At 73.8% G+C, this 57,671-nt stretch carries 38 protein-coding genes and 1 pseudogene (1 of these 39 running past the window's edge); 23 read left to right on the forward strand and 16 right to left on the reverse strand.

Annotated elements, in window-relative coordinates:
• The first annotated feature begins 41 nt into the window (after positions 1-41).
• The 3 genes and pseudogenes from B5D80_RS17105 to B5D80_RS33925 form a co-directional block, all read left to right on the forward strand.
• Complete coding sequence (locus tag B5D80_RS17105) at positions 42-7,355, forward strand: type I polyketide synthase (protein WP_088644884.1); 7,314 nt, start codon at positions 42-44, stop codon at positions 7,353-7,355.
• A 26-nt stretch (positions 7,356-7,381) separates the two neighbouring features.
• Positions 7,382-13,543 carry a type I polyketide synthase gene (locus B5D80_RS17110; protein ID WP_088644945.1) on the forward strand — a complete coding sequence of 2,054 codons (6,162 nt, stop codon included), beginning with the start codon at positions 7,382-7,384 and terminating at the stop codon, positions 13,541-13,543.
• Between the two features lie 14 nt (positions 13,544-13,557).
• Positions 13,558-16,536, forward strand: a pseudogene (locus B5D80_RS33925) (type I polyketide synthase); the annotation flags it as partial.
• 104 nt (positions 16,537-16,640) lie between these two features.
• Here B5D80_RS33925 and B5D80_RS17120 read toward each other — a convergent pair.
• On the reverse strand, positions 16,641-17,333 hold the full coding sequence (locus B5D80_RS17120) for a TetR/AcrR family transcriptional regulator (protein ID WP_088644886.1): 693 nt from the start codon (positions 17,331-17,333) through the stop codon (positions 16,641-16,643).
• 81 nt (positions 17,334-17,414) lie between these two features.
• Here B5D80_RS17120 and B5D80_RS17125 point away from each other — a divergent pair, with 81 nt between their 5' ends.
• The 8 genes from B5D80_RS17125 to B5D80_RS34380 all read left to right on the forward strand — a co-directional run bounded on the left by B5D80_RS17125 (position 17,415) and on the right by B5D80_RS34380 (position 26,412).
• Positions 17,415-18,839 carry a DHA2 family efflux MFS transporter permease subunit gene (locus B5D80_RS17125; RefSeq protein ID WP_088644887.1) on the forward strand — a complete coding sequence of 475 codons (1,425 nt, stop codon included), beginning with the start codon at positions 17,415-17,417 and terminating at the stop codon, positions 18,837-18,839.
• An 80-nt stretch (positions 18,840-18,919) separates the two neighbouring features.
• A complete protein-coding gene (locus tag B5D80_RS17130) occupies positions 18,920-19,930 on the forward strand; it encodes an LLM class flavin-dependent oxidoreductase (RefSeq protein WP_088644888.1) in 1,011 nt (336 codons plus the stop codon).
• Positions 19,931-20,014: 84 nt separating this feature from the next.
• Positions 20,015-21,643 carry an ABC transporter substrate-binding protein gene (locus B5D80_RS17135; RefSeq protein WP_158224200.1) on the forward strand — a complete coding sequence of 543 codons (1,629 nt, stop codon included), beginning with the start codon at positions 20,015-20,017 and terminating at the stop codon, positions 21,641-21,643.
• A complete protein-coding gene (locus tag B5D80_RS17140) occupies positions 21,640-22,575 on the forward strand; it encodes an ABC transporter permease (protein WP_088644890.1) in 936 nt (311 codons plus the stop codon). The genes B5D80_RS17135 and B5D80_RS17140 overlap by 4 nt, the downstream gene beginning before the upstream one ends.
• Complete coding sequence (locus B5D80_RS17145; RefSeq protein WP_088644891.1) at positions 22,572-23,423, forward strand: ABC transporter permease; 852 nt, start codon at positions 22,572-22,574, stop codon at positions 23,421-23,423. The genes B5D80_RS17140 and B5D80_RS17145 overlap by 4 nt, the downstream gene beginning before the upstream one ends.
• Positions 23,413-25,032 (forward strand): dipeptide ABC transporter ATP-binding protein, encoded by a 1,620-nt coding sequence (locus B5D80_RS17150; protein ID WP_088644892.1) that lies wholly within the window; start codon positions 23,413-23,415, stop codon positions 25,030-25,032. Before B5D80_RS17145 ends, B5D80_RS17150 begins: the two co-directional genes overlap by 11 nt.
• Positions 25,029-26,219 (forward strand): cytochrome P450, encoded by a 1,191-nt coding sequence (locus B5D80_RS17155; protein WP_088644893.1) that lies wholly within the window; start codon positions 25,029-25,031, stop codon positions 26,217-26,219. Before B5D80_RS17150 ends, B5D80_RS17155 begins: the two co-directional genes overlap by 4 nt.
• A 52-nt stretch (positions 26,220-26,271) precedes the next feature.
• Positions 26,272-26,412: a ferredoxin gene (locus B5D80_RS34380; protein ID WP_245854682.1), complete on the forward strand. Its 141-nt coding sequence runs from the start codon at positions 26,272-26,274 to the stop codon at positions 26,410-26,412.
• Here B5D80_RS34380 and ssuE read toward each other — a convergent pair.
• Complete coding sequence (gene ssuE / locus B5D80_RS17165; protein ID WP_088644895.1) at positions 26,399-27,010, reverse strand: NADPH-dependent FMN reductase; 612 nt, start codon at positions 27,008-27,010, stop codon at positions 26,399-26,401. The genes B5D80_RS34380 and ssuE overlap by 14 nt on opposite strands.
• 288 nt (positions 27,011-27,298) lie before the next feature.
• Between ssuE and B5D80_RS17170 the strand changes: the two genes are divergently transcribed.
• Positions 27,299-28,060: a thioesterase II family protein gene (locus B5D80_RS17170; protein ID WP_158224201.1), complete on the forward strand. Its 762-nt coding sequence runs from the start codon at positions 27,299-27,301 to the stop codon at positions 28,058-28,060.
• A 16-nt stretch (positions 28,061-28,076) separates the two neighbouring features.
• On the opposite strand, the gene B5D80_RS17175 is transcribed toward B5D80_RS17170, so the two are convergent.
• Entirely contained in the window at positions 28,077-28,982 is a 906-nt protein-coding gene (locus B5D80_RS17175; protein WP_211291544.1) for a zinc-binding dehydrogenase, read from the reverse strand.
• A gap of 221 nt (positions 28,983-29,203) precedes the next feature.
• Here B5D80_RS17175 and sthA point away from each other — a divergent pair, with 221 nt between their 5' ends.
• The 4 genes from sthA (at position 29,204) to prfH (ending at position 33,986) form a co-directional block, all read left to right on the forward strand.
• Positions 29,204-30,607, forward strand: a complete 1,404-nt coding sequence (gene sthA, locus B5D80_RS17180) for a Si-specific NAD(P)(+) transhydrogenase (protein WP_088644897.1) — start codon at positions 29,204-29,206, stop codon at positions 30,605-30,607.
• A gap of 144 nt (positions 30,608-30,751) precedes the next feature.
• Positions 30,752-31,963, forward strand: a complete 1,212-nt coding sequence (locus B5D80_RS17185; RefSeq protein ID WP_088644898.1) for an ROK family transcriptional regulator — start codon at positions 30,752-30,754, stop codon at positions 31,961-31,963.
• A gap of 203 nt (positions 31,964-32,166) precedes the next feature.
• Complete coding sequence (locus B5D80_RS17190; protein ID WP_088644899.1) at positions 32,167-33,315, forward strand: RNA ligase RtcB family protein; 1,149 nt, start codon at positions 32,167-32,169, stop codon at positions 33,313-33,315.
• Entirely contained in the window at positions 33,312-33,986 is a 675-nt protein-coding gene (gene prfH / locus B5D80_RS17195; protein WP_088644900.1) for a peptide chain release factor H, read from the forward strand. The genes B5D80_RS17190 and prfH overlap by 4 nt, the downstream gene beginning before the upstream one ends.
• On the opposite strand, the gene B5D80_RS17200 is transcribed toward prfH, so the two are convergent.
• Positions 33,946-34,572 (reverse strand): DUF1349 domain-containing protein, encoded by a 627-nt coding sequence (locus B5D80_RS17200; RefSeq protein WP_088644901.1) that lies wholly within the window; start codon positions 34,570-34,572, stop codon positions 33,946-33,948. The two genes, prfH and B5D80_RS17200, sit on opposite strands and share 41 nt — an antisense overlap.
• Before the next feature lie 151 nt (positions 34,573-34,723).
• On the opposite strand from B5D80_RS17200, the gene B5D80_RS17205 reads away from it, so the two are divergent.
• From B5D80_RS17205 to B5D80_RS17220, 4 genes are all read left to right on the forward strand, one after another.
• Positions 34,724-35,563: a PIG-L family deacetylase gene (locus tag B5D80_RS17205; protein ID WP_088644902.1), complete on the forward strand. Its 840-nt coding sequence runs from the start codon at positions 34,724-34,726 to the stop codon at positions 35,561-35,563.
• A gap of 188 nt (positions 35,564-35,751) precedes the next feature.
• Positions 35,752-37,995, forward strand: a complete 2,244-nt coding sequence (locus tag B5D80_RS17210; RefSeq protein ID WP_158224202.1) for a M4 family metallopeptidase — start codon at positions 35,752-35,754, stop codon at positions 37,993-37,995.
• A 155-nt stretch (positions 37,996-38,150) separates the two neighbouring features.
• Entirely contained in the window at positions 38,151-39,278 is a 1,128-nt protein-coding gene (locus tag B5D80_RS17215; protein WP_088644904.1) for a glycoside hydrolase family 53 protein, read from the forward strand.
• Positions 39,279-39,366: 88 nt separating this feature from the next.
• Positions 39,367-39,831 carry a hypothetical protein gene (locus B5D80_RS17220; protein WP_088644905.1) on the forward strand — a complete coding sequence of 155 codons (465 nt, stop codon included), beginning with the start codon at positions 39,367-39,369 and terminating at the stop codon, positions 39,829-39,831.
• 129 nt (positions 39,832-39,960) lie between these two features.
• On the opposite strand, the gene B5D80_RS17225 is transcribed toward B5D80_RS17220, so the two are convergent.
• The 5 genes from B5D80_RS17225 to B5D80_RS17245 all read right to left on the reverse strand — a co-directional run bounded on the left by B5D80_RS17225 (position 39,961) and on the right by B5D80_RS17245 (position 45,348).
• Complete coding sequence (locus tag B5D80_RS17225) at positions 39,961-40,701, reverse strand: cellulose binding domain-containing protein (protein WP_088644947.1); 741 nt, start codon at positions 40,699-40,701, stop codon at positions 39,961-39,963.
• Positions 40,702-41,084: 383 nt separating this feature from the next.
• On the reverse strand, positions 41,085-42,071 hold the full coding sequence (locus tag B5D80_RS17230) for a LacI family DNA-binding transcriptional regulator (protein ID WP_422756724.1): 987 nt from the start codon (positions 42,069-42,071) through the stop codon (positions 41,085-41,087).
• A gap of 94 nt (positions 42,072-42,165) precedes the next feature.
• The gene (locus B5D80_RS17235; protein WP_088644907.1) at positions 42,166-43,005 is read right to left on the reverse strand and encodes a carbohydrate ABC transporter permease; all 840 of its coding nucleotides are present in this window, start codon (positions 43,003-43,005) and stop codon (positions 42,166-42,168) included.
• A complete protein-coding gene (locus B5D80_RS17240) occupies positions 43,002-44,000 on the reverse strand; it encodes a carbohydrate ABC transporter permease (RefSeq protein WP_088644908.1) in 999 nt (332 codons plus the stop codon). Before B5D80_RS17240 ends, B5D80_RS17235 begins: the two co-directional genes overlap by 4 nt.
• Before the next feature lie 55 nt (positions 44,001-44,055).
• Positions 44,056-45,348, reverse strand: a complete 1,293-nt coding sequence (locus B5D80_RS17245) for an extracellular solute-binding protein (protein WP_088644909.1) — start codon at positions 45,346-45,348, stop codon at positions 44,056-44,058.
• A 245-nt stretch (positions 45,349-45,593) separates the two neighbouring features.
• On the opposite strand from B5D80_RS17245, the gene B5D80_RS17250 reads away from it, so the two are divergent.
• The 3 genes from B5D80_RS17250 to B5D80_RS17260 all read left to right on the forward strand — a co-directional run bounded on the left by B5D80_RS17250 (position 45,594) and on the right by B5D80_RS17260 (position 49,328).
• Positions 45,594-47,219, forward strand: coding sequence for a glycoside hydrolase family 43 protein (locus B5D80_RS17250; RefSeq protein WP_088644910.1), 1,626 nt, complete (start codon positions 45,594-45,596; stop codon positions 47,217-47,219).
• A 310-nt stretch (positions 47,220-47,529) separates the two neighbouring features.
• Positions 47,530-48,723: an endo-1,4-beta-xylanase gene (locus B5D80_RS17255; protein ID WP_088644911.1), complete on the forward strand. Its 1,194-nt coding sequence runs from the start codon at positions 47,530-47,532 to the stop codon at positions 48,721-48,723.
• A gap of 8 nt (positions 48,724-48,731) precedes the next feature.
• On the forward strand, positions 48,732-49,328 hold the full coding sequence (locus B5D80_RS17260) for a polysaccharide deacetylase family protein (RefSeq protein ID WP_088644912.1): 597 nt from the start codon (positions 48,732-48,734) through the stop codon (positions 49,326-49,328).
• A gap of 172 nt (positions 49,329-49,500) precedes the next feature.
• Here the strand turns inward: B5D80_RS17260 and B5D80_RS17265 are convergent, their stop codons facing one another.
• From B5D80_RS17265 to B5D80_RS17295, 7 genes are all read right to left on the reverse strand, one after another.
• The gene (locus B5D80_RS17265; RefSeq protein ID WP_088644913.1) at positions 49,501-50,490 is read right to left on the reverse strand and encodes a hypothetical protein; all 990 of its coding nucleotides are present in this window, start codon (positions 50,488-50,490) and stop codon (positions 49,501-49,503) included.
• A gap of 63 nt (positions 50,491-50,553) precedes the next feature.
• Complete coding sequence (locus tag B5D80_RS17270) at positions 50,554-52,347, reverse strand: type IV secretory system conjugative DNA transfer family protein (protein WP_245854684.1); 1,794 nt, start codon at positions 52,345-52,347, stop codon at positions 50,554-50,556.
• A complete protein-coding gene (locus tag B5D80_RS17275; RefSeq protein WP_245854687.1) occupies positions 52,344-54,074 on the reverse strand; it encodes an ATP/GTP-binding protein in 1,731 nt (576 codons plus the stop codon). The genes B5D80_RS17270 and B5D80_RS17275 overlap by 4 nt, the downstream gene beginning before the upstream one ends.
• Positions 54,071-55,564 carry an SCO6880 family protein gene (locus B5D80_RS17280; RefSeq protein WP_088644915.1) on the reverse strand — a complete coding sequence of 498 codons (1,494 nt, stop codon included), beginning with the start codon at positions 55,562-55,564 and terminating at the stop codon, positions 54,071-54,073. Before B5D80_RS17280 ends, B5D80_RS17275 begins: the two co-directional genes overlap by 4 nt.
• 50 nt (positions 55,565-55,614) lie before the next feature.
• Positions 55,615-56,811 carry a hypothetical protein gene (locus B5D80_RS17285; protein ID WP_088644916.1) on the reverse strand — a complete coding sequence of 399 codons (1,197 nt, stop codon included), beginning with the start codon at positions 56,809-56,811 and terminating at the stop codon, positions 55,615-55,617.
• Complete coding sequence (locus B5D80_RS17290; protein ID WP_088644917.1) at positions 56,812-57,525, reverse strand: DUF8175 domain-containg protein; 714 nt, start codon at positions 57,523-57,525, stop codon at positions 56,812-56,814. It abuts the gene before it with no gap.
• Positions 57,522-57,671 carry the 3' portion of a hypothetical protein gene (locus tag B5D80_RS17295; RefSeq protein WP_211291545.1) on the reverse strand. 207 nt of this gene lie beyond the right edge of the window, so 150 of the gene's 357 nt are visible here — the last part of the coding sequence; its start codon lies off the right edge, out of view — the gene reads right to left on this strand; it ends in the stop codon at positions 57,522-57,524. Before B5D80_RS17295 ends, B5D80_RS17290 begins: the two co-directional genes overlap by 4 nt.

Below are 57,671 nucleotides of genomic sequence, written 5' to 3' on the forward strand. Positions count from 1 at the left end.
CCCCCCTCCTCCACCCCCACAAACCCGAAAACCACACCCTCATGCAGGCCATCGGCACCGCATACGCGCTCGGCTCCGACGTCGACTGGCGCACCGTCGTGCCCGACGGCGTGGCCGTGGACCTGCCCACGTACGCGTTCCAGCGGAAGCGGTACTGGCTGGACGGTCCCCCGGTGGCCGACGGGCAGCCCGACGGCGGGCACCCGCTGTTGCCGGTGGCGGTCGAACTGGCCGACGGCGGCGTGGTGCTCACCGGCACGGTGGCCGGCTCGACCCCACCGTGGCTGGCCGGGCACGAGATCGCGGACCGGGTGCTGCTGCCCGGCGCGGCGCTGGTCGAGGCGGCCGCCCATGCCGCGGCGCGCTTCGGCCTGGGGGTCGGTGAGCTGACCCTGACCGCGCCCGTACCGGTCGACACGCCGGTGCGGCTGCGGCTGACCGTCGGTCCCGTCGGGGACGACGACACCCGCCGGGTGGTGATCCACGGCGCTCCGGACGGCACCGGGTGGACCGAGTACGCCAGCGGCCACCTCGCGGCGGTGCCGGAGCAGCCCGCCGCGCAGGGCGCCTGGCCGCCCCCCGACGCCGAACCGGTGGACGTCACCGACGGCTACGACCGGCTCGCTGAGGGCGGCTACCGCTACACGGGGCCGTTCCGGGGGCTACGGCGGCTGTGGCGGCGCGGCGACGACCTCTTCGCGGAGGTGCGCCCCGACCGGCTGCCGTCGGGTGGCTTCGGCCTGCACCCGGCGTTGTTGGACGCCGCGCTGCACCCGCTCGCCCTCGATGCGGTCGACGCGGACGAGGTGCGGGTGCCGTTCGACTGGCGATCGGTCCGGCTGACCGGTGCCGGTGCCGGCGGGCTGCGGGTCGGGCTGACCCGCCGGGGTGACACCTGGGCGCTGGACCTCGCCGACGAGACGGGCCGACCGGTCGCCTCGGTCGGCGCGGTGCGGCTGCGCGGGGTCGGCACCACGCCCACCACCGTGTACGAGCCCGGCTGGGAGCCGGTGACCACCGACGCGGAGTGGACGGGCAGGTACCGTGTCGCCGCCCCGGAGCACTCCGGCGTCGGCGCGGACGAGGCGCACGCGGCGGCGCGGTGGGCGCTGCGCGTCGTGCAGGACCACGACGGTGACGAGCCGCTGCTGATCCGGACCACCGACGACCCGGCCGGCGCGGCGGCCGCCGGCCTGATCCGTACCGCGCAGACCGAGAACCCCGGCCGGTTCGTCCTGCTCACCAGCGACGAGGAGCCCGCCCCGGAGGTGATCCGTCGGGCACTGGCCAGCGGGGAGTCCGAGCTGGCGGTCCGCGACGGCGGGCTGGTGGCGGCCCGGCTGGTCCGCGTCCCGGTCGTACCGGCGTCGTTGTCGCTGCCCGAGGACGGCACGGTGCTGGTCACCGGCGGCACCGGGGCGCTCGGCGCGCTGGTGGCCCGGCACCTGGTCACCCGGCACGGTGCCCGCCGGCTGCTGCTGACCAGCCGGCGCGGCCCGGCGGCCGAGGGCGCCGACGTGCTGGTCGCCGAGTTGGCCGCGGCCGGCGCGCAGGTCGACGTGGTGGCGTGCGACGTCGCCGACCGGGCGGCGGTGGCCGCCCTGCTGGGCGGTGTACCCGCCGCGCACCCGCTCAGCGCGGTGATCCACACGGCGGGCGTCCTCGACGACGGCGCGCTGGCCGCGCTCACCACGGATCGGCTGGCCCGGGTGCTGCGGCCGAAGGTCGACGCGGCGTGGCACCTGCACGAGCTGACCCGCGACCAACCCCTCACCGCGTTCGTGCTGTTCTCCTCGATCACCGGGACGACGGGCACCGCCGGTCAGGCCAACTACGCCGCCGCCAACGCCTACCTCGACGCCCTGGCCCGGCACCGCCGTACCCTCGGGCTGCCCGCTGTCTCCCTGGCCTGGGGCCTGTGGGCGGAGGCGGGCATGGCCACCGGGCTCGACACGACCGGCCTGGCCCGGCTGGCCCGCGCGGGCATCACCCCACTGTCCACCACGGACGGACTGGCCCTGTTCGACGCCTGCCTCGCGGCGGACCGCGCGGTCCTGGCGCCCGCCCGTCTCGACCTCGCCGGCACCCGGCTGGGCCGACGTCGGACCGGGCCCGCGCCGCAGGCGGACCGGGCCGGGGTACGCGAGCTGGTCCGGGCGCAGGTCGCCGACGTGCTCGGGCACGCCGACCCGGGCGCGGTCCGCGCGGACGTGGCGTTCACCGCGCTCGGCTTCGACTCGTTGACCGCGGTCGAGCTGCGTAACCGGCTCGCCGAACGCACCGGGCTGCGGCTGTCGAACACGGTGGTGTTCGACCACCCGTCGGTCGACGCGCTCGCCGCGCACCTGTCCGCGTCGCTGGCGGGCCCGTCCCCCGAGCCGGCCGGCAGCCGACCCGCCGACCCGCCCGCCCCCGTCGACGACGACCCGATCGTGATCGTGGCGATGGCCTGCCGGTACCCGGGCGGCGTCACCGACCCGGAGGGTCTGTGGACGCTGGTGGCCGACGGGGTGGACGCGATCTCGGAGTTCCCGACCGACCGGGGCTGGGGCGACATCCACGACCCGGACCCGGACCGGGCGGGCCACAGCTACACCCGGCACGGGGGGTTCCTGCACGACGCGGGGGCGTTCGACGCCGAACTGTTCGGCCTGAGCCCCCGCGAGGCGCTGACCACCGACCCGCAGCAACGACTGCTGCTGGAGACGGCGTGGGAGGCGTTCGAGCGGGCCGGGATACCGCCGAAGTCCCTGCGGGGCAGCCGGACCGGGGTGTTCGCCGGGGTGATGTACAACGACTACGGCGCGCGGCTGCACCAGGCGGGCACCCCGACGCCGGGCTACGAGGGCTACCTGGTCAGTGGCAGCGCCGGGAGCGTGGCGTCCGGTCGGATCGCGTACACCTTCGGATTGGAGGGGCCGGCGGTCACCGTCGACACCGCCTGCTCGTCCTCCCTGGTCGCCCTGCACCTCGCCGCCCAGGCCCTCCGCACCGGCGAATGCGACCTCGCCCTCGCCGGCGGGGTCACGGTGATGGCCAGCCCAGCCACCTTCATCGAGTTCAGTCGGCAACGTGGGCTCGCGTCGGACGGCCGGTGCAAGCCGTTCGCCGCTGCGTCCGACGGCACCGCCTGGGCGGAGGGGGTGGGATTGTTGCTGGTGGAGCGGCTCTCCGACGCCCGCCGCCACCACCACCGCGTCCTCGCCACCCTCCGCGGCTCAGCCATCAACCAGGACGGCGCCTCCAACGGACTCACCGCACCCAACGGACCCGCCCAGGAACGGGTCATCCGCAGCGCCCTCGACGCCGCCGGGCTCCGCCCCGCCGACGTCGACCTCATCGAAGCCCACGGCACCGGCACCCGACTCGGCGACCCCATCGAAGCCCAGGCACTCCTCAACACGTACGGCCGACACCACACCCCCGACGAACCCGCCTGGCTCGGCTCGCTCAAATCCAACATCGGCCACACCCAGGCCGCCGCCGGAGTGGGCGGCATCATCAAGGTCGTGCAGGCCATCCGGCACGGCCTGCTACCGCCCACCCTGCACGTCGACGAACCCACCCCCCAGGTCGACTGGACCACCGGCAACATCCAACTGCTCACCGAAACCCGCCCCTGGCCGACGACCGGCCAACCCCGCCGCGCCGCCGTCTCCTCCTTCGGCATCAGCGGCACCAACGCCCACGTCATCCTCGAACAGGGCGACCCCACACCAGCACCGGCCACCACACCGACGACGGACGTGGTGCCGTGGCTGTTGTCAGCCGACAGCCCGGCCGCGCTGACCGCACAGGGGCGGCGACTGGCCTGCGTCGACGCGCGTCCGGTCGACATCGGCTGGTCGTTGGCCGCCGGCCGCAGCCTCCTGACCTGCCGCGCGGCGGTGGTCGGCAGGGACCTCGACGAACTCCGCGACGGCCTAACCCGGCTCACCCCCACCGACCCGGTGGACGGGCCCACCGCCTTCGTGTTCACCGGCCAGGGCAGCCAGCGGGCGGACATGGGGCAGGGCCTCGCGGCCCGGTTCCCGGTCTTCGCCGAGGACCTGGCCGAGGTCGGCGCGGCACTGGCGGGCCACCTCGACCGTCCGCTGGCCGAGGTGCTCGTCGACGGTGACCTGCTGGACCGCACCGAGTACGCCCAGCCGGCGATCTTCGCCGTGGAGGTGGCGCTGTGCCGACTGCTGGCCCACTACGGGGTCGTCCCGGACCTGCTGGTCGGGCACTCGGTCGGTGAGCTGGCCGCCGCGCACGTCGCCGGGGTGCTCGACCTGGCCGACGCCGCCACGTTGGTCGCCGCGCGCGGCCGGCTGATGGGCGCCCTGCCCGAGGGCGGCGCCATGGTGTCGGTCCGGGCCGGCGAGGACGAGGTACGGGCGCTGCTGACGCCGGGTGCCGAGATCGCCGCGGTCAACGCCGCCGACGCCGTCGTCGTCTCCGGGGACACCGACGCGGTGCGGGCCGTCGCGGACGCCCTGCGCGACGCCGGCCGGCGGGTCACCCGGCTGCGGGTCAGCCACGCCTTCCACTCGGCGCGGATGGACCCGATCCTGGCCGAGTTCGGGGCGGTCGCGGCCAGCCTGCGGTACCGGGAGCCGACCACACCGATCACCACGCTGCTGCCCGGCTCGCCCACCGACCCGCAGTACTGGGTGCGGCACCTGCGGGAGGCGGTCCGCTTCGCCGACGGGGTGCGGTCCCTGACCGAGCAGGGCGTACGCCGGTTCGTCGAGGTGGGCGCGGACGCCGCGCTCACCCCCGCCATCGCGGCCGGCGCGGTTCCCGTCCTGCGCCGCGACCGTGACGAGGAGGTCGCCTTCGTCACCGCCCTGGCCGCCCTCGGCAACACGGGCGTGCCGGTGGACTGGGCGACGTTCTTCGGTGAGCTGGACGCCCGGCGGGTGGACCTGCCCACCTACCCGTTCCAGCACCAGCGCTACTGGCTGGCCCCGCCGCCCGCCGGGGTGCCGGCGACCGGCCGGGGCGTCGCCGACCATCCGCTGCTCGACGCGGCGGTGGAGCTGCCCGACGGCGGTGTGCTGTGCACCGGCCGGGTCGGCCGCGACACCGCCGGCTGGGTGGCCGACCATGTGCTGCGGGGCGAGACCGTGCTGCCCGGCACCGCGCTGCTGGGCCTGGCGGGTCACGCCGGAGGACACCTGGGCCTGCCCACGGTGGAGCAGTTGACCCTGCACACGCCCCTGGTCCTGCCGGCCGACGGCGCGGTCGAGCTGCGGGTGACGGTGGACGGTGCGGGTGCCGTGACGGTGCACGGAAAGCCGCCCGGCGGCGGCTGGACCCGGCACGCCTCCGGCACCCTGAGCAACCGGGAGCTGCCCCCCGAGGCCGTCGGGGACTGGCCGCCGGCGACGGCCGAGCCGGTGCGGGTGGACTACGCGCGGCTGGCCGACGCGGGCTACGGGTACGGGCCGGACTGCCGGCTGCTGGGCGCGGTGTGGCGGACCGGCGACGAGTGGTACGCCGAGGTCGGCCCGGTCGCACCGGACCACCGCTTCGGGCTGCACCCGGCCCTGCTCGACGCGGCGTTGCACCCGTTGGCGCTGGACCTGCTCGACGACGACCAGACCCGGGTGCCGTACGTGTGGTCGTCGGTGGTCGTACACGCGGGCGGGGTCGGTGAGCTGCGGGCGCGGGTCCGTCGTACCGGGGCGGAGACCGCCGCGCTGACCCTGACCGACGCCGCGGACCGCCCGGTCGCCTCGGCACAGCTCACCGTCCGCGCCGTGCCGCGGGACCTGGCCGACCTGTACGGCGTCCGGTTCGCCCCGGTGGCGGGCGGAACCGGTGGCAGCGCCTTCGTGACCATCGGCCGGGACGTGGGCCTGCCCCGGCACGCGGAGCTGCCCGCGCCGCCCGACGTGGTGGCCCGGACGCACGAGCGCACGGTGGCGGTGGCCGGGCTCCTGCGCCGGTGGCTCGCCGACGGACCGCCGGACACCCCGTTGGTGGTGGTGACCGACCAGTCGGCGGATCCGGCCGACGGGGCGCTGTGGGGCCTGGTGCGGGTGGCCCAGACCGAGCACCCTGGCCGGTTCGTGCTGCTCGACACCGACGGCACGGCGGAGTCCACGGCGCGGGTCGCCGCCGCGGTGGCCACCGGGGAGTCGCAGCTGGTGCTGCGCGAGGGGCGGATCGGGGTGCCCCGGCTGGCCCGGACCCCGGCCCCGCCACCGCGACCCCGGTTCGACCCCGACGCGACGGTGCTGGTGACCGGGGCGGGCGGGGCGCTGGGTGGCCTGGTCGCCCGCCGGTTGGTGACCCGGCACGGGGTGCGCCGGCTGATCCTGCTGAGCCGGCGCGGCGACGCCGGGACCCTGCCCGCCGAGTTGGCCGAGCTGGGGGCGACCGCGCAGGTGGTGGCGTGTGACGCGGCCGACCGGGACGCCCTGGCCCGGGTGCTCGACGCCGTCCCCGCCGCGCATCCGCTCACCGCCGTGGTGCACGCGGCGGGGGTGGTGGCCGACGGGGTGCTGGCCGCCCTGACCCCGCAGCGTTTCGCCGAGGTGCTGCGCCCCAAGGTGGACGCCGCCTGGCACCTGCACGAGCTGACCCGCGACCGGGACCTCACCGCGTTCGTGCTGTTCTCGTCGATCGCCGGGGTGATCGGCAACGCCGGCCAGGCCAACTACGCGGCGGCGAACACGGCGCTGGACGCCCTCGCCGCGCACCGCCGGGCCTCGGGGTTGCCCGCCGTCTCCCTGGCCTGGGGGCTGTGGGACGAGGTGGGGATGGGCGCGACGCTCGACGAGGCGCAGCGCGCCCGGATCGCCCGTACCGGGGTGGTGCCGTTGCCGGTGCAGCGGGGCCTGGCCCTGTTCGACGCCGCGCTCGGCACCGACCAGGCCCTGCTGGTGCCGGCCGCCCTCCGGCCCGAACTGGCCACCGGTCCCGCGCCGGTGCTGGCCGACCTGGTCCGCCCGGTCGCGCCCGACCCGGCGACGCCCCGGTGGCCCGGACGGTTGGCCGGACGCGACCCCGCCGAACAGCACCGGCTGCTGCTGGACCTGGTCCGCACCACGATCGCCGAGGTGCTCGGGCACCGTGACGGCGCCGTGATCGGCGCGGACCGGGGGCTGATGGAGCTGGGCTTCGACTCGCTCACCGGTGTCGAACTGGCCAACCGGCTCGGCGCCGTCACCGGGCTGCACCCGCCGTCGACGCTGGTGTTCGACCACCCCACCCCCGCGGCCCTCGCCCGGTACCTGCGGGCGGAACTGGTCGGTGAGAAACCGGTCGACGGGACGGTCGACGAGGCGGCCCCGCCGGGGCTCGACCAGGTGTCCGACGAGGAGCTGTTCGCCCTGATCGACACGGAACTCGAAGAACGATGACCATCTCCGACGAAAAGGTGGGCGGCATGGCCGACGAGCAGAAGCTGCGCGAGTACCTGCGGCGGGTGACCGACGACCTGCTCCGGACCCGCAGGCGGCTGACCGAGGTGGAACAGGCGGAGCGGGAACCGATCGCGATCGTCTCGGCGGCCTGCCGCTACCCCGGTGACGTGCGGTCGCCGGAGGACCTGTGGCGGCTGGTCGAGTCGGGCACCGACGCGATCAGCGGCTTCCCCGAGGACCGTGGCTGGCCGTTGGACGAGCTGTACGACCCGGACCCGGAGCACGTCGGCACGTCCACCGCCCGGCACGGCGGGTTCCTGCCCGAAGCCGCCGACTTCGACCCGGAGTTCTTCGGGATCAGCCCCCGGGAGGCGCTGAGCATCGACCCGCAGCAGCGCCTGCTGCTGGAGACCGCGTGGGAGGCGGTGGAGCGGGCCGGGATCGCCCCCGACTCGCTGCGCGGCAGCCGGACCGGCGTCTTCGCCGGGGTGATGTACGGCGACTACGGCACCAGGCTTCGGCCCATCCCCGACGGCTTCGAGGGCTACATCGGCACCGGCAGCGCGGGCAGCGTCGCCACCGGCCGGATCTCCTACACCTTTGGCTTCGAGGGGCCGGCGGTGAGCGTGGACACCGCGTGCTCGTCCTCGCTGGTGGCCCTGCACCTGGCCGCCCAGGCCCTGCGGCGGGGCGAGTGCGACCTGGCCCTGGCCGGCGGAGTGACGGTGATCGCCACGCCGGAGCTGTTCGTGGAGTTCAGCCGGCAGCGCGGGCTGTCCCCCGACGGGCGGTGCAAGGCGTTCGCCGCCGCCGCCGACGGGACCGGCTGGGCCGAGGGCGTCGGCCTGGTGCTGGTGGAACGGCTCTCCGACGCCCGCCGCAACGGCCACCCGGTGCTCGCCCTGCTGCGCGGCAGCGCGGTCAACCAGGACGGCACCAGCAGCCAGCTCTCCGCGCCCAACGGGCCGGCACAGCGGCGGGTGATCCGGGCCGCGCTGGCCGGTGCGGGCCTGTCACCGGCCGACGTGGACCTGGTGGAGGCGCACGGCACCGGGACCCGCCTCGGTGACCCCATCGAGGCACAGGCGCTGCTGGCCGTGTACGGCCGCGACCGCGAGGAGCCGCTGTGGCTCGGGTCGCTCAAGTCGAACATCGGGCACACCCAGGCCGCGGCGGGCGTCGGCGGCGTGATCAAGGTGATCGAGGCGATGCGGCACGGCGTCCTGCCGGCCACCCTGCACGTGGACGAGCCCACCCCGCACGTCGACTGGACGGCGGGCCGGGTGCGTCTGCTCACCGAGGCCCGACCGTGGCCGTCGGCCGAGCGTCCCCGGCGGGCGGCGGTGTCGTCGTTCGGGATCAGCGGCACCAACGCGCACGTGATCCTCGAACAGGGCGACCCCGATCCGGCACCGGTGGCGTCCACCCCGGCCCGGCCGGTCCCGGTGCTGCTCTCGGCCCGCACCGCGACCGCGCTCGCCGGCCAGGCCGCCCGGCTCCGGGACCACCTGCGGGCGCACCCGGAGGCCGAACTGCCGGAGCTGGCGCACTCGCTGGCAACCGGCCGTACCCACCTGGCCGAGCGGGCGGTCCTGCTCGCGGCCGACCGGGCCGAACTGCTCTCGGCGCTGGACCCGGTCGCGGCCGGCGAGGCTCCCCCGGTCCGCGGCACGGCGGGCGACCCGGGCGGCGTGGTGTTCGTGTTTCCGGGTCAGGGCAGCCAATGGGCCGGCATGGCCCTCGACCTCTACCACCACGAACCCGTCTTCCACCAAGCCCTCGACGCCTGCGCCACCGCCCTCGCCCCCCACACCACCTGGAACCTCACCCACACCCTCGCCAACCCCCACACCCTCCAACACGCCCACACCGTCCAACCCGCCCTCTGGGCCGTCATGATCTCCCTCGCCACCCTCTGGCAACACCACGGCATCACCCCCCACGCCGTCATCGGCCACTCCCAAGGCGAAATCGCCGCCGCCCACATCGCCGGCGCCCTCACCCTCGAAGACTCCGCCCGCATCATCGCCCTCCGCGCCCAAGCCATCACCACCATCACCGGCCACGGCACCATGGCCTCCATCGCCCTACCCGAGGCCGAGGTGGTGCGGAGGTGGGGCACGTCGGTGGCCGTGGCGGCGGTGAACGGCCCGCACGCGACCGTCGTCGCCGGTGCGCCGGAGGTGCTCGCCGGGATCGTCGCCGCCTGCGCGGCCGAGGACGTCCGCGCCAAGCTCCTCCCGGTCGACTACGCCTCGCACTCCCCGCAAGTCGAGCCGCTGCGCGAGCCGCTGGCGGCGGCGTTGGCGGACATCCGGCCCCGGCCGGCGGACATCCCGTTCTACTCGACGGTGACCGGGCAGCCGCTGGACACCACCACCCTGACCGCCGACTACTGGTTCACCAACCTGCGCCGCACCGTCCAGTTCGAGCGCACCGTGCGGCGGCTGCACGCCGACGGGCACACGACGTTCCTGGAGGTCAGCCCGCACCCGGTGCTGACCGGCGTGACCGAGGAGATCACCGGGGGCACCGCGCTGGGCACGCTACGCCGGGACGAGGGCGACCGGCGGCGGTTCCTCACCGCGCTCGCCGACGCATATGTGGCGGGCCTGCCGGTCGACTGGCGGCCGGCGTACGACGCGGACGCCCGGCCGGTGGAACTGCCCACGTACGCGTTCGCCCGTACCCCCTACTGGTTGGAGGCCCCGGCGGGCCCGGCGGACGCCACCGGCCTCGGCCTGACCCCGGCCGGCCACCCCCTGCTCGGCGCGGCCGTCGAGCTGGCCGACGACGACGGCCTGGTGCTCACCGGCCGGCTGTCCCGCGACCGTCACCGCTGGTTGGCCGACCACACGGTCGCCGGGGTGCCCCTGGTGCCCGGCGCGGTCTTCGTCGAGCTGGCGGCCCAGGCCGCCGACGCGGCCGGGGCGGCCGGAGTCGCCGAGCTGACCCTCCAGACGCCGTGCGTGCTGCCCGAACGGGGCGGGGTGGACGTGCAGGTGCAGGTCCGCGACGGCGCGCTCACCGTGCACACGCGTACCGACGGCGGGTCGTGGACCCGCAACGCCGCCGGTGTCCTGCTCACCGACGACGACGCCGTGCCGGCCACCCTGGACGTCTGGCCGCCCCGGGGCGCGGTGCCGGTGGACATCTCGGCGCTCTACCCCATGCTCGCCGAGGCGGGTTACCAGTACGGCCCGGCCTTCCAGGGGCTGCGGGCGGCGTGGCGGCGCGACGACGAGGTCTACGCCGAGGCCCGGCTGCCGGAAGGGTGGTCCGCCGAGGGGTTCGGGCTGCACCCGGCGCTGCTCGACGCGGCGCTGCACGCCCTGGCCGCCGGGGACTTCCTCGGTGCCGGCGTCCGGCTGCCGTTCGCCTGGACCGGAATCCGGACGTACGCCACGGGCGCGGACACGGTCCGGGTGCGCATCCGTCCGGCGGGCACCGACACGGTGACGGTGGAGCTGGCCGACGGCACCGGCGCCCCGGTGGCCGGGATCGGGTCGCTGGTGCTGCGGGCCGCCCCGGCGGCCGGGTCGGCCGCCGCCGGCACGGCGGACGTGCTGGTGCTCGACTGGCACCCGCTGCCCCTGCCCGACGACGCCGCCGCACCGCCGGATCTGCTGGTGGTGGCGTCGTCCGACCCGGACGATCCGGTGGCGGCGACGCACCGGCTGGTCACCACCACCGCGGGCGTGCTCGCCGCCCGGCTGGCCGAGGACCGGGGCGCGGTCGTGGTCACCCGCAACGGCGTGACGGCCCGGCCCGGCGACCCCGCCCCGGATCTGGCGCACGCCGCCCTCTGGGGGTTGCTGCGCAGTGCCCAGACGGAGAACCCGGACCGCTTCACCGTGGTGGACACCGACGGGTTGGCCGCCTCGGAGGCGGCCGTCGCCGCCGCCGCCGCGACGGGTGAACCGCAGGTTGCGGTCCGGGAGGGGCAGGCCTACGTGCCCCGCCTCGCCCGTGCGGGGGCGTCGCCCGCCCTGGCGCCCCCGCCGGGGGCGTGGCGGCTGGACACCCCCGGCGGCACGGTCGACGACCTGCGCCTGGTGGAGCGGGCGGACGCCCCGCCGGCGTCGGGACAGGTACGCGTCGCGGTGCGCGCCTGCGGGCTGAACTTCCGCGACGTGCTCACCGCGCTGGGCATGGTCCCGGTGGGGGCGCCGCTGGGTGCCGAGGGCGCAGGCGTCGTCGTCGAGGTCGGGGCCGGTGTCACCGGTTTCGCCCCCGGCGACCGGGTGTTCGGGCTCATCCAGGGCGCGATCGGGCCGTCCGCCACGGTGGACGCGCGACTGCTGGCCCACGTGCCCGAGGGTTGGTCGTTCACCCAGGCCGCGACCGCGCCCGCGGTCTTCACCACCGCATACCACGCCCTGGTCACCCTGGCCGACCTGCGGCCCGGCGAGTCGGTGCTGATCCACTCGGCCGCCGGTGGGGTGGGGCTGGCCGCCACCCAACTGGCCCGGCACCTCGGCGCCGAGGTGTACGGCACGGCCAGCCCGGCGAAGTGGCCGGCGCTGGACCTGGACGAGGCGCACCTGGCGTCCTCGCGGACCACCGCCTTCGCCGACCGGTTCGACCGGGTGGACGTGGTGCTCAACTCCCTGACCGGTGAGTTCATCGACGCCTCGCTGCGGTTGCTGGGCCCCGGCGGCCGGTTCGTGGAGCTGGGCATCGCGGACCTCCGCTCCGCCGACCAGCTCCCGGCCGGCGTGCGGTACGCGGCGTTCGAACTGCTGGACCTGGACGTCGCCCAGGTCCAGGGCATCTTCGCCGAGGTGGTGCGGCTGATCGGGCAGGGCGTGTTCCGGCCGCTGCCGGTGACCGCGTGGGACGTCCGCCGCGCCACCGAGGCGGTGCGCCACTTCAGCCAGGCCCGGCAGGTCGGCAAGATCGCCCTGACCATGCCCGTGCCGCCGGACCCGGACGGCACGATCCTGGTGACCGGTGGCACCGGCGCGTTGGGCAGCCTGGTCGCCCGGCACCTGGCCCGGGAGCACGGCGCGCGGCACCTGCTGCTGGTCAGCCGCTCCGGGCCCGCCGCTCCGGGGGCCGCCGAACTCGTCGCGGAGCTGGCCGGGGCGGGGGCGCGGGCGGAGGTGGTCGCCGCCGACACCGCCGACCGGGACGCGGTGGCCGGCCTGCTGGCGGCGATCCCACCCGAGCACCCGCTCACCGCGGTGGTGCACACCGCCGGGGTGCTGGACGACGGCGTGTTGGGCTCGCTCACCCCGGAGAAGATCGCCACGGTGCTCGCCCCGAAGGTGGACGCCGCCTGGCACCTGCACGAGTTGACCCGGGATCTGGACCTGGCGGCGTTCGTGCTGTTCTCGTCCGCCTCCGGCCTGCTCGGCGGCGCGGGTCAGGGCAACTACGCGGCGGCCAACGCGTTCCTCGACGCGCTCGCCGTCGCCCGACGACGGGCCGGCCTGCCCGCGGTGGCACAGGCCTGGGGCATGTGGGCGCAGGCCACCGGCATGACCGGCCACCTGGGCCGCACCGACCTGGGCCGCATCCAACGCGGTGGTCTGCTGCCGATCTCCGCTGCGCAGGGGATGGCCCTGTTCGACGCGACCTGGACAGGTGACCGACCCGGGTTCGTGCCGGCGCCGCTGCACCTCGCCCGGGGGCGTACCGGGTCGGGGGTGGTGCCCGCCGTGCTGCGCGGCCTGGTCCGGCCGCCCCGCCGGGCCGCCCGCTCGGTGGCGGCGGCGTCGCCGGACTCGCTGCGCGACCGGCTGCTCCCGCTGTCGCCGCAGGAGCGGACCGCACAACTGGTGGACCTGGTACGGGCCCAGATCGCCGCGGTGCTCGGCCACACCGACCCGGACTCCGTCGTGGTGGACCGCGCGTTCAAGGAGATCGGGTTCGACTCGTTGACCGCCGTGGAGCTGCGCAACCGGTTGAGCACGGTCACCGGCCTGCGGCTGCCACCGACCGTGGTGTTCGACCGGCCGACGCCGGCCGAACTGGCCGCCCACCTGCGCGACAGGCTCGTGCCGCCGGACCGGCCCGACACCGCCACCGCGTCCGGGGGCGGCGACGCCGGGCCGGAGCGGGTGGCCGGCGGAGCACCGGCGCAGATCGAGTCGGCGACGGTCGAGGAGATCTTCGACTTCATCGACTCCCAACTCGGCCGCGCCGCGCGGTCGGACTACCAGGAGGCCGACGCGAGATGACCGGGACGCGCGAGGAGAAGCTGGTCGAGTACCTCAAGTGGGTGACCACCGAACTCCAGGAGACCAGGGCGGAGCTGGCCCGGACGCGGGAGGCGGCCCACGAGCCGATCGCCGTCGTGTCGGCCGCCTGCCGGTTGCCGGGCGGGATTCGGTCCGCCGACGACCTGTGGCGGGTGGTCGCGGACGGGGTCGACGTGATCGGGGAGTTCCCGTCGGACCGGGGCTGGGCGGTGGACGACATCTACGCCGCCGCACCCGGGCACCGCCGCCGCGGCGGGTTCCTGGCCGACGCCGCCGGATTCGACGCGGAGTTCTTCGGCATCGGTCCCCGCGAGGCCACCGCGATGGACCCGCAGCACCGGCTGCTGCTGGAGACCTCCTGGGAGGCGGTGGAGCTGGCCGGGGTCGACCCGACGTCGCTGCGCGGCAGCCGGACCGGGGTGTTCGCCGGGGTGGTCTCGCAGAACTACGCCGCGTACGGGGCACCCGCCGAGCTGACCGGCCACCTGATGACCGGAACGGCGACCAGCCTGGCGTCCGGCCGGGTCGCCTACCTGCTGGGGTTGCGGGGGCCGGCGGTCACGCTCGACACGGCGTGCTCGTCGTCGCTGGTCGGCCTGCACCTGGCCGCCCGGTCGCTGCGTCACCGCGAGTGCGATCTGGCGCTGGCCGGCGGAGTGACCGTGATGGCCACCCCCGCCCTGTTGGCCGAGTTCGTCACCCAGGGCGGGCTGTCCCCGGACGGGCGGTGCAAGGCGTTCGCGGCGGCGGCCGACGGGACGGGGTTCGCAGAGGGGGTCGGGGTGCTGCTGTTGGAGCGGCTCTCCGACGCCCGCCGCAACGGCCGGCGGGTGCTCGCGGTGCTGCGGGGTTCGGCGGTCAACCAGGACGGCGCGTCGAACGGGCTGACCGCGCCCAGCGGCCCCGCCCAGGAGGACGTGATCCGGGCGGCCCTGGCCGACGCGGGACTGCGGCCGTCCGAGGTGGACCTCGTGGAGGCACACGGTACGGGCACCCGGCTGGGTGACCCGATCGAGGCCGCCGCCCTGATCGCCACGTACGGCCAGGACCGGGACGAGCCGCTGTGGCTGGGGTCGCTGAAGTCCAACATCGGGCACACCCAGACGGCAGCCGGGGTGGCGGGCCTGATCAAGGTGATCCAGGCGCTGCGGCACGAGGTGCTGCCCCGCACCCTGCACGTGGAAGCCCCGACCCCGCAGGTGGACTGGGCCGACGGGGCGGTCCGGCTGCTGACCGGGAACCGGCCGTGGCCGCGCGGGCAGCGGCCCCGGCGGGCCGGGGTGTCCTCGTTCGGGATCAGCGGCACCAACGCCCACGTGGTGATCGAGGAGGGTGACCCGGATCCGGCGCGGCCGGTCGGGCCTCCCCCGCACCCGGTGGCGTGGCTGCTCAGCGCCCGGACCGAGAGCGCGGTGCGGGAGCAGGCCGCCCGGCTGCGCGAACACCTGGCGACCCGGCCCCTCGACCCGGTCGACGTGGCCTACTCGCTGGCCACCACGCGGACCGCGTTCACCCACCGGACGGCGGTGGTGGCCGCCGACCACGACGGCCTGCTGCGCGGCCTCGCCTCGGTGGCCTCGGCGGCGGCGGTGACCGGCACCGCCGTGACCGGGCGCACCGGTTTCCTCTTCGCCGGGCAGGGCAGTCAGCGGGTGGGCATGGGTCGCCAGTTGGCCGCGGCCTTCCCCGCGTTCGCCGACGCCTGGCGGCAGGTGGCCGTCGCCCTCGACCGGCACCTGGACCGGCCGCTGGACGAGGTGGTCGACGACGAGGACCTACTGCACCGCACGGCGTACGCGCAACCCGCGCTGTTCGCCCTGGAGGTGGCCCTGGTGCGGTTGCTGGCGGGCTGGGGTCTGCGACCGGATCTGCTGCTCGGGCACTCGGTGGGCGAGCTGGTGGCAGCGCACGTGGCGGGGGTGCTCGACCTGGCCGACGCCGCCGCGCTGGTGGTGGCGCGCGGCGCGGTGATGCAGGCGGTGCCGGTCGGCGGCGCGATGGTGTCGGTCCGGGCGGGCGAGGAGGAGGTACGGGCATCCCTCGTCGGCCGTGAGCACCAGGTGTCCGTCGCCGCGGTCAACGGCCCGTCGGCGACGGTCGTCTCCGGTGACCTGGCGGCGGTGGAGGAGGTCGCCGCGTACTGGACGTCGGTCGGGCACAAGACCACCCGCCTGCGGGTCAGCCACGCGTTCCACTCACCGCACCTGGACCCGGTGCTGGCGGATTTCCGGCGGGTCGCCGAGGGGGTACGCCACCACCCGCCCGCCGTGCCGGTGGTGTCGAACCTGATCGGCGGGGTGGTCGAGGAGTTCGACGCCGAGCACTGGGTTCGGCACGTACGCGAGGCGGTGCGCTTCGCCGACGGCGTGGCCGCGGCGGAGACGGCGGGGGTCCGCCGGTTCGTGGAGATCGGACCGGACGCGGTGCTGTGCACCCTGGCCGGGGAGAGCGCCCCGCAGGTGCCCGCCGTGCCGGCCCTGCGCCGGGACGAGCCCGAGGCGTTGACCGTCGTGCGGGCCCTGGCGGCGGCGCACAGCACGGGCGCGGCGGTGGACTGGCGGGCCTTCCTCGGTGGCCGGGGCTCGGTGGTGCCGCTGCCGACCTACCCGTTTGCGCACCGTCGCTACTGGGTCTCCGCACCGCCGGACCGGCCGACCACCACCGGGCCGACCACCACCGAACCGACGGCGGAAGCCCCGGCGGAACCGGTGGCGGGAGCCCCGGCGGAACCGGAGCTGATCGACCTGGTCCGGCTCCATGCCGCCGCCGTCCTCGGTCACGACGCGCCGGAGTCGATCCGGCCCGACGACAACTTCCTGGAGATCGGCTTCTCGTCCTTCACCACGCTGGAGGTGCGCAACCGCCTCTGCGAGAGCACCGGCCTGGACCTGTCGCCGATCGTGCTCTTCGACCATCCCACCCCGGCCGCCCTGGCCGAGCACCTGCGGGAGCGGCTCGCGGACCCGGCATGACCACCGCCGGGCGTCGCGCCGGCGGATCGCGGACGGACCGGGGAGGCGGGCCGGCCCCGACGGCCGGAGCGCTATACGCCGGCTGCCGGATCGCCGCCGGCCGGTCAGCGGGGCAGGCTCTCCGCCCGGCCTGCGGCCGTCCGGGGTCGCGGTTCGGGTGGTGGCGTCGCGAAGGCACGCAGGAAGGTGTCCACCCCGGCGACGACCGCGCGTTCCAGCTCGTCGGGGTCGACCGGGCGGGTGCCGAGGGCGCTCATCGCGGGCAGTTCGTCGGTGAGCAGGGCGACGAACTGCCGGGCGGCGCGGATCGGGTCCTCGATGGTCAGGTAGCCGGCGTTGGCGAGCCGGGCCAGCCGGCCCGCCAGCGCCTCGGTCGCCTGGTTGGGCCCGCTGGCCAGGACGGCGTCGAACAGGTCGGGGAACCGGCCGATCTCGGCGTGCAGCAACCGGCGCAGCGCCGAGGACTGCTCGTCGACGAAGCACTCGGCCAGCCGCAGGCCGACGGTGTTGAGGTGGTTGCGCAGGTCCTGCGGATCGGTGGGGAAGGTCTGGAGCGCGGCCAGGGTCTTGGCGTTCGAGCGGGCGGCGATCTCGGCCAGGACGTGCCGGAACAGGTTCTCCTTGCCACCGAGGTGGTTGTAGATGGTCGGCTTCGCCACGCCGGCCTCGGCCGCGATCACGTCGATGCTGGCCTGGCCGTAGCCCTCGCGGGCGAAGACGCGCAGGGCCGCGCCGATGATCGCCTGTCGCTTGTCCAGCCTGCCGCGCGGTGTGGTCGGGGTCTCGCCGTCAGTCATTCCGCCATGCTACCGTCCAGTGCGTCAAAATGAACTGGCCAGTTCAATCTATCGAACCGATCCGACAATCCGGAGACGGCCATGACCCAACCCCAGTCCGACCGCCTCGACGCCCCGCTGCTGCGCCTGCTCGGCGTGATGGTGCTCGGTGGTGTGATGTCCTACTTCGACGCGACGATCATCAACGTCAGCGTCGAGACCCTGACCGCGCGGTTCAGCGCCTCGCTCGGCACGATCTCCTGGGTCGCCACCGGCTACCTGCTCGCCGTGGCGGTCGCCATCCCCCTGGCGGGCTGGTCCGTGGCCCGCTTCGGGGCCAAGCGGGTGTGGCTGACCGCCCTGACCCTGTTCCTGGTCGGCTCGGCGCTGTGCGCGCTGGCCTGGGACGTGGGCAGCCTGATCGCGTTCCGGGTGTTCCAGGGCTTCGCCGGTGGCCTGCTCGAACCGATCATGCTCACCGTCGTCGCCACCGCCGCCGGCCCGGGCCGGATGGGCCGGGCGATGGGCCTGATCTCGATCCCGATCACGCTGGGACCGGTCCTCGGCCCGATCATCGGCGGCCTGATCCTGCAGAACCTGACCTGGCAATGGATTTTCCTGGTCAACGTGCCCATCGCGCTGCTGGCCATCGTGCTCGCCCTGGTGGTGCTCAGGGACGAGCGTCCCGCGCCGGGCAGCGCCCCGCCCCTGGATTTGCTCGGCGTCGCGCTGCTCTCCCCCGGCTTCGCCGCCCTGATCTACGCCCTGTCCCAGGCGGGGAGCGCGGGCTTCGGCGCCACCCGGGTGCTGGTCGGGATCGTGCTGGGCGTGCTGCTGATCGGCGCGTACGTCGTCCACGCGCTGCGCACCGCACACCCGCTGATCGACCTGAGGCTGTTCGCCAGCCGGGGATTCAGCTCCAGCGTGGTGACCATGTTCCTGCTCGGCAGTATGCTGTTCTCGCTGCTGTTCCTGCTCCCGCTGTTCTACCAGCAGGTACGCGGCGAGAGCGTGCTCGCGGCCGGCCTGCTGCTCATGCCATTGGGGCTGGGGACGATGCTCGGGATGCCGATCGCCGGCAAGCTCGCCGACACCTTCGGCCCCCGGGGGCTGGTGCCGACCGGCGCGGTGCTGATCGGGCTCAGCACCCTCGTCTACACCGGCGCCGACCCGGGCACCTCGCAGGTCCTGCTCACCGCCGCCCAGCTGGTGACCGGCTTCGGTCTGGGCCTGGTCGGGGCACCCACCATGGGCGCGGTGTACCGGACCGTGCCCGCCGAGGCGATGGGCGGCGCGACCGGCACGTTGTTCATCCTCAACCAGATCGGCGCGTCGCTGGGCGTCGCGGTGGTGGCGCTCATCGTGCAAAGCGGCCTGACCGACGGCCGGACGCCCGCCGACGCCTTCGACGGCGCGTTCTGGTGGACCGTCGCCGGGGCCGTGGTGGTCGCCCTGGCGAGCCTGTTCCTGCCGGGACGCCCGCAGCCCACCGCCACCGCCCCCGCCGACGTGCCCGCGCACGCCTGACCCCCGACCAGCCCGGGGCCGGTCCGTCGCATCCCCTCACCCCCGGACCGGCCCCGACCAGACCCAGAAGGGCACCCGCCATGACCGACTCGTTCCCGGTCTCCGTTCTCGACGTCGTCCCCGTCTGGAACGGCTCGACCGCCACCCGCGCGTTGCGCGACTCCCTCGACCTCGCGGTCGCCGTGGAGCAGCTCGGCTACACCCGCTACTGGGTCGCCGAACACCACAACACCCCCTGCCTGGCGACGGCGACGCCGCCGGTCCTGGTCGGCGCGCTGCTCGCGGCCACCCGGACGCTGCGGGTCGGCTCCGGCGGCGTACTGCTGCCCAACCATGCCCCGCTGGTGGTGGCCGAGCAGTTCGGCACCCTCGCCGCGTTGCACCCCGGCCGGGTCGACCTCGGCGTGGGCCGGGCACCGGGCACCGACGCCGTCACCGCCCGCGCCCTGCGCCGGGCACCGGACGGCGCCGACCAGTTCCCCGGCGAACTGGCCGAGTTGCTGGGCTACTTCGGCCCGGCGGCCCAGCCCCGGGCCATCACCGCGGTCGCCGCCGCCGAGTCCACGGTGCCGGTCTGGGTGCTCGGGTCCAGCCCCGGCAGCGCCCGGCTGGCCGGATCGCTCGGTCTGCCGTACGCGTTCGCCCACCAGATCAGCCCGACCCTCACCGCCACCGCGTTCGAGATCTACCGGGAGTCGTTCCGACCGTCGGGCCACCTGGACCGGCCGCACGCGATCCTGTCCGCCGTGGTCGTGGCGGGCGAGAGCGACGAGCACGCCGAGAAGCTGATCGCCCCGTACCTGCTCGGCCAGATCCGGCTGCGCACCAGCGGCCGGCTCGACCCGTTCCCCACCGCGGCGGAGGAGGAGTCGCACCGCTACACCGCACCGGAACGGGCCTTCGTCGCGGACCGCATCGCCGGCCAGGTGGTCGGCGGCCCGGAAACCCTGCGTCACCGCGTCGCCCAGCTACGGGCCGAGACCGGCGCGGACGAGCTGATGGGCCTCACCATCCTCCCGGACGCCACGGACCGCCACCGGTCCTACGCGCTGCTGGCGGATGCAGTCCGCCCGGCGGTCACGCACGCGTGACCGCCGCGGGAATTGTTTAGAGCGGCTTTAGCCCGACAGACCACAGTTGCGGCGCAGCCCAGGCCGGTCCGAGGAGTTCCAGACGTGCACAATCGTTCATCTCTCCGCCATTCCCCCCTCTGCGTCGCACTGCTGGTGGTCGGCCTGACCGCCTGCGGTACGGATTCCGGCGGCGGCACGGCCTCGCAGCCCACCACCGGTGGCGCGTTGACCTACGCCACCCCGGTCGAGCCGGACTGCCTCGACCCCGCGGTCAGCGCCCGTGACGTCACCGCGCTGGTCGACCGCAACATCTTCGACTCGCTGGTGCAGCAGAAGCCGGACGGGTCGTTCCAGCCGTGGCTGGCCGAACGGTGGGAGACGGCGGCCGACGGCCGTTCCTACACCTTCCACCTGCGTACCGGGGTGCGCTTCCACGACGGCACCCCGCTCGACGCCGGCGCGGTGAAGGCGACCCTCGACCACGCCGTCGACCCAGCCACCGAGTCCCGCTACGCCGCCGGGCTGATCGCCGGCTACCAGGGGACGGAGGTGGTCGACCCGCACACCGCCGTCGTCCGGCTGGACCGCCCCAACGCCTCCTTCCTCCAAGCCCTGAGCGCGCCCTACCTGGGCATCCAGTCGCCCCGGGCGTTGCAGGGCGACCCGGCGGGCCGGTGCGACAAGCCGGTCGGCTCCGGGCCGTACCGCTTCGTCAAGTGGGAGAAGAAGGTCGGCGTCGAGCTGAGCCGCAACCCCGACTACGCCTGGCCCCCGAAGGACGCCGGACACACCGGACCCGCCCGGCTCGACTCGCTGAAGATCACGTTCGTGCCGGAGGACACCGTCCGGGTCGGCGCGTTGACCAGCGGTCAGGTGCAGGCCGTCGCCAGTGTGCCGCCGGGGAGGGCGAAGACGCTGGGCGGCACCGTGCAGGTACTCAGGGCCGAGTCCCCCGGGGCCCCCTACACCATCTACTTCAACTCCGCGCCGGGCACCGTCCTGGCCGACGTCCGGGTCCGTCAGGCGCTGCGCCGCGCGGTCGACCTCGACCAGCTCGTCAAGGCCGTCTACTTCGGGCAGTACCAGCGGGCCTGGAGCCCGTTGACGCCGGCCACCCCGTTCTACGACGACGCCACCAAGGGGGCGTTCACCTTCGACCAGGCCGAGGCCAACCGGCTGCTCGACGAGGCCGGCTGGACCACCCGCGACGGGGCGGGCTACCGGGTCAGGGACGGCAGGCGGCTCACCCTGCGCTGGCCGCACACCGCCGACATGGAACGTGACCAGCGCGGCCTGATCGGGCAGGGCGTACAGGCGCAGGCCCGGCAGGTCGGCATCGAGATCCAGTACACCCAGGTCGACCAGGGCACCATCGGCGAGCTGATCGGCAAGCGGGCCCTCGACCTGTTCGACGTGAGCTTCACCCGCCCCGAACCGGACATCCTGCGGTACTTCTTCGGCACCGACTCCACCCTGGAGAAGGGTGGGGGCAACATCTTCGGCCTCGACATCCCCGGGCTCGACAAGCTCCTCACCGGTGGCGTGAGCACCCTGGACCAGGCCGAACGCACCCGGCTCTACGCCGACGCGCAGCGCTACGTGGTCGACAACGCGATCTCCCTGCCGGTCTACGTGCCCACCAGCCTGGTCGGGGTGACCCGGGACGTGCACGGCATCGAGTTCGGGGCGGGCGCGTACCCGCTGTTCTACGACGCCTGGATCGCCAGATGATTTCCGCGCTGCGATGGCTGCTCCGCCGGCTCGCGCTCGCCGTGCTGGTCGTCCTCGGCGCCGCGACGGTCGCCTTCGCGGCGCTGCACCTGGCGCCGGGGGACCCCGTCCGGGCGGTCATCGGGACCCTCAACCCCAGCCAGGACCTCGTCGACCGGGTACGCGTCGACCTCGGCCTGGACCAACCGCTGGCGACCCAGTACGGGCAACTGCTGGGCCGGCTCGTCACCGGTGACCTCGGCGAGTCCTACCAGCTGCACCGGCCGGTGGCCGAGGTCATCGCCAGCGAGATCGGCTGGACGGCGCAGCTCGCGATGGCGTCGCTGGTGCTGGCGCTGGCACCGTCGGTGCTGCTGGCCGTCACCACGGCGGGCCGACGGCCCGCGCTGCGCCGGCTCTCCACCGTGCTGGAACTGATCACCGCATCCAGTCCGACCTTCTGGATCGGCACGCTGCTGCTGGCCGTCTTCTCGTTCCGCCTGCGGCTCTTCCCCGCCGCGGGCGGCGACGGGATCGAGGGGCTCGTGTTGCCGGCCGCCGCCCAGGCCGTCGGGCTGATCGGCATCTTCACCCAGGTGCTGCGGCAGAGCATGGAGCGCGCGCTCGACGAACCCTTCGCGCTCAGCGCCCGGGCCCGGGGCACCGGCGAGACCGCGCTGCGGTTACGGCACGCGTTGCGCCACGCCCTGATCCCCGTCGTCACCCTCTCCGGCTGGATCACCGGTGCGCTGTTCAGCGGTGCCGTGGTGGTGGAGACGGTGTTCAGCCGGCCGGGACTCGGTCGCACCCTGGTCACCGCGATCCTCGGCCGGGACCTGCCGGTGGTGATCGGGGTCGTAGTGGTGGCCGCCGCCCTGTTCACCCTGATCAACCTCGTGGTGGACCTGCTCTACCGGGTCGTCGACCCCCGGCTGCGGGAGCAGGCGGCATGACCACGCTCCTCACCCCCGTCGCCGCGACGCTCCCGAGGGCCCGTCCCGCGCTGATCGCCGCCTGGGCGGTGCTCGGGCTGCTGGCCCTGGCCGCCCTCTGGCCCGACCTGCTGGCCACCGCGCCGCCGGACGCGGTCGACCCCGCCTCGGCGCTCGCCCCCATCGGTCCGGACCACCCGTTCGGTGCCGACCAGCTCGGCCGGGACGTCTACAGCCGGGTCGTCCACGGTGCCCGGTTGTCCCTGCTCATCGGCCTGGGCGCGACCACGATCGCGGTGTCCGTCGGCGCGCTGCTCGGCGTCCTGGCCGCAACCGCCGGGCGGACCGCCGACGAGGTGCTGATGCGGATCACCGACGTGCTGCTCGCCTTCCCCGGGCTGCTGCTGGCGCTGCTGGTCATCGCCGTGCTCGGACCGGGCCCGGTAAACACCACGATCGCCCTGGGGCTCGCCGCCGTGCCGGGCTACGTGCGGCTGAGCAGGGGGCAGGCCCTCGTGGTCCGCGAGTCGGGGTACGTGCGGGCGGCCGTCGTGCTCGGCCGCTCCCGGGCGGCGATCTTCTTCCGGCACGTGCTGCCGAACGCGCTGCCGCCCGTGCTGGTGTTCGCCACGGTGGACATCGGCACCGCGCTGATGGCGAGCACCTCGCTGAGCTTCCTCGGCCTGGGCCCGCAGCCACCGACGCCGGAGTGGGGTTCGATGCTGGCCGAGGGTCGGGACTACCTGGACAGCGCGTGGGGCCTGACCGTCTTCCCCGGCCTGGTGGTCACCGTCGCGGTGATCGCGTGCTACGTGGTCGGCGCGCACCTGCGCGCCCGCTTCGAGGGGAGGACGCCGGGTGGCCGGTGAGCTGGTGTCCGTGGCCGGGCTGCACGTGGAGTACCGGGTCGGCCGCACGGTCGTGCCCGCCGTACGCGGGGTCGACCTGCACCTGCGGCCCGGCGAGTGTCTGGCCGTGGTGGGCGAGTCGGGGTCGGGCAAGACCGCCATCGCGAAGGCGCTGGTCGGGCTGACCGGACCGGGCTCCCGGGTGCGCGCCGACCGGCTCGTCGTCGGGGGCCAGGACGTCAACGGGCTCACCGACCGTGGGTGGCGTCGGGTACGCGGGGCCCGGGTGGGACTCGTCCTCCAGGACGCGCTCACCTCCCTGGACCCGGTACGCCCGGTCGGTGCCGAGATCGCCGAGGCGGTCCGCAACCACCGCGTCGTCGGCCGGCGTGCGGTGGCCGCCCGGGTCCGGCAACTGCTCGCCGATGCCCAGGTGCCGCAGCCCGAGTTGCGCGCCCGGCAGTACCCGCACCAGCTCTCGGGTGGGTTGCGCCAACGGGCGCTGATCGCCGCCGCGATGGCCGCCGACCCGCCGGTGCTGGTGGCCGACGAACCCACCACCGCCCTGGACGTGACCGTGCAGGCGCGGGTGCTGGACCTGCTGGCGGCGCGGAAGGCCGAGGGCACCGCGGTGCTGTTGATCAGCCACGACCTGTCCGTGGTGGCCCGGCTGGCGGACCGGGTGGCGGTACTGCACGACGGGGTGGTCGTGGAGACCGGCGACACGGCCGAACTGTTGCGCGCGCCCACGCATCCGTACACCCGGCGGTTGCTCGCCGCCACGCCGACCGCCCATCGGCGCGGGGCGCGACTGGCCGGGCCGCGGACGACGCCGGCGCGTGTCCGCTCGCCCCGCCCCACCGGCGTGGTGGCCGAGGTGAGCGGGGTGTCGAAGGTGTTCCGGGGGCCGGACCGGCAGCCGCACCGGGCGGTGTCGGACGTGTCGTTCACGCTGTCGGCGGGTGAGATCCTCGGCGTGGTGGGCGAGTCCGGTTCCGGCAAGAGCACCCTGGCCCACCTGCTGTTGGGCCTGCTGGAACCGGACTCCGGCCGGATCGGGCTGTTCGGCCGGCCGTGGTCGGGCGTGCCCGAGTCACGGCGTCGCCGGGGGCAGGTGCAGTGGGTGCAGCAGGACCCGCTGGGCTCGTTCGATCCGCGCTACCGGGTCAGCCGGTTGATCGAGGAAGCGGGCGCGGACCGGGCCCGGGTGCACGAACTGCTGGACCAGGTCGGTCTGGACCGGACGCTGGCCGACCGCCACCCCGCCACCCTCTCGGGTGGGCAGCGGCAGCGGGTCGCGATCGCCCGGGCGCTCGCCCCGTCGCCGGAGGTCATCGTCTGTGACGAGCCGGTGTCCGCGCTGGACGTGTCGGTGCAGGCGCAGATCCTCGACCTGTTCACCGACATCCGTGCGGATCTCGGCACCGCGATCGTGCTCATCAGTCACGACCTGGGGGTGGTGCACCACGTGGCGGACCGGGTGCTGGTCATGCGCGACGGGGAGGTCGTGGAGAGCGGTGAGGTGACGGAGGTCTTCGCCCAGCCCGCGCACCCGTACACCCGTGAGCTGATCGGCGCGCTCCCCCGCCCCCAGGACGCCTACGCCGGCCAACCCGAAGGAGTCACATGACCGAGACCTGGTCCGCGGTGGTCGAGTCGCCGCAGTACCCACAGCAGCGCACCTGCCCGTACCGGCCGGCCACCGAGCACCACCGGCCGGTCACCCCGGTCCGGTTGTACGACGGCCGGCCGGCCTGGCTCGTCACCGGCCACCGGGAGGCCCGCCAGGTGCTGCTGGACGCGGCGACGTTCTCCTCCGATCGGCAGCACCCGGCCTTTCCGGCGCTCGCCCCGCGCTTCGAGGCGGCCCGGAAGGTGCGCAACTTCATCGGCATGGACCCGCCGGAACATACCGGGCAGCGGCGGATGCTGATCTCCAGCTTCACGGCCAAGCGGGTCGCCACGCTCCGACCCGCGATCACCGAGATCGTGGATCGTCTCCTCGACGACGTGGTGGCCCGTGGGCCGGGGGTGGACCTGGTGCCCACCTTCGCCCTGCCGGTGCCCTCGGTGGTGATCTGCCACCTGCTCGGCGTCCCGTACGCCGACCACGAGTTCTTCGAGCAGCAGTCCCGTCGCATCGCCTCCGGCACCTCCACCGCGGCGGAGAGCGCCGACGCGTTCGGCCAGCTCAAGCGCTACCTCCACGGGCTGATCGAGGCAAAACGGGGTGCCGACGGCGAGGATCTGCTGGACGTCCTCGTCGCCGAGCAGGTGCAGACCGGTGCCCTGGACCCCGGTGGGCTGGTCGATCTCGCCCTGCTGCTGCTGGTCGCCGGGCACGAGACCACGGCGAGCGCGCTGGCGCTCGGGGTGGTGCTGCTGGTGGAGCAGCACGGTGGGGCCGATGCCGCGGACCCGGCCCGGGTCGCAGCGGTGGTCGAGGAGGTGCTGCGGCAGACCGCCGTGGCCGACGGTGTCGCCCGCTTCGCGACCCGCGACGCCGAGGTGGGTGGGGTTCGCGTCGCGGCGGGCGAGGCCGTGGTGGTCGGGCTGTCGGCGGCCAACCACGACCCGTCGGTGTTCCCCGATCCGGAACGGTTCGACCCGGCGCGGGCGGCTCGTCACCACGTGACCTTCGGGCACGGCGTCCACCAGTGCATCGGCGCGAACCTCGCGCGGGCGGAGTTGGAGATCGCCCTGTCGCGGTTGTTCACCCGACTGCCGACGCTCGCCGTGGCCGTACCCGCCGAGGAGTTGGGCAGCAAGGATGCGGGAGGGGTGCAGGGTGTCCAGCGACTTCCGGTCACCTGGTGACCGGGTCCACGTCAGCGTGGACCCGTCCCGATGCGTCGGCGCGGGTCACTGCGTGCGTACCGACCCCACCGTCTTCGACCAGTCCACGCAGGGCACGGTGCGGCTGCGGCGCGACGACCTGCCGGCCGACCACGCCGAGGCGCTGACCGAGGCGGCGGCCCTGTGTCCGGGCCGGGCGATCACCGTACGCTGACCGGGGTCGTGGTGACGCCCGGATGGCGTGCCGCGGCACCGCCCGGTGCGGGGTCGCGCGGCGGGGTGCTGCGGTGCAGCGTCGTGGAGAACTGGTCGACGACCTGTTCCAGGGCGACGGCGGCGGCGGGGGCGACGACCAGGGTGCCGTCCCCGTCCACGGCGAGATCCTTGTCGAGGACGAACCAGCCCTGCACGATGTGGGCGGCCCCCATGGCGCTGAGCACCGGGCGCAGCGCGTAGTCGATGGCCAGCACGTGGGCCGTGCTGCCGCCGGTGGCCAGCGGCAGCACGGTCTTGCCGGCCAGCGCGTACTGCGGCAGCAGGTCGAGCAGGCACTTCAACAGCCCGGAGTAGGCGGCCTTGTAGATCGGGGTGCCGATCACCAGCCCGTCGGCCTGCGCGAACAGCTCCGCCACCCGGACGATCACCGGATGCCGCGGGTCCGCGCCGAGCAGTACGTCGGCGGGCAGGGTCCGGACGTCCAGGGGAACGACCTGGTGCCCCTGGCCGGCGAGCCGGACGTCCAGGTGACGCAGCAGCCGGCCGGTGCGCGAGGTGGCGGAGGGGCTTCCGGAGACGGAGAGCACGGTGGGCATGCCGGGGCCTTTCAGCAGTGGCGGGTGGGCCGGGCAGGTCCACCGGGGGCGCTGCGGACCCGCGGCACCGCGTGATCCGATCTTCGCGCAGGGAGCCGGTCGGCACATCCGAGAAACCACGTACATCCCCGAAAACCGGTGCCGACGGTTAAGGTCGGCTTTGCCGGGACCGACCACGATGGACCCCATGTGTCGGCAGCAGATCTCCCGGTCGGCCCGGTGCCTACGGCCCGCGCGCCGTGGGGTGGCCGCGTCGGGTGGTCCACGCCCACGCCGGGGGGTGACCGGGTGACCGGCTACCTAGACCGGGTCCCCGACCCACGGGACAGGTGCCGGCTGTTCTGCTTCCACCACGCGGGTGCGGGCGCGTCGACGTTCGCCGGGTGGGCGCAGGCGCTCGGGCCACGGATCGCGGTGTACCCGGTCCAGCTGCCGGGGCGGGAGGGGCGGGTCGCCGAACCGGCGTTCACCGACTTCGGCCGGCTCGTCGACGGGGTCGCCGCCGCCCTCGCCCCGTGGCTCACCGGCCGGTACGCGCTGTACGGCCACAGCATGGGTGCGGCGCTCGCCGCCGCGCTGGCCCGGCGGCAGGTGCTGCGCGGCCAGCCACCGATAGCGTTGCTGGTCGCCGCGTATCCGGACCCCCGGACCGGGCCGCCGCTGTCGGTGGCCGGCCTCGACGACGGGGAGGTGATTGAGCTGCTGGTGCGCACCGGCGGAATGTCCGAGGTGCTGCGCCGGTACCCCGAGTGGGCCGGCGCGGCGGTCCGGCTGCTCCGCGCCGACCTGGCGGCGCTGCACACCCAGGGTCCCGCCCCGGACCACCCGCTGCCGATCCCGATCCGGGCGTACGCCGGCAGCGCCGACCCGTTGGTGCATGCTCCGGCGGTCGCCGGGTGGGCCGGGCACACCACCTCGTCGTTCCGGCTCCGGACCCTCCCCGGCGGGCACCTGTTCCATCTGGAGTCCGGTGCCGCGTTGCGCGCCGACATCGGTGCCGCGCTCGGTGCGCTCGGTGCCGAGCGGTCCTCCGCGCCCGGCAGCGGGTGAGACGCGTCGCGTCCGGTCAGTCGATGTCGATGACGGCCTTGCCGGCGACCTGCCGGCCGAGTAGCGCCTCGATCGCCTGGTCGATCCGTTTCCAGGAGTCCCGCCAGCCGACCGGTACGGTGATCGCGCCCGTGCTGACGAGGCCGAGCAGGACCGTCAGGTCGGGGCCGGCGTGGGCGGCGTCGCCGAACGACTGGAGCCGCTTCGGCGGCCCCGGCGCGAAGATCGAGTTGGGTGGGAACACCGCCGGTTCGCCCGATGCCCAGCCGATGCTCTGCAGCGTCCCGCCGGGCCGGAGCAGCCCCCAGGCGGTGACCAGGTGCTCCCCGCCGACGGTGTCCAACACCACGTCGACCGGCTCGTCGACCCGGTCCAGCCCGACCACCACCTGGTGCGCCCCGAGTTCGCGCAGCCCCTCACCGCGTGCGGGTGCGCCGACGGAGGCGGTGACGTGCGCGCCGCCGAGCCGGGCGAGTTGGACCGCGAGCCGGCCGACGCCGCCGGACGCGCCGGTGACCAGCACCCGGCGGCCGAGCAGGGAGCCGGCCGCCCGCAGTGTCCGCAGGGCGGTGATGCCCACCATGGGCAGCGCGGCGGCCTCGGCGAGGTCGAGCCCGTCGGGGACGACGGCGACGCTGTCGGCGGCGAACACCGCCCGCGGGGCCCACGCGCCGAGGCCGAAGGCGACGACCCGGTCCCCCAACGCCGGCCCGGCACCGTCCGTGGTCTGAACGACGTGCCCGGCCGCGTCGTAGCCGAGCACCGCGCCGGCGGGTTGGAAGCCCAGGTAGCGGACCTCACCGAAGTTCACCGAGGCGTGCCGGACCTCGACCAGCACCTGTCCGGGCTCCGGCACCGGCTCGGGCACCTCGGCGAACTGGAATCCCTCGGTGGTCCCGGGGGCGGCGATCAGTGCCTGCACGGTACGACCTCCCACAGCACGAAGTGGACCATTGGCCTGTGTGGCCCTGTCGCACCATAAGCCACTTAGAGCTGCATATCGGTCCAATGCCACGACACGCCAGTAATCATGCGGTGGCACCGCCCCCGCCCCGGCCGCCTGACCAGGGGTGATCTGCCGGGCCACCGGCGAGGGACGGGCCCGGCTGGCACATCTTGCGACCGCTTGCGAGGCTAGGAGCCGTGTATGACTACGACCTGTTGGTGCTGGGCTCCGGGCCCAGCGGTCAGAAGGCGGCGATCGCCGCCGCGAAGCTCGGTAGGCGGGTCGGCATCGTGGACCGCCGCGACATGATCGGTGGGGTGTGCATCAACACCGGCACCGTCCCCTCCAAGACGCTGCGGGAGGCCGTGCTCTACCTCACCGGCCTGAGCCAGCGGGACCTCTACGGCAGCAGCTACCGGGTCAAGGAGGAGATCACCGTCGGTGATCTGGCCGCCCGGACCCAGCACGTGATCAGCCGGCAGACCGACGTCATCCGCAACCAGCTCGCCCGCAACCGGGTCGCGTTGATCACCGGGACCGGCCGGTTCGCCGACCCGCACTCGATCTGGGTGGACGGCGGCTCCGGGCACGAGTCGAAGATCACCTTCGACAAGATCGTCATCGCCGCCGGCACCCGCCCGGCCCGGCCGGACAGCGTCGACTTCGACGACCGGACGATCGTCGACTCCGACGGTGTGATCAACCTCCAGGCCGTGCCGCGCAGCATGGTGGTGGTCGGCGCGGGCGTGATCGGCATGGAGTACGCCTCCATGTTCGCCGCGCTCGGCACGAAGGTCACCGTGGTGGAACGCCGCGACGGGATGCTCGACTTCTGCGACGAGGAGATCGTCGAGTCGCTCAAGTACCACCTGCGCGACCTGTCGGTGACGTTCCGCTTCGGCGAGGAGGTCGCGGCGGTCGAGAAGCACGAGACGGCCGCGCTGTGCATCCTCAAGAGCGGCAAGAAGATCGTCGCGGACACCGTCATGTACTCGGCCGGCCGGCAGGGGCAGACCGACGACCTGGCCCTCGACGCGGCCGGGCTGGAGGCCGACCGGCGCGGCCGGATCGCGGTGGACGAGCACTACCGCACGAGCGTCGAGCACATCTACGCGGTCGGTGACGTGATCGGCTTCCCGGCGCTGGCGTCCACGTCGATGGAGCAGGGCCGGATGGCGGCGCTGCACGCCTGCGGGGAGCCGGTGCGCGAACTCCAGGAGTTGCAGCCGATCGGGATCTACACGATCCCGGAGATCAGCTTCGTCGGCAAGACCGAGGAGGAGCTGACCAACGCCGCCACCCCGTTCGAGGTCGGCGTCGCCCGCTACCGCGAGCTGGCCCGGGGGCAGATCGTCGGCGACTCGTACGGCATGTTGAAGCTGCTCGTGTCGCCGCAGGACGGCCGGCTGCTCGGGGTGCACGTGTTCGGCACCGGCGCGACCGAGATAGTCCACATCGGGCAGACGGTGATGGGCTGCGGTGGCACGGTCGACTACCTGATCGACACGGTCTTCAACTACCCGACCCTGTCCGAGGCGTACAAGGTCGCGGCGCTGGACGCGTCCAACAAGATCCGCAACATCACCCGCATCGACGGGTGACCCGCCGGCCGTCGCGGGCCCGGCGTCGGGCCCGCGGCAGCCGGTGGGCACGGTCACCGGCCGGGTACGCGAGGTGGCTGGCGGCCGCCGACGCCACTACCCTCGACGGGTAGCCAACCGCCGATCGACAGGGTCCGCCGCGTGATGCCGAGAAGTCCCACCGTGGACGGGCAGTCACCGGGTGACAGCCGCCGCCGGAGCCTCGGGGCGCTGCTGCGGCGGGTGCATCTCGGTGGTCCGGTGTCGCGGGCCGGGCTGGCCGAGTGGCTGGGCGTCAACCGCAGCACGGTCCTGGCGCTCACCACGGAACTGGTCGCGGCCGGCCTGGTGCGGGAGGGCTTCCCCGAGCTGACCGGGCGGGCCGGCCGGCCGTCCCTGGTGGTCCGGCCGGCCGCCGACCGGGTGTACGTGCTCGCTTTCGACATCGCGGTGGACCGGCTGGTCGCGGCCCGGGTGGGGCTGGGCGGGCAGATCCAGGACCGGCGCGAGGCGCACCGGGCCCGCGCGGGCGCCGACCTGGACACCGTCGTGGGCGTGCTGGCCGGTCTCGGGCGGCAGTTGCACGCCACGGCGGCGTCGGGGGCGACCTGCGTCGGGGTCGGCGCGTCGTACTGCGGGATGATCCGGCCGGGCGACGGGATGGTGCGCTTCGGGCCGGACATGGGCTGGGTGGACCAGGCGTTCGGCGCGGAACTGGCCCGCCGGCTCGACCTCGGGCTGCCGGTCCTGGTCGGCAACGAGGCCCACCTGGGCGCGCTGGCCGAGCACCAGCGCGGGGTGGGCGTCGGGGTGGACAACCTGGTCTACCTGCACGGCGACGTGGGGGTGGGCGGCGGGATCATCGTCGGTGGCGAACTGCTCGGCGGCGACGGCGGGTACGGCTCCGAGGTCGGTCACATGCTGGTCAACCCGTACGACGGCAGACCGTGCGGGTGTGGTTCGCGCGGTTGCCTGGAGGCGGAGGTCGGTGAGCGGGCGCTGCTCGACGCGGCGGGCCGGCCCGCCGACCGGATCGGTCGGGGCGCGGTCCGGGAGGTGGTCGACGCGGCGGACCGCGGCGACCCGGCGGCCCGGGAGGCGCTGCGGACCGTCGGCGACTGGCTCGGCATCGGGGTGGCGAACGTGATCAACCTGTTCAACCCCGGCATGGTGATCTTCGGCGGGATGCTGCGGGAGGTGTACCGGGGCTCGGCGGCGCACGTACGGAGGCGGATCGCCGTCAACGTCCTGCCGGTCTCGCGTACCCGGGCGCAGCTGCGGGTGTCCGCCCTCGGCGACGACGCCACCCTGGTCGGCGCGGCGGAACTCGGCTTCACCCGGCTGCTCGCCGATCCGCTGGGGACACCGGTCGGCTGAGCGGCCGACCGAAAAAACCGGTTGGCGGGAGCGGTCCGGTGGGCCAGGCTGACGGGCATGGCGTACTGACGGACACCTCCGCATCCCGCCCGCCCGTGCCGCGCCGCCGCCGCGCGCCATCGTGCCGCCGGCTGCCATCGCGCCGCCGCTGCCATCGTGCCGCCGCTGCCGTCCGTCGTTCCCGTCACCCGAAACGAGCGTCCGTGTCCCCACACCATTCCCCGCCGTCCCCGACCACGGCCACCGTCACCGTCCTCGCCTCCCCCGAGAGCTGGATCGAGTCCGACGCCGTCCGGCAGTGCCACCAGGTGGCCGTCCTCGACGGCATGCGGCACGTCGCCGCCATGCCCGACCTGCACCCGGGCAAGGGCGCCCCGATCGGCGCGGCGATGGCCTCGACCGTGCTCTACCCGCACCTGGTGGGCTCCGACATCGGGTGCGGCATCGCCGTCTTCCCGATCGGCCTGAAGCGGGCCGTACCCGAGCGGATCGCCGCCCGGTTCCCGGACCTGGACCGGTCGCCGGACCCCGACGACCCGGCCTGGGCCGTCGCGCCCGGCGAGCCGCCCGCCGGTCACCTCGAAGGGCTCGGCACGGTCGGTCGGGGCAACCACTTCGTCGAACTGGCCCGGATCGACACCGTCCTCGCGGCGGACCACGCGACCCGGCTCGGGCTCGCCGCCGGCGACCTCGTGCTCATCGTGCACAGCGGGTCGCGGGGGCTGGGCGAACGGATCCTGCGGGCCCACACCGGGGCGCACGGCGCGGGGCCGGCCCCCGACCCGGCCGGCTACCTGGCCCGGCACGACGAGGCGGTCCGCTGGGGCGCGCTCAACCGACGGGTGCTGGCCGCCCGGGTCGCGCACGCGCTGGGGGCCGCGCCCGCCGAGCCGGTCGTCGACCAGTGTCACAACCTGGTCGAGGTCCGCGACGGCGAATACCTGCACCGCAAGGGGGCGGCCCCGGGCGACGGCCGGGACGTGCTGGTCGCCGGCACCCGGGGCACCCCGTCGTACCTGGTGGCCGGGCACGCGGGCCCGGCGGCCAACCACTCCGTGGCACACGGTGCGGGTCGCAAGATGTCCCGCGCCGACGCGCTGCGCCGGGGTCGGGCCAAGCACACCGTCGCGCAGTTGCGGCGTACGCCGGTGGGTTCGCTGGTGGTGTGCGGCGACCGGCAACTGCTGTTCGAGGAGGCGCCGACGGCCTACAAGCGCATCGAGCAGGTGGTCGCCGACCTCGTCGCGCACGACCTGGCCACCCCGGTGGCGAGCACCGTCCCGCTGGTCACCTACAAGACGCCCGACCTCGGGCCGGCCCACCGGGACGGTCGTCGGCGGGGCCGGGAATGAGCGTCCACCTGCTCCTGTCGGCCGGGCGCGGCCCACAGGAGTGCGCCTGGGCGGTGGCCCGGCTGCTGGACCGGTTGGCGGCCGACGCCGCCCGGCACCGGGTGGGCAGCCGTGTGGTCGAGTCCGTCGCCGGCGACCGACCGGGCACCTACCGGTCGGTCCTGGTCCGGCTCGACGGGCCCGACGGGGCGACGTTCGCCGCCGGGTGGACGGGCACCCTGTGCTGGCAGGCGCCCAGCCCGTACCGGCCGGGGACCGGTCGGAAGAACTGGTACGTCACCGCCCGACCGTGCCGGGTGGACAGCCCGACCACCGCGTTCGTCGAGGCCGACGTGCACGTGGTCGCCTGCCGCACCGGTGGACCGGGCGGTCAGCACCGGAACAAGGCCAGCACGGCGGCGCGGGCGACCCACCGCCCCTCCGGCACCGTCGTCGTGGTCGACACCGAACGGCAGTTCTTTCTCAACCGCGCCGCCGCCCTGCGGTTGCTGCGGCAGCGTCTCGCCGAGGACGACGCGCGTGCCGGCCGCGCCGTCACCGCCGCCCGCCGACGCCTGCACGACGAACTCGTCCGGGGCGACGCGGTGCGGGTCGAACGTCCCCGGCCGCCCGGCGCGACCGGGGCCCGGGTCAGGAGCCGTTCCGCAGGTCGGCCAGCCGGTCGCGGGTGAAGCGGATGTCGTCGAAGACGACCCGGCAGCCGTCGCCGGTGGGCGACTGCGCCTCCAGGCCGATCCTGGCGGCGGTGGCCGCGCCGTCGACGCTGAAGTACCTGACCATCCGCCAGGTCCGTCCGTCGACCGAGGCGTGGTACGCGAACGCGTGGTCGATCCGGGACACCCGCAGCCAGACCGTGCGGGCGTCGACGACGAAGGCGTTGGCGTCGTCGGCGACGCCCCGGGCGACCACCGAGACGATCATCGGTTCGCCGTCGGGAGAGAGCTCGAAGCAGAGCTTGCCCCAGTGCCGCTCGTCGACCCAGAGCAGCAGCACCCCGGCGTCGTAGGTGGCCGCGAAGTCGACGGTGACCCGGGCGCTGAACTGGAAGTCGCCGTCCGGGGGCAGGCCGAGCAGGGTCGCCGCGTCGAGCGTCGACCCGGCGACCGGGTCGCCCCCCGCCGGGTCGATGAAGATGTCGCTGCGCGGGGCCGCCGACCCGGTCACCACGCCGTCGCCCTCGGCGATCGTCCACGCCGCCTCGGGCGACGGTGACACGGCGAACGGTAGACCCGGGACGTTCCGGCTGGTGGTGGTCATGGCGTCGATTATCTGCCGGGCCCCCCGCGCACGTTGCCCCGGTGGTGCCTCCCGGGCGACGGTGCGCGACCGGGACCGGCGGACGCCGACGCCCCGCTCCCCCACCGGGCCGGTGCCCGCCGTCGTCGGTCGGGCCGCCTAGGGTGAGGGCATGGCTGAGCGAGGTCTGACCCTGATGGCGGTGCACGCGCACCCCGACGACGAGGCGACGAGCACCGGTGGCGTGTTGGCCCGGTATGCGGCGGAGGGCATCACGACGGTGTTGGTGACCTGCACCGACGGCGGTTGCGGCGATGGCCCCGGCGGGGTCAAGCCGGGCGATGCGGGGCACGACCCGGCGGCCGTGGTGGCGATGCGGCAGGCGGAGCTGGAGGCCAGCTGTGCGGCGCTGAAGGTCAGCCACCTGGAGACGCTCGGTTACGCCGACTCCGGGATGATGGGCTGGTCGACCAACGAACTGCCCGGCGCGTTCTGGAACACGCCGGTGGCGGAGGCGGCGCAGCGGCTGGCGGAGCTGATCCGCCGGTACCGGCCGGACGTGGTGGTCACCTACGACGAGAACGGCTTCTACGGCCACCCGGACCACATCCAGGCCCACCGGATCACCATGGCCGCCGTCGAGATGACCGACATCCCGGCGAAGGTCTACTGGACCACGGTGCCGCACACGGCGTTCGCGGAGTTCGGCCGGGTGATGAAGGAGCTGGGCGTCGATTGGGCCGAGCCGGCGGAGACGGAGGGCGCGGACGGGCCGGGCCCGCAGCTCGGCCTGCCCGACGACGAGATCACCACCTGGGTGGACACCAGCAGCTACGGCGCGCAGAAGTTCGACGCGCTGGCCGCCCACGCCAGCCAGACCGAGAACATCTTCTTCCTGCGGATGGGCCGGGACCGGTTCGTCGAGCTGATGGGCCGGGAGACCTTCGTCCGGGTCCGCGACACCACCGGGGCAGCGCTGCCGGAGGACGACCTGTTCGCCGGTCTGCGCTGACCGGCCCGGCGAATGTTGCCGGGGTGTTCCAGCCGTAACCGGGACGGAACACCCCGGCGGTCATCACCTTCGGAAGATGGACAACTCGGTATGGTTATCCATCGACATCCGTCTTCCCAGACTCTCCACGGCCGACGATGATCGCGTCATCGAAAGATGCGAAAGCATCTCGGATCGGGGAGGTCAGTTTGAGATCAGCCCTAGCGCTGGCCGGCGTCACCATGCTGGTCGGCAGTGGTCTCGTGGTCACCACCACGAGCGCGTCCGCCGCTCCGCCCGCGACCCCGGGACCAGCGCTGGTCGCCGCCGCCGACACCGCGCTCAAGGAGCACTCCCGCGACGTCAGGTCGTCGGCCAAGGACCGCTACGCCGTGCACAGCAGCAGGCGCGACGCCCAGGGCCGGGGCGCGGTCCGCTACACCCGCACCTACGACGGGCTCCGCGTCTACGGCGGTGACGTCGTCATCCGCACCGGGGCCGACGGTGACTACGCCGGCAGCTCGGTCGGCCTGGCCGCGCCGCTGAGCCTCGCCACCACCCCGAAGGTCAGCGCCGCCAAGGCCCGCAAGGCGGCGACCACCGCGTTCTCCGGCCGGATCACCGCCACCGGCGCGGCGGAGCTGTTCGTCGACGCCAGCAGCGGCACCGGACGGCTGGCCTGGGAGACCGTGGTCACCGGCTGGGCGCCCGACGGGCAGACCCCCTCGAAGCTGCACGTGATCAGCGACGCGCTCACCGGCGCCCGGATCGGCTCCTACGACGAGATCGAGTCCGTCGTCGGCACCGGCAACAGCATCTACGCCGGCCCGGTCTCGATCGACACCACGCTGTCCGGGTCGACCTACAGCATGATCGACCCGACCCGGGGCAACGGTCGTACCTGCGACATGAACAACGGCACCTCCACCTGCACCACCTTCACCGACGCCGACAACGTGTGGGGCACCGGCGCGGCCTCGAACCGGCAGTCCGCCGCCGTCGACGCGCACTTCGGCGCGGCCACGACGTTCGACTACTTCACGAACGTGCACGGGCGCAACGGCATCTTCGGCAACGGCACCGGCGTGCCGAGCCGGGTGCACTACGGCAACGCGTACGTCAACGCCTTCTGGGACGGCGCGCAGATGACCTACGGCGACGGCACGGGCAACGCCAAGCCGCTGGTCGCCCTCGACGTCGCCGGGCACGAGATGTCCCACGGCGTCACCGAGAACGTGGTCCCCGGCGGCCTGACCTACTCCGGCGAGTCCGGCGGCCTGAACGAGGCCACCAGCGACATCTTCGGCAACATGGTGGAGTTCTACGCGAACACCCCGGTCGACCCCGGCGACTACGAGGTCGGCGAGAAGATCGACATCCGGGGCACCGGCGCGCCGCTGCGCTACATGTACAACCCGACGCTTGACGGGTCGTCGCACGGCTGCTGGTCGACCAGCACCAACAGCCTCGACGTGCACTACTCCTCGGGCGTGGCCAACCACTTCTTCTTCAACCTGGCCGAGGGTTCCGGCGTCACCCCGTACGGCACCTCGCCGCTGTGCGGGTCGGCCCCGCCGGTGACCGGGATCGGCCGGGAGAAGGCGGAGAAGATCTGGTTCCGGGCGCTGGACGCGTACTTCGTCTCGAACACCCGCTACGTGAACACCGCCCAGCCGACCAACACCGCGCGGATGCACACCCTGTCGGCCGCCACCGACCTGTACGGCCTGTGCAGCACCGAGTACAAGGCCGTGATGGCCGCCTGGACCGCGGTGAACGTCACCGGCACCGAGTCGTGCGCCGCCAACGACTTCACCGTCGCGGTCGCACCGGCGACGGTGACCATCGACCCGGGCACCTCGGCCACCGCCACCGTCACCACCACGGTCATCCGGGGCACCGCCGAGACGGTCACCTTCTCCACCGGCCCGCTGCCGGCCGGGGTGAGCGTGTCGTTCAGCCCGTCGTCGGTCACCGCCGGCGGGTCGACCACCGTCACGGTCACCGCCGCCGCCACCGCCGGCAGCGGCACGGTGCCGATCACGGTGGTGGGCACCGCCCCCTCGGTGGCCCGCACGACCACGCTGAACGTGACGGTGAACGGGCTGCCGGGCTGCTCCGGCAGCAACGGCACCGACGTGCCGATCGCCGACAACTCGACGGTGGAGAGCACCATCGTGATCAGCGGTTGTGCGGCGACCCCGTCGACCACGAGCAAGGTCGAGGTGCACATCGTGCACACCTACATCGGTGACCTGGTGGTCAGCCTGATCGCCCCGGACGGCAGCGTGTACACGCTGCACAACCGCTCCGGGGGCAGCACCGACAACATCGACCAGACGTACACCGTGAACCTCTCCTCGGAGGTGGCGAACGGCGCCTGGCGGCTGCGGGTGCAGGACGCGGCGAGCCTGGACACCGGTTACCTCAACAGTTGGAGCCTGAACCTCTGACGCGGCGGTGACACAGGCGGGCCACCCGGGTCTCCCGGGTGGCCCGCTCGCGCGTCGGCGACCCGACCCCACCCCGGTATAGTCATGTCCATCTATTGGTGTCGCCGTCCCGACGCCCTCAGGTCACCCTCCACCCCACCACCGAGGAGGTCCGGATGACTCCGTACCGATCCCGCCTGCGGGCCTGGACCGTCGCGTTCCTCGCGGCGGTCGCCCTGCCGGCCGCCCTGCTCGGCCCACCGACGTCGGCGTCGGCCGCGAACACCCTGACCATGCTCGGCGCGGACGTCTCCTCCGTGCAGCGCAGTCTGGACCTCGGCGCGCGGTACTACGACGCCGCCGGCACCGCCAGGGACCCGCTCGACATCCTCAAGGGCGTCGGCGTCAACTACGTCCGGCTGCGGGTCTGGAACAACCCGGCCAGCGGTTGGAACAACAAGGCCAAGGTGCTGGCGTACGCGAAGACGGTCAAGGCCAAGGGCCTCAAGCTGATGATCGACTTCCACTACTCCGACACCTGGGCCGACCCCGGCAAGCAGTACAAGCCGGCCGCCTGGGCCAACCACGGCATCGGCCAGCTCCAGACCGACGTCTACAACTACACCTACGACGTGTGCACCAGCCTGCGCGACCAGGGCACCACGCCGGACAGCGTGCAGATCGGCAACGAGATCAACGTGGGCATGCTGTGGAACGACGGCAAGGTCGTCAACAACGACTTCACCAACCTCAGCCTGCTGCTCAAGGCCGGCTACCAGGCCACCAAGCAGTGCAACGGCGGCACCCAGGTGATCATCCACACCGCCAACGCGGACAGCATGGACCACGCCCGCTGGTTCTACGACGGCATCCGGGCCAAGGGCGTGCAGTGGGACCTGACCGCCCTGTCGTACTACTGCATGTGGCACGGCACGCTGGCCAACCTCTACAACGTCATCACCGACGTGCGCACCCGGTACGGCAAGCCGGTGGTGCTCACCGAGACGGCGTACCCGTTCACCGCCGCGAACGCCGACAACGAGGCGAACGCGATCAACGGCACCGAACCCTGCGCGGGGCACCAGGCGAGCTGGACCGGCCAGGCCACCGAGTTCTCCTGGGTGCAGGACACCGCCCGCAACGCCGGCGCGGTCGGCGTCTTCTACTGGGAGCCGACCTGGTACGCGGTACCCGGCAACGGATGGGACCCGGCGAACATCAACGGCACCGGCAACCAGTGGGACAACATGGCCGTCTTCAACTGGACCGGCCAGGTGAACCCGAGCATCCGCTGGCGGCCGTAGGCGTCGGCGGTACCGGCCGGGGCGGGGCCGCCGTCCCGGCCTGCGGGCCACCGTCGGTGGCCCGCAGGCCGGGCACTACCCTGGCGCGGTGCGATACGACGAGTGCGAAGCGGCCATCCGTGAGCTGGTCGACGCGGCCGACGAGGACGCCCTGCACGCCTTCGGGCTGGCGACCGTCACCCGCCTGCTGGAGGCCGACCTGATCGACGAGGCCGGCGAGGACGACCTGGACGAGGACGCCTGGGCGGCGCTGACCACCGCGCGGGAGCAGATCGCCACGGCCGGCGCGACCGACCTGCGTGCCCACCTCGACCGGATCGACGAGGGCATCCTCGCCGACGGCGACATGGACCCCGGCCTGCTGATCGCCCTGTCGGCCCTAGAGCACTGGACCACCTACCTGGAGGAGCACCGGCGCAGCGAGCTGCACGAACTCGCCCTACGCTCCGTCGAGGAGGTCGACTACCGGGTCTCGGCCGCGCTCGACGACTTCCTGGCAACGCCGGAGATGGCCGCCGAGTACGCGCGGATCAGGCAGTCGCTGACCGCCTGACCTGCCGCCGCGCGGCGGGCCGGACCGACGGCGTGCCGCCACCCCGGTGGGCGGCGGCACGCCGGTGCGGACCCCGGTCCCGTGCGGTGTGCCCGTACGCCGGCACGGCCGTAGCCTGCCGGCCGACGGTCACCGGCCGCAGTTCAGCGTCAGCGCGGCCGGCGAGTTGGCCCAGACGAGCATGCCGAACGTCGTGCTGGCACCCGGGGCCAGCGTGCCGTTGTAGGAGGTGTTGCGCACCGTGACGTCGGTGCCGGAGGTGCTGAGCACGCCGTTCCAGAGGGCCGAGATGCGCTCGTCGCCGTACCACCGCCAGGTGACCTGCCAGCCGTTGAGCGTCTGCTCGCCGGTGTTGCGCACCGTGACCGTGGCGGCGAACCCGCCGGTCCACCGGTTGTCGACGGTGATCGTCGCCCGGCACGACGCCGATCCGGCCGGCAGCGTCCGGACCGGCCCGCCGATGACGTACGGGTCGTGCTTCTCCCCGGCGCTGAACCGGTACCAGTACTCGCTGTCCGGGGTCAGCCCGGTGACCGTGATGTCCCCCTGCCGTTCCGGGCCGGACACCGCCGAGGCCACCGGGTTCCGCCACGCCGTCGCGTCCTCCCGGCTGGCGAAGACGACCAGGGTCATCGGCGGGTCGTAGCCGCACGGCGGACTCATGATCATCGAGTACCGGACGGTGATGCTCGTCGGGCCGGCCGACAGGAACTGCCCGGAGACCGGCAGTGCCGGCGGGCACGCGTAGGTGGGGGTGGGCAGGGGGGTGGCCGAGAGCGCCGGCTGGGCCTGGGCGCCGGTGAGCGTGCCGGCCCAACCGGCCAGGGTCAGGGTCGTGGTCGCCAGCACCACGCCGAACGTGCGGAGCATCAGTACCTCCGAGGGGTTGCGGGGGGCACCGGCGGCCGGGACGGGCCTGGGTGCCGGGGCGGTGTCGCCCACCGTGCGGTGGGGGTGGGGTGATCTCTGCGCGACCGATGGCTGCCGTGGACCGGGTGGTGCCGGACGACCTGCCGACGGGCGGGGGCGGCCGGCCCGTGGTCACCGTCGCGGACTGCCCGGCGCGGGGTGCGCGCCCGCCCCGCGTGTCCGACGGGTCGGCGCACGAGTGGTCACGCTGGCTCCCGAGCGTGGCGACGTCAGAACAGTCTTGCAGTCGATGACTATCGATGCAATGCCCGTCCGGCGGGCCACCGCGGCGGCCGGACGGGCGCGGCGCACCGCCGTCCGACCGATCGCCGGGGCGGGTCGGATCAGCGGCTACGCGGCGCTGCGGCGCTGTCCCGCACGACCAGATCGGTGGCGAGTTCGATGCGCGGACTCTCGATCGTCTCGCCCCGGGCCAGCCGCAGCACGGTACGGGCGGCCAGCATGCCCATCTCGGCCAGCGGTTGCCGGATCGTGGTCAGCGGCGGCGAGCACCAGCGGACCTCCGGCAGGTCGTCGAAGCCGACCACGCTGACGTCGTCGGGCACCCGCAGGCCACGCTTGCGGACCGCCTCGTAGACGCCGAGCGCCATCTGGTCGCTGGAGGCGAAGATCGCGGTGGGCGGTTCGGGCAGGCCCAGCAGGTGCATGCCGGCGGTGTAGCCGGACTCGTGGTAGAAGTTGCCGGGCCGCACCAGCCGGTCGTCGACGGCGAGGCCGGCGGCGTCGAGCGCGGCCCGGTAGCCGTCCATCCGGGCCCGGCTGCACATCAGCTGCGGCGGGCCGGCGATGAAGCCGATCCGCCGGTGACCGAGGCCGAGCAGGTACTGGTTGGCGCGCAGGCTCCCCGCCCAGTTGGTGGCGCCGATGGTGGGGGCCTCCTGGGGGGCCACCCCGGCCGGGTCGACGATGACCACCGGCAGCCGCAGCCGGCGCAGCTCGGCCTGCAACGGCGGCTCCACCATCGAGGTCACGAAGATGACCCCCTCGGTGGATCGGGTCCGCATGTTGTCCAGCCACTGCTTGGCCGACGAGGTGCGCCGGTGGATGGCCGACACGACCGTGCCGGCCCCGCTGGCCTGCGCGACGTCCTCCACCCCACGGATGATCTCCACGGCCCACGGGCTGTCCAGGTCGTTGAAGACCAGGTCGATCAGGGCGGACTGGGTGCGTCGCGCCGCCGAGCGGGGACGGTAGCCGTGCCGGGTGAGCAACTCCTCCACCCGTTCCCGGGTCTGCGGGGCGACGTCGGACCGGCCGTTGATCACCCGGGAGACCGTGGGCACGGAGACGCCCGCCAACCGCGCGATCATCGCGATGGTGACGTTCCTGCCGTTCTCGGAGCCCACGGTCGCCCTTTCGGTCGGGGGAACTACGGTCGCAGAAGGCTATCGCAGCAGGTCGGGGTCACCCCTTGACGCTGCCGGAGAGCCCACCGATGAGCTGACGTTCGGCGATGGCGTAGAAGCCCAGCGCCGGGATCATCGACAGCACGACGTAGGCGAGCACCTTCGCGGTGTCGTCGGAGTACTGACCCTGGAACGCCTGGACCCCCAGCGGCAGGGTCCACCAGCTCTGGTCGGTGAACACCACCAGCGGCAGCATGAAGTTGTTCCAGCTGCTCACCAGGGCCAGCACCGACACGGTGGCCAGGGCGGGCCGGGCCATCGGCAGCAGCACCCGCCAGAAGAAGCCGAACGGGCCGCAGCCGTCGAGGGTCGCCGCCTCCTCGACCTCGCCGGGAATGGTCCGGAAGAACTGCCGCAGGATGATGATGGTGATGGGCAGGCCGAACGCGGCCTGCGGCAGGATCACCCCGAGCGGGTTGTCCAGCAGCCCCATCCCGCGCAACAGGATGAACAGCGGCAGGATCGCCACCGCGAACGGGAACATCAGCCCGATCGCGAAGATGGTGACCAGGAACTCCCGGCCCCGGAAGGCGAACCGCGCGAAGACGTACGCGGCCATCGCCGCCGCGGCGACCACGACGAACGTGCTGGCCACGGCGATGAAGACGCTGTTGCCCACGTTGCGCCAGAACACCCCGGCGGTGACGATGTCGAGGTAGTTGTCCGGCGCCCACGGGTCGGGCAGGCCGAGCGGGTTGGTGGACAGCTGCCCGTTGTCCTTGAACCCGCCGATCACCCCGAACCAGACCGGCACCACGATGAGCGCGCCGACGGCGATGGAGATGAGGTGCAGCAGGAGGCGGCGGGCCCGCTGGGCCGGGTTCGCCGGGCTGGTCATCGCTGGTCTCCTTGGACGGTGAGGGCGCCCTCGGTGTCGCGGCGCAGGACGATGCGCTGGTAGATGAGGGCGAAGACGAGGCTCAGCAGGAACATGATGATGCTGATCGCGCTGGCGTAGCCGACCTCGAAGCGGCGGAAGCCGTACTGGAACATCGTCACGGCCATGGTCTCCGAGGCGTGGATCGGACCGCCGCCGGTGAGCACCCAGACCATGTCGAAGAGCTGGATGGTGCCGATGACCGACAGGAACACGCTGATCCGGATGGTCGGGCCGAGCAGCGGCAGGGTGACGAGCCGGAACGCCTGCCACGCGCTGGCCCCGTCGGTGACCGCCGCCTCGTTCAGCTCCTTGGGGATGTTCTGCCGGGCGGCCAGGAAGAGGATCATGTAGAGGCCGAAGTACTTCCAGGAGACCACCAGGAAGACGGCGTACAGGACGGTGTCCGGGTCGGCGAAGACGGCCCCCGCGTCGGCTCCCAGGAACCGGGAGATCGCGTCACCGAATCCCCGGTTGGGCGAGAACACCAGGTTGAACAGGACCGCGGTGGTGACCTCGGAGAGCACGTACGGGGCGAAGAAGATCACCCGGTAGATGGCGCGTCCCCGCAGCGGCTGGTTGAGCAGCATCGCCAGGCCCATCGCGACCGGCAGCTGGACGACCAGGGAGAGCACGATCAGCACGAGCCCGTGCCACAGGTCGCCCCGGAACACCGGATCGGCGAAGGCCCGGGTGTAGTTGTCCAGCCCGATGAAGTTCTCGGGCAGACCGAAGCCGTTCCACTTGTAGAGGCTGGCGTAGCTGGCCACCACGATCGGTGCCAGCACCAGCAGCAGGAACAGCAGCAGGGACGGGGTGAGGAAGATGGCCAGGGCACGGCGGCGGCCGGGCCGGGGCCGGCGGCCGGTACGGCGGACGCCGCCCGACCCCGGCCCCGACGGTTCGGTCACTCGGCCGCCGGGTCCCGCGTTCGACAGGATCGATGGCGTGGTCATGCCTGCTCCACTCAGTTCTCGCCGGCGGCTGGTGATCGGTGGGGGTGGTGCGTCACTACTGGGTCTTAGCCACCTGGGTGATGTCCTTGAGGATCTGCGCGGGTGACTTGCTGCCGGCGACCAGGGCGGCGACGCTGTCGTTGACCTGCTGGCCGACGGCCGGCGGGTACGCCTGGTCGAGGTAGAGCTGGAAGCCGGTGGCGGCGGCCAGGGTCTCCGCGACGACCTTGGCGTTCGGGTCGGCGATGGCGTCGGTGGCTTCCTTGACCGTGGGCAGCACCGCGCCGGTCTTGGTGCTGCGCCGCTGCACGTCGACGCTGAGCAGGGTCTTGAGGAAGTCCATGGTGGCCGGCGGGGCGTCCTTGCCGACGGCGAAGCCGTTGCCACCGCCGAAGACCTCGGTGGCCGAGCCCTTGCCGCCGTCGACGGCCGGGAAGGGGAAGAAGCCGAGCTTGTCGCCGAGCCCCTTCTTGCTGGTCGAGCTGGACGCCTGCACCGACGGCGCCCACTGCCCCATCAGCTCCAGCGCCGCGCCGCCGTTGCCCATGGTGGCGGCCTGGCCGTCCGGGGAGCCGTACTCGGCGCCGAGGAAGCCCTTCTGGAACGGCTGGAGGTCGATCAGCTCCTTGAACCGCTCGCCGGCGGCCACGAAGTCGGGGGTCTCGAAGTTCTTGTCCTTGGCGGCCTGCTGGAGTGCGCCCAGCCCGCCGATGCGCATGGACAGGTAGGCCCAGTAGAAGTGGGCCGGCCACTTGTCCTTGCCGGCCAGCGCCACGGGGGTGATCCCGGCGGCCTTGAGCTTGCGGACCACGTCGAGCAGCTCGGCCCAGGTGGCCGGCGGCGCGGCGATCTGCGCCTTGGCGAAGAGGTCCTTGTTGTACCAGAAGCCGACCATGCCGATGTCGAACGGCACCCCGTAGATCTTGCCGTCCACCGTGTACGGCTCGAGGGACAGCGGCAGCAGGGTGTCCTTCCAGGGGGCGACGGTCTCGGTGAGGTCCTTGACCAGGCCCGCGTCGACCTGCTGCTTGAGCACCCCGCCGCCCCACGACTGGAACAGGTCCGGCGGGGAGCCGGCCTGGGTGGCGGTGGTCAGCTTGGCCTTGAACGCCTCGTTCTCCAGCGGCTGGATCTCGATCTTCACGTTGCTGTGCGCGCCCTGGTACTCCTGGGCCACGGCCGCCCAGACCGGCAACATCGGCTCGGTGTTCTGGATGTGCCACCAGTTGATCGTCTGGGGTGCGTCCGGGTCGTCGGACGCGTCGTCGCTGCAGCCGCTGAGCAGGTAGGCGCCGGCGCCGGCGCCGACGAGGCCGAGCAGCGATCTGCGGGAGAGGTGCGCTGTCATGATCCATCCCTTCAGGGACTCACGAGGTGCTCGGGCGCCGGCCGGGCCGGCGGGTTTCGAAACGTGTATCTCCGGAACTTTCAGAGCGTCGCCGGTATTACCGATCGATGGCGGGCACGCTACGAGTTGTTTCCACGCGGGTCAAGCCCTCTGTCCTATCGCGGCGAAAACGGCTAGCGTGTGCAGGGCTTCACCGACCATGGCCCTGATTTCGAAAGTTTCGAGAGCTGCCCCGAGGAGTGCACGTGTCGACCGACACCGCTGAAGTGGCGACCGCTGCCCGGTCGATCCGCAATCCCGTCCTCGCCGGGTTCCACCCGGATCCGTCGATCCTGCGGGTCGGCGACGACTACTACCTGGCCACCTCGACGTTCGAGTGGTACCCCGGGGTCCGCCTGCACCACTCGCGCGACCTGGTGCACTGGCGACCGCTCGGCGGGATCATCACCGACCGCCGCCTGCTCGACCTGCGCGGCTGCGGCGACTCCAACGGCGTGTGGGCACCCGACCTGACCTACCACGACGGGCAGTTCCACCTCGTCTACAGCGACGTGGCCAGCTTCGCCAGCGGCTACTGGGATCCGCAGAACTTCCTGATCACCGCGCCCGACATCACCGGCCCCTGGTCGGACCCGGTGAAGCTGCACGGGCGCGGCTTCGACGCCGCACTGTTCCACGACGACGACGGCACCACCTGGCTGCTGGCCATGAGCGCCGACTGGCGGCCCGGCCGGGACCGCTTCGGCGGCATCGAGATCCAGCAGTACGACCGGGCCGCGCGCCGGCTCGTCGGTCGGCCCCGCATCCTGTTCACCGGCACCCCGGTCGGGGTCACCGAGGGCCCGCACCTCTACCGCCACGACGGCTGGTACTGGCTGATCACCGCGGAGGGCGGCACGAGTTGGGAGCACCAGGTCACCGTGGCCCGTTCCCGCGAGCTGTTCGGACCGTACGAGGTGGACCCGGACGGTCCGCTGCTGACCTCGGTGGGCCGACCCGACCTGCGGTTGCAGAAGGCCGGCCACGGCAGCCTGGTCCGCACCCCCGACGGCGGGTGGTACCTCGCCCACCTGGTCGGTCGCCCCTACTCCCCGCTGGGCAGTTGCGTCCTGGGCCGGGAGACCGCGATCCAGCGGGTCGAGTGGCCCGCGGGCGGCTGGCCCCGGATTCCCGGCGGGGTGCCCGCCGACGAGGTCGACGCCCCCGACCTGCCGGCGCACCCGTGGCCGGCGGAACCCGACACCGACGACTTCGACGCCGACGAGCTGGGCACGGCGTGGTCGACGTTGCGCCGGCCGGCCGACCCGGACTGGATCGACCTGCGGTCCCGCCCGTCGCACCTGCGGGTCCACGGTGGGCAGTCCCCCGTGGGACGGCAGGCCCCCAGCCTGGTCGCCCGCCGCGTCGGCGCGACCCGGTGCGCCCTGGAGACCGTCGTCGAGTTCGACCCGGTCGACCACCGTCAGCTCGCCGGGATCACCGCCTACTACAACACCCTGAACTGGCACCACCTCTACCTGACCCGAGCCGACGACGGCCGCACCGTGCTGGAACTGCTCAGCTCCGACAACGGCCGGCGCACCGCCCACCCGGAGCTGACCGTGGACACCGGCGGCGTCACCCGGGTCGGCCTGCGCGCCGAGTTCGACGGGCCGGTGGTGCGCTTCGGCTACGACCTGGGCGCCGGCTGGCAGCAGCTGCCGGTCGAGTTGGACGCGACCATCCTCTCCGACGAGCACGCCGCGCTGATCATCGACGGTGAGCCGGCCGCCTGGGGGTTCACCGGGGCGTTCCTCGGGCTCTGGGTCCAGGATCTCGGCGGCGACGGCGGGTACGCCGATTTCGACCGGGCCACCTACCGGGAGCACTGACCGCCCGGCGCAGCCCGACCGACCGCACCACGACCGGCTCCGGTGGGGCCGGTCGTGGTCGTGCCCGGGGTCCCGGCGGCGTCGAAACGTTGCGACGCACGGCCGGCGGCGTGACCAGGAGTTCCGGAAGTATCGATGGTTGACCCGCAGGGTCCGCGCTCGTAACGTTCCAGTCGACTTCCGGAAATCGATAGGCAACTATCGGTAGGTTCCGGCGCGGTCGTCCCCCGCGCGCATCGGTGGCCGCACCGCTCCCCCGCCCCACCTCGCCGCCGTCGACCCGTCGACGGGCCTCGGGAAAGGAACGCAGATGATGCTCAGACGGTGGATGGCTGCCGGGTTGGTCGCCGTCGCGACCGCCGGTGTGTTGAACGCCGTACCGGCCGCCGCCGAACGGCCGTACGACCCGACCGCGCAGAGCCTGCGCGCCCTGGGCCAGCGCCACGGGCTGTACGTCGGCACCGCGGTCGACATGGCCGCCCTCGCCGACCCCGCCGAGCCCCGCTACCGGGAGATCGTGCGCGACGAGTTCTCCACGGTCACCGCCGAGAACGTGATGAAGTGGGAGTCGCTGGAGCCGACCCGGGGCACCTACGACTGGTCGGCGGCCGACGAACTCGTCGCCACCGCCCGGCGCAACGGCCAGAAGGTCCGGGGTCACGTGCTGGTGTGGCACAGCCAGCTACCCAAGTGGCTCACCGACGGGGTGGCCGACGGCTCCATCGACAACACCGAGCTGCGGTCGATCCTGCGCAAGCACATCACCACCGTCGCCAGCCGCTACCGGGGCAGGATCTGGCAGTGGGACGTGGTCAACGAGGCCGTCAGCGACCCCTGGGACACCCCGTCCACCCTGCACTACAAGGGGTTCTGGGCCGAACACCTCGGCCCCGGTTACGTGGCGGACGCGTTCCGTTGGGCCCGCGCCGCCGACCCGACCGCCCTGCTGTTCTACAACGACTACAACATCGAGGCGTTCGGCTCCGGCGACCCGGCCAACGACAAGACCCAGTTCGTCTACGACATGGTCAAGGGCCTGCTGGCCCGGGGCGTGCCGATCGACGGGGTCGGCAGCCAGGGCCACCTGGGCACCCAGTACGGCAACTACGACACCCTCCAGGTCGCCGACGCGCTGCACCGGTTCGCCGGGCTGGGGCTGTCCACCGCGTTCACCGAGGTCGACGTGCGCAGCCGGCTGACCGACGGGGTCCAGGCCGGCGACTCGGAGGAGATCAACCCCCGGCTCCAGGCGTCCGCGGCGAACTTCCACGTGCTGTTGCAGGCCTGCCTGGCCGAGCCGCGCTGCCTGTCGTTCACCGTCTGGGGCTTCACCGACCGGCACTCCTGGGTGCCCGGCACCTTCGACGACCCGCCGCAGGGCCTGGCCACCATCTACGACGAGAACTACCAGCCCAAGCGGGCGTACCAGGTGATGAAGGCCGACCTGATCTACGCCGGGCCGCCGTACGTGCGGATGCGGGCCACGCCGAAGCCGCGCCGGTAGGCCGGCCGGTGGGCGCCGACATCCTCGACACGGCCCGGGGCGGCGGGCGGACGGTCAGCCTCACCTTCGACGACGGCCCGAACCCCGCCGACACCCTGCGCCTGCTCACCGTCCTGCGGCGGCACCGGATCGCGGCCGTGTTCCTGCTCTGCGGCGGGCAGGTCGAGGCCCACCCCGAGGTGGTGCGCAGGATCGTGGCCGACGGCCACCACCTGGGCAACCACAGCATGCACCACGACGACATGAGCACCTGGTCGGCCGAGCGGATCGAGGCGGACCTGCGGGCGACCAACGAGGCCATCCGGCGGGCCGTGCCGGCGGCCAAGGTCCGGTACTTCCGGGCCCCCTACGGGGCCTGGGGGGCGACCCCGGCGGTGGCCGCCGCGCTGGGCATGCGGCCGCTCGGGTGGCGGTTGGCCGTCGGGGACTGGGAGCCACCCGGCACCGACGAACTCGTCCGCCGGCTGCTCGACGGGGTCACTCCCGGCGCGGTGGTGCTGCTGCACGACGGCGGCGGGGACCGCAGCCAGAGCGTCGCGGCGGTCGACCGGATCGCGCCCGTGCTGCGCGCACGACGCTGGCGGTTCACCCTGCCGGCCGGATGACCCGCTGCCGGCCCGCCCCGGCGGAGCGGGCCGGCAGACCGGCCACGGCCGGTGCGGGTGGTGGGTGGGGGGTCGGGGTGTGCCCGCCCACCCACCACGCCGTCGGGGTGCCGCCGGTCCACGTCCCTGGACGCGGCGGCACCCCGACCTGGACGGTCACGGCAGGCGTGACCTACCGGACGACACCGGAGCCACCGCTGCTGCCGCCACCGCCGCGCCGGTGGTGGTCACGGGTGCGGTCGGTCACGTTGCGCCGGCTCACCGACTCGTGCGAAGAGCCGCTGTCCCGGCCGCTGGTGCGGGAGGTGTGGGTACGGGAGGTGTGGTTACGGGAGGTGGTCCCGCTCCTGCGGTGCGAACTGGCGGTGTCGGCGATCTCCCCACGGGACTCCGTGTCCTGCCGGGAACGCCTCGGCTGTTCCCGGGGGCCCCGGGTGACCATGAACGCGGAGCCCGCGCCGTGCACGATGGCCCCGGCGTTGCCGGCCGTGGTGTCCTGGCCCGGCGCGTAGCCGACGCCCCAGGTGAGCGCGCCTGCGGCGGCCACCGCGCCGTAGGCGGCCCGGACCAGGTCACCCTGCTGGCCGTTGCGCAGCGAGTTGATCACCTCCTTGCCCACCACGTACGCGCCGGGGCCGGCGGCCAGGGCCAGGCCCACACTGTTGGCCACCGCGTTGCCCCGCAGCCCGGCGGCACCCTGCACCCCGGGTGACGCGACCATCGACACGAAGTTGACGATCTTCTCGTCGTTCTCGTAGATCCAGTTGCCGGTCGCCTTGATCAGGGTCATCACCCGGTTCCCGCTGTCCAGCGAGTGCTCGCTGGTTTCCCCCTCGCTCCACTGGACGCTGATCGAGTCACCCGGGCCGGGGCTGCTGCGACCCGAGGAGGTCGACGTGTTGTACGGCTGGCCCACGTCGGCCTGGTAGTCGGCCGCGCTGTACTGGCCGTAGCCCGACGGCATGGACGAGGTGCTCGGGGCGTCCTGGCTGTAGTTGCTGGGGGTGTAGCTGACCTGCGGGTTACTGGCCTGGCTGTAGACGCTCGGTGAGTAACTGATCTGCCCGTACCCGCTCTCGCTGGGCGGGTAGTGGACGCTGTAGTTCTCGCTGCCGGTGGGACTTCCGGTCCCGCCCGGTGGCGGCTGATGGGGTGAGGACACCTGGGCTCCTTGATGCTCGACCAGCGGTTGACACGCTCTTTACGACCGGCCCGGCGCACCGGTTCAGCCGGCGGCCGGGGTTTCTCGCCGGTTCGCCTGCCACGGCGTCGCGGTGGCCTTGCCGGCGGCCCGTTCGGTGATCGCCGCGACCTCCTGCCGGGCCTGGGCCGAGATCCGCGCCGCGTCCGGCTCCTTGTACCAGGGCCGCAGTGTGATCACGGCGGGTCGGATGCCGGTGGCGAGCAGCAGCGCGGTCCCCTTCGGCAGGGCCCGGATCCGGTCCGGCGGCAACACGTGCTCCTGCCGGTACGAGGTGGACCGGGACGAGCCGTCCCGGCTGCGCGAGACGCTGACCGTGCTCACGTCGTGCTGCCCGACCAGCTTGGAGACCTTCTCCACGAAGTCGGCGTCGTCGAGGCCCGCACCGAGCAGCTTGATGGTGGCCGCGCCCCACAGCGCGTCCATCCCGGCCTCCCCCCAGACCCGTGACCCCTGCCGGTAGCTCTGCAACAGGGTGACCACGTTGATCCCCCGCGATCCCAGGTGCGAGTAGAGGTCCGGCAGGTCGGAGATCCGGCACACGTTCGCCGCCTCGTCCAGCACCGCCGTCATCGGCGGGTCGAGCCGGCCGCCCATCCGTTCGGCGGCCACCACCCCCGCCCGCAACGTCGCGTCGGCGAGGCCGGCGATCACCCCGGCGGCCGAGCCACCACCGTCCTTGGAGAGCAGGAAGAGGGTGTCCCGGCCGAGCACGTGCCGCTCCGGGCGGAACTGCGGCAGGTACGGGTCCGGGGACACCCAGGCCAGGATCTCCGGGTCGAGCAGGCACGCCACGCACTGCCGGGCCGTCTCGTAGATGCCGTCGCGGGTCTCCACCGCCCCGCGTACGGTGCCCTGGAGCTGCTCGGCCATCGCCGGCAGCCCGGCGTCGCGCAGCAGGTCGATCGGGGTGCGGTCGGCCGGGTCGGCCAGCCAGCCGAGCAGCTCGGCGACGGGTACCCGCCCCCGGGCGGCGGCCAGGAAGAGCGCGGTCAGGGTGTTCTGCGCCGCCGAGATCCAGAAGTCCTTCTTGGCGGTGTCGTCGTTGACCGACGCCACGAAGTGCCCGGCCAGTCGGCGGGCCCCCTCGATGCTCGTGCAGTCGGCGAGGATGTCCCACCACATCCGCCGGGGCACGTGGGCGATGCCCTGCGGGTCGAACGTCCACACCGTACCGACGCGTTCCCGTTCGGCGCGGGTCACCGCGTACACGTCGGACTTGTTGGAGGTGAGCAGCACCGCGCCCCGGGCCCGCAGCACCCGGGGCACCGCGATGCCTGTGGACTTGCCGGCCCGGGGGGCCATCAGGTCCAGCTCCACGTCCTCGAAGGAGGAGCGCAGCTCCGGGCCGTTGGGCGACAGGTCACCGAGCAGGTTGCCGGTGTCGTCCGGGGTGAGCTGCCGTACCCCGGCCAGCGAGGGACGCAGCTCCCGGGCGCGGGCCGCGATCCCGGCGGGGGTCAGCGGGGCCAGGTCACGCACCCGGGCCAGCCCGACGCCGCGCCCGCGCACGTCCAGCAGCCGGCGTCCGGCGAGCACCGCCGGCACCACCAGCAGCAGCGCCACCACCAGCATCCCGGCGTAGACCGCGTACGGCGACGCGCCGGGCCACAGCGTGCCGATGTCACCGGAGATCAACGCCAGGTACGCGCCGAGCGTGAACGGCGGCGGGTGAAAGCCGTGCCCGGTCACCGCGGCGCCCAGGGTGCCGCCCAGCCAGGCGACCGTGAACAGCGCCGCGTTGGCGAGGACCACCAGGCAGAAGGCCCAGAAGAACAGGTCCGCCCCCCGGGGCGCGCCCGACGACGTCCGGCTCACGCCCGCCACCCCCGCTCACCGGCGGCGATCTCGGCGGCGGCCAGTTCCGGCCGGGTGGCCAGGTTGCCCAGTTCCGCCTCGGCCTCGAAGGCCGCCTGCCGGGCCGCCGCCCGCTCGGCGGCCTGCTGGGCGGCGTAGCCGTTCTGCACCCAGCGCTGGTTGGTGTCGTGCAGCCGGCGCTCGGTGTCGGTGATGGACACCCGGATCGGGATGCCGGGCCGGCCACCCACCTTGATCAGGAACCGGCCCCGCCCCGGTGGCTCCTCGTTGCTGCCGGTGCTCGCCCAGCCCGGCGGCGACGACCAGGAGGAGACCAGCTCGATCTCCCGTTTGGACAGGCCGATCACCCGGCCCAGGTCGGTCATCTCCGCCGCCGGCAGCCCGGCGCAGGCGACGATCCCGGCCCGCTCCACGAAACCGCGCGCCTTGGCCCGGTCGGCGTCGGAGCCCAGCGCCTCGGCGTCCTTGAGGGTGTGGGTGATCTTGGCGTCGCCGAGGCCGAGCGACCGGTTGAGCCGGGTCAGCGCGTCGATCCGGTCGACGATGCCGGAGGCCGCCCGCAGCGGCCGCCACAGCTCGTCCAGGATGGTGAAGAACCAGCGGCGCGGGGCCAGGCCGGCGTCGGCCAGGGCGTGCGAGGCGGCGACCGTGCCCAACCCCTCGGACCAGGCGGCCAGCATCGCCGCCGCGGTGAGCTGGGTGTCGGACTCGCCGATGCGGGAGATGTCGATGCACACCGCCGGGGCGTCCGGGTCGATCCGGGTGGAGGTCGTCGAGCCGAAGGTGTCACCCAACGCCCCGTCGAGGATGCCCAGCAGCGAGCGGTGCAGCGGGTCCACCGCGTCGCGGTAACGGCTCTCCTGGCCCCGGTCCAGGGTCACCGCGCGGACCCGGTCCGGCCCCTCCTCCAGCACCCGCAGCAGGTCCGGCAGCAGCGGGGCCCGGCCCTGCGGGGTGTGTTCACGCAGGTGCCGCAGGCAGGCCGAGAGTACCGACTGCTCGTGGTCGTCCAGGGCCCGGCCGCGCACGATGGTCAGCAACGCCGCCACCATGTTCAGCACCCGGCCGTGCGTCTCGGCGGCCAGCGCCCGGCCCGCCCGGCCGCCGATGCGTTCCGCGGCCAGCCCCATCGCCCCCGGGTCCAGCACGTTGATCCCACCGACGCCACGCCCGATCGGGATCACCTGCCCGCCGAGGGCGCGGACCGTGTCCGCGTAGTCCGGCTTGAGGTCGCCGAGCACCAGCGGCACCACCCCGGTCGCGGCCAGGCCCACCGCCATCCGGTTGATCAGGGTCGACTTGCCCAGACCGGGCATGCCCAGCATGAACAGCGACGGGTTGGAGATGTAGCGGGCCCGGGTGAACCAGGAGATCGGATCACCGCAGACCGTGGCGCCGGTGTAGAGGTGCTGACCCAGCGGCACCCCGGACATCGGCGCCCCCGAGCCGGCCGAGAACGGCCACAGCCCGCACGCCTGCACCGTGGTGGCCCGCCACATGGTGGGCGCGTCGAGGTAGCCGACCCGCCCGCCGCCGGGCCCCTCCCACCCCCGCGCCGAGGCGGGCAGCTCCCGGCGGGGCCGGGGCGGCCTGGTGTTCTTCGGCGGTACGGGGGCCCCGTCGTCCGGGTCGCCGACCAGCCCGGTCAGCGCGGTCCGCGCCCCCGAGGTCCCGGCCGGCCAGCCCGCCCCGAGCCCGTCCGCGCGGACCACCGGTGCGCCGCTCACATCGCCTCCTGGAGTTCGTGTGGCAGCACGGTCTGCTCCCACGGAAGGATTCCGGCCGGCAGGGTGCAGGTGAACGCCGCCGCCTGCATCCGGTGCGCCGGCCGCATCGCGATCCGGGTCGCCCCGGTCATGTTGCGGACCAGCACCGACGCGTCGTCGAGCTGGGACCGGTCGTCGACGGTGACGGTGAGCATCAGCGAGAACTCCACCAGCCCCGCCCCGGTGGCCTCCTCGGCGGCGGCCTGCTCGGCGGCGCGGACCTCGGCGGCGGCCCGCGCCTGCACCATGCCCCGCCCGGAGGTGGCCATGAACTGCGCCGTACGCCGGTCGGCCTCGACGATGCGGGCCGAGGTCGCCGGGTCGATCGGCCGGTAGAGCAGCGCCACCCGCTTGCGGCGGGTGCCGGCGGACGCGTCGAGCATGGTGCGCAGCACACTGGAGCGCACCGTGCCCCGGGGGGCCAGGGTGAGCAGCCAGGTCCGGGAGACCCCGGAGTCGTGCTGGTAGGCGTCCACCGACTCGACCGCGGCCACCGGCCCGCAGTCGGCCCACTCCAGCCCGGTCCGCCCGTGCTCGGCCCGGACGCTGAGCACCTCGGCGGCGCAGGCCGGGTCGTACGCCACCCGGACCACCTCGGCGATCTGCTCGGCGGACAGCGGCTCGGCGACGCCCCCACCGGCCCCGATCAGCCCGGTCAGCAGGCTCGGCACCCGGATCGCCAGGTCGGTGACCACGTCCTCCGGGTCCCGTCGCGGCCCACCCACCGGCGCGTAGGTGAGGGTGATGTACGAGTTCATCTCCGACGACGCCGACGGGTAGTCCTCGACCACCTCCTCCAGCACGGCGCGCGCCGCGGCGGGAGCGGCGGCGTCCAGCCGGGGCAGCACCTCCGCCGCGAGCCGGGTGCCCGGGTCCGGGGCGGTCTCCACCACCACCGACGCCCCGCGCAGGCCCGGCTCGTGGGCGAGCCGGGACAGCCACTCCCCCCACAGCGACACCCACGTGTCGACCTGCTCCGGGTCGACCAGCGACCCGCCGTCGGGTTCGCACCGCAGCACGATCGTGTAGAGGTTGCGGCTCTTGTGGTGCAGCACCCCGAACGGCCTGTCGTAGGCGTCCCGGCCCTCCCGGGCGAGCACCCCGCTGAGCAGGCCGGGCGGCGGGAACCGGCCACCCGGCCGCGCCGAGAGCGGCCCGGAGACGTACAGGTGCTCCCGCCGGGACACCCGACGCGACCAGCCGATCCGCAGCGTCAGGAGCTGGTACATGTTGCGGCCGTCCTGGGTGCGTACGGCCATCGGCAGCAGCGCCACCACGAGCGGTACGCCGACCACGAACGCCGCCTGCAGCGACGCCAGCGAGGCCAGCAGCACCAGCACCAGCCCGCCGAACACCCCGACCGTGCCGACCAGGCCGAGCGGGCCCAGCCCGGCCCGGCGCGGCCGACGCCAGTTGCCGTACGTCGGTTCGATGACGGCTTCGGTCGTCATTGCCTCTCCCTCGTCTCACCGGGGCGACGGCCGGCCGTCGCCCCGCGCTGTCAGTTGTGGCCGGCGTCGCCGTCCGCGCCCGACACGGTGCCGGCCGCCATGTTTCGGCCGGCGCGGGCCGCCCGGTGCGCCCCGTCGATCGCCGCCCCGACCGGCCCGGCCAGCCGGGCGGCGGAACCCGCGGCCGCCGCGGAGCCGGCGGAGCCGCCCGCGTTACGGCCGGTCCGGCCCTCGCTGCCGGACGGTCCCTGCCGACCGGTGTCGCCCTGGCGGCCCTGCGGCCCGCGGGCCCCGGACGGCGCGCCACCGCCCCCGCCGCCGGAGGACAGGGCGGACCCGGCGACCCGTTTCGCGCCGGAGGCGACCATGCCGCCCGCGGCCGAGACGGCGGTGCCGGTCGGGTCGCCGGTGCCCAGCGCCGCCGTGGCCGGCACCACGATCTTGAGCAGCGCCGGCAGGGCGATCGCCGACAGCAGCAGCACGCCGATGCCGGCGATGCGGATGTGTGAGGAGTTCTGGGTCCGGCTGCCGACGGCGAGCATCTCCGCGCCGGAGAACATGATCAGACCGACGGCGGGCTTGTAGAGCAGCCAGGCCACCGTCCAGCCGATGTGCTTGCGCCACCAGCCGGCACCCCAGTTCGTCATCGACGCGGCGGCCGCCAGCGGCAGCGTGCCGAGCATGATGGTCATCACGCCCAGCCGCAGGTAGAGCATCAGCACGTGCACGATGGCAGCGATCAGCAGCAGGAAGGCCAGCACCAGCAGCAGGAACGACTCGATGGAGGAGCCGTTGTCCACACACGGCACACCCATGATCACCTGCATGGCCGCCGACTTGAGCAGGTGGTCGGAGAAACCGTCGGAGAGGCTGGCCGCCCGGCCCACCACCCACGAACCGGCCCCGGCGACCAGGATGACCCGCAGGAAGCCCTGCAACGCGGTCCGCCCGGCGGTGCCCTTGCGTTCCATCGCCATCCGGGCGGCGGCGAACAGCACCGACCCGATCGCCAGGTAGGTCACGACCCACTCGATCTGGTCGCTGATCAGGCTCGGTACGTCGTCCGGCCCGCCCTCGGTCGTGGTGCCCAGCGTCGGCACCGAGGCGCTCAGCTCGGCGAAGATCGAGATCGCGGCGGCCAGCATCAGGTTGGCGATCATCCGGACCAGGGTGCCGATCGGGTCACCGAGGAACGAGAAGAAGCCGGTGATGATGTCCAGCGGACTGGGAGGTGAACACCCGCCCATCTACTTCCTCCAGAGGGTGTAGCCGGCGCTGCCGGTGACCGTGCCGAGCGAGGCGTGCACCACGCCGGCCCGCGACGGCGCCACCTTCCAGTCACCGGCGTCCCAGCGCAGGGCGACCAGGGTCGCCACGTACCCCCCGGCGCCGGTCTTGACCAGCAACTGCACCTGGGCGGCGTCGGCCGCGTACCGGACCAGGGCGAAGCCCGCGTAGCTGCCGCCGCCACGGCTGGTGACCACCCCGGCGGCGGCCTCCAGCCGGGCCACCAGCACGTCGCGGCCCGGCCCCGGCAGCACCTGCCGGTCGGCAACGGCCCGCCAGGCGGGCCCGGCCAACTGGGTGGGCACGGCGTGCGCCGCCAGCACCGCACCGATCGGGGTGTGCGCGAAGCAGCCCAGCACCCCGTCGGCGGTGCGCGACGGTCCCTGCGTCGCGGAGACCGGCACCCGGTCGCCGCCGTCGAGGGTCCGCCACGCCACGTCGTCCGGCGGCACCGCCGTCCCGGCCGCCACCACCGGTCGGGACGGGCACTGCGCCACCGGCGCGGCGGCGGCGGTCCGGGCCACCGGGTCGACCTCCGTCTGCCGGGTCGCCCCCGACACCCAGACCCCCGCCGCCAGCAACGCCATGCCGGCGAGGAACGCGACGGACAGCAGCCAGCCGCGCTCGGCCCAGAACGGCGGGTCCGCCGGTGACCGGCCTCGCCCGCCGGTCACTGCGGCTGGCCTGCGGCGGTGCCGGCACCGCCGAGGAAGAAGTTGGCCAACGGACCCGCGACGGCGACCAGGATGCAGCCGCCGAGCACCAGGCCGAGGCGGGACATGTGCTCGGAACTCTCGCCCCGCTTCACCGAGACCGCCAT

The sequence above is a fragment of the Micromonospora wenchangensis genome, assembly GCF_002210435.1.
Classification (GTDB): domain Bacteria; phylum Actinomycetota; class Actinomycetes; order Mycobacteriales; family Micromonosporaceae; genus Micromonospora; species Micromonospora wenchangensis.

Excerpts from the sequence above, each read along its gene's own strand:
- B5D80_RS17110 (WP_088644945.1), top strand. The coding sequence starts at position 7,382 with ATGGCCGACGAGCAGAAGCTGCGCGAGTACCTGCGGCGGGTGACCGAC.
- B5D80_RS17145 (WP_088644891.1), top strand. The coding sequence starts at position 22,572 with ATGACCACGCTCCTCACCCCCGTCGCCGCGACGCTCCCGAGGGCCCGT.
- B5D80_RS17255 (WP_088644911.1), top strand. The coding sequence starts at position 47,530 with ATGATGCTCAGACGGTGGATGGCTGCCGGGTTGGTCGCCGTCGCGACC.
- ssuE (WP_088644895.1), bottom strand. The coding sequence starts at position 27,010 with ATGCCCACCGTGCTCTCCGTCTCCGGAAGCCCCTCCGCCACCTCGCGC.
- B5D80_RS17125 (WP_088644887.1), top strand. The coding sequence starts at position 17,415 with ATGACCCAACCCCAGTCCGACCGCCTCGACGCCCCGCTGCTGCGCCTG.
- B5D80_RS17285 (WP_088644916.1), bottom strand. The coding sequence starts at position 56,811 with ATGGGCGGGTGTTCACCTCCCAGTCCGCTGGACATCATCACCGGCTTC.
- B5D80_RS17280 (WP_088644915.1), bottom strand. The coding sequence starts at position 55,564 with ATGACGACCGAAGCCGTCATCGAACCGACGTACGGCAACTGGCGTCGG.
- B5D80_RS17120 (WP_088644886.1), bottom strand. The coding sequence starts at position 17,333 with ATGACTGACGGCGAGACCCCGACCACACCGCGCGGCAGGCTGGACAAG.
- B5D80_RS17245 (WP_088644909.1), bottom strand. The coding sequence starts at position 45,348 with ATGACAGCGCACCTCTCCCGCAGATCGCTGCTCGGCCTCGTCGGCGCC.
- B5D80_RS17140 (WP_088644890.1), top strand. The coding sequence starts at position 21,640 with ATGATTTCCGCGCTGCGATGGCTGCTCCGCCGGCTCGCGCTCGCCGTG.
- B5D80_RS17235 (WP_088644907.1), bottom strand. The coding sequence starts at position 43,005 with ATGACCAGCCCGGCGAACCCGGCCCAGCGGGCCCGCCGCCTCCTGCTG.
- B5D80_RS17205 (WP_088644902.1), top strand. The coding sequence starts at position 34,724 with ATGGCTGAGCGAGGTCTGACCCTGATGGCGGTGCACGCGCACCCCGAC.
- B5D80_RS17185 (WP_088644898.1), top strand. The coding sequence starts at position 30,752 with ATGCCGAGAAGTCCCACCGTGGACGGGCAGTCACCGGGTGACAGCCGC.
- prfH (WP_088644900.1), top strand. The coding sequence starts at position 33,312 with ATGAGCGTCCACCTGCTCCTGTCGGCCGGGCGCGGCCCACAGGAGTGC.
- B5D80_RS17105 (WP_088644884.1), top strand. The coding sequence starts at position 42 with ATGCAGGCCATCGGCACCGCATACGCGCTCGGCTCCGACGTCGACTGG.
- B5D80_RS17155 (WP_088644893.1), top strand. The coding sequence starts at position 25,029 with ATGACCGAGACCTGGTCCGCGGTGGTCGAGTCGCCGCAGTACCCACAG.
- B5D80_RS17215 (WP_088644904.1), top strand. The coding sequence starts at position 38,151 with ATGACTCCGTACCGATCCCGCCTGCGGGCCTGGACCGTCGCGTTCCTC.
- B5D80_RS17200 (WP_088644901.1), bottom strand. The coding sequence starts at position 34,572 with ATGACCACCACCAGCCGGAACGTCCCGGGTCTACCGTTCGCCGTGTCA.
- B5D80_RS17225 (WP_088644947.1), bottom strand. The coding sequence starts at position 40,701 with ATGCTCCGCACGTTCGGCGTGGTGCTGGCGACCACGACCCTGACCCTG.
- B5D80_RS17130 (WP_088644888.1), top strand. The coding sequence starts at position 18,920 with ATGACCGACTCGTTCCCGGTCTCCGTTCTCGACGTCGTCCCCGTCTGG.
- B5D80_RS17230 (WP_422756724.1), bottom strand. The coding sequence starts at position 42,071 with ATGATCGCGCGGTTGGCGGGCGTCTCCGTGCCCACGGTCTCCCGGGTG.
- B5D80_RS17240 (WP_088644908.1), bottom strand. The coding sequence starts at position 44,000 with ATGACCACGCCATCGATCCTGTCGAACGCGGGACCCGGCGGCCGAGTG.